This window comes from Neorhizobium sp. T7_12, assembly GCF_002968535.1.
Lineage (GTDB): Bacteria > Pseudomonadota > Alphaproteobacteria > Rhizobiales > Rhizobiaceae > Neorhizobium > Neorhizobium tomejilense.
The window spans coordinates 54427-111826 of sequence record NZ_PVBK01000018.1; the positions used below are offsets into that span (position 1 = coordinate 54427).

At 60.1% G+C, this 57400-nt stretch carries 48 protein-coding genes, 1 tRNA gene and 1 pseudogene; 18 read left to right on the plus strand and 32 right to left on the minus strand.

Annotation, left to right across the window (positions count from 1 at the left end):
* Nucleotides 1–275: 275 nt before the first annotated feature.
* From C5J26_RS26520 to C5J26_RS26530, 3 genes are all read right to left on the minus strand, one after another.
* Complete coding sequence (locus C5J26_RS26520) at nucleotides 276–557, minus strand: hypothetical protein (protein ID WP_172746097.1); 282 nt, start codon at nucleotides 555–557, stop codon at nucleotides 276–278.
* Between the two features lie 152 nt (nucleotides 558–709).
* The gene (locus C5J26_RS26525; protein ID WP_245441280.1) at nucleotides 710–2044 is read right to left on the minus strand and encodes a polysaccharide biosynthesis/export family protein; all 1335 of its coding nucleotides are present in this window, start codon (nucleotides 2042–2044) and stop codon (nucleotides 710–712) included.
* Nucleotides 2045–2071: 27 nt separating this feature from the next.
* Nucleotides 2072–3154, minus strand: a complete 1083-nt coding sequence (locus C5J26_RS26530) for a glycosyltransferase (RefSeq protein ID WP_105404534.1) — start codon at nucleotides 3152–3154, stop codon at nucleotides 2072–2074.
* Between the two features lie 320 nt (nucleotides 3155–3474).
* On the opposite strand from C5J26_RS26530, the gene C5J26_RS26535 reads away from it, so the two are divergent.
* The 4 genes from C5J26_RS26535 to C5J26_RS26550 all read left to right on the plus strand — a co-directional run bounded on the left by C5J26_RS26535 (nucleotide 3475) and on the right by C5J26_RS26550 (nucleotide 9271).
* Nucleotides 3475–4194 carry a sugar transferase gene (locus tag C5J26_RS26535; protein ID WP_105404490.1) on the plus strand — a complete coding sequence of 240 codons (720 nt, stop codon included), beginning with the start codon at nucleotides 3475–3477 and terminating at the stop codon, nucleotides 4192–4194.
* Between the two features lie 291 nt (nucleotides 4195–4485).
* On the plus strand, nucleotides 4486–6516 hold the full coding sequence (locus C5J26_RS26540) for a glycosyltransferase family 1 protein (protein ID WP_245441281.1): 2031 nt from the start codon (nucleotides 4486–4488) through the stop codon (nucleotides 6514–6516).
* Nucleotides 6513–8186, plus strand: coding sequence for a Wzz/FepE/Etk N-terminal domain-containing protein (locus C5J26_RS26545; protein ID WP_105404491.1), 1674 nt, complete (start codon nucleotides 6513–6515; stop codon nucleotides 8184–8186). Before C5J26_RS26540 ends, C5J26_RS26545 begins: the two co-directional genes overlap by 4 nt.
* Nucleotides 8183–9271: a glycosyltransferase family 2 protein gene (locus C5J26_RS26550; protein WP_245441282.1), complete on the plus strand. Its 1089-nt coding sequence runs from the start codon at nucleotides 8183–8185 to the stop codon at nucleotides 9269–9271. The genes C5J26_RS26545 and C5J26_RS26550 overlap by 4 nt, the downstream gene beginning before the upstream one ends.
* A 5-nt stretch (nucleotides 9272–9276) precedes the next feature.
* Here C5J26_RS26550 and C5J26_RS26555 read toward each other — a convergent pair whose 3' ends face one another.
* Together C5J26_RS26555 and C5J26_RS26560 are read right to left on the minus strand one after the other, a co-directional pair.
* The gene (locus C5J26_RS26555) at nucleotides 9277–10713 is read right to left on the minus strand and encodes an oligosaccharide flippase family protein (RefSeq protein WP_105404493.1); all 1437 of its coding nucleotides are present in this window, start codon (nucleotides 10711–10713) and stop codon (nucleotides 9277–9279) included.
* An 85-nt stretch (nucleotides 10714–10798) separates the two neighbouring features.
* Nucleotides 10799–12763: a hydrolase gene (locus C5J26_RS26560; RefSeq protein WP_105404494.1), complete on the minus strand. Its 1965-nt coding sequence runs from the start codon at nucleotides 12761–12763 to the stop codon at nucleotides 10799–10801.
* 306 nt (nucleotides 12764–13069) lie between these two features.
* On the opposite strand from C5J26_RS26560, the gene C5J26_RS26565 reads away from it, so the two are divergent.
* Entirely contained in the window at nucleotides 13070–14488 is a 1419-nt protein-coding gene (locus tag C5J26_RS26565) for an NAD(P)-binding protein (protein WP_105404536.1), read from the plus strand.
* 7 nt (nucleotides 14489–14495) lie between these two features.
* Nucleotides 14496–15572 (plus strand): glycosyltransferase family 4 protein, encoded by a 1077-nt coding sequence (locus C5J26_RS26570; protein ID WP_105404495.1) that lies wholly within the window; start codon nucleotides 14496–14498, stop codon nucleotides 15570–15572.
* Between the two features lie 21 nt (nucleotides 15573–15593).
* Here the strand turns inward: C5J26_RS26570 and C5J26_RS26575 are convergent, their stop codons facing one another.
* From C5J26_RS26575 to C5J26_RS26615, 10 genes are all read right to left on the minus strand, one after another.
* Complete coding sequence (locus C5J26_RS26575; protein ID WP_105404496.1) at nucleotides 15594–16325, minus strand: hypothetical protein; 732 nt, start codon at nucleotides 16323–16325, stop codon at nucleotides 15594–15596.
* 58 nt (nucleotides 16326–16383) lie between these two features.
* Entirely contained in the window at nucleotides 16384–16506 is a 123-nt protein-coding gene (locus C5J26_RS33565) for a hypothetical protein (RefSeq protein WP_256386094.1), read from the minus strand.
* Nucleotides 16503–16664, minus strand: coding sequence for a hypothetical protein (locus C5J26_RS32890; protein WP_172724526.1), 162 nt, complete (start codon nucleotides 16662–16664; stop codon nucleotides 16503–16505). Before C5J26_RS32890 ends, C5J26_RS33565 begins: the two co-directional genes overlap by 4 nt.
* Before the next feature lie 771 nt (nucleotides 16665–17435).
* Nucleotides 17436–18347: a nucleoside hydrolase gene (locus C5J26_RS26585; protein ID WP_105404498.1), complete on the minus strand. Its 912-nt coding sequence runs from the start codon at nucleotides 18345–18347 to the stop codon at nucleotides 17436–17438.
* A gap of 18 nt (nucleotides 18348–18365) precedes the next feature.
* Nucleotides 18366–19424, minus strand: a complete 1059-nt coding sequence (locus tag C5J26_RS26590) for an ABC transporter ATP-binding protein (protein ID WP_245441283.1) — start codon at nucleotides 19422–19424, stop codon at nucleotides 18366–18368.
* A 49-nt stretch (nucleotides 19425–19473) separates the two neighbouring features.
* On the minus strand, nucleotides 19474–21210 hold the full coding sequence (locus C5J26_RS26595; protein ID WP_105404500.1) for an ABC transporter permease subunit: 1737 nt from the start codon (nucleotides 21208–21210) through the stop codon (nucleotides 19474–19476).
* 120 nt (nucleotides 21211–21330) lie between these two features.
* Nucleotides 21331–22401 (minus strand): ABC transporter substrate-binding protein, encoded by a 1071-nt coding sequence (locus tag C5J26_RS26600; RefSeq protein ID WP_105404501.1) that lies wholly within the window; start codon nucleotides 22399–22401, stop codon nucleotides 21331–21333.
* Nucleotides 22402–22470: 69 nt separating this feature from the next.
* Nucleotides 22471–23676 carry an acetylornithine deacetylase gene (gene argE / locus C5J26_RS26605; protein ID WP_206051227.1) on the minus strand — a complete coding sequence of 402 codons (1206 nt, stop codon included), beginning with the start codon at nucleotides 23674–23676 and terminating at the stop codon, nucleotides 22471–22473.
* The gene (locus C5J26_RS26610; RefSeq protein WP_206051228.1) at nucleotides 23673–26015 is read right to left on the minus strand and encodes a glycoside hydrolase family 3 C-terminal domain-containing protein; all 2343 of its coding nucleotides are present in this window, start codon (nucleotides 26013–26015) and stop codon (nucleotides 23673–23675) included. The genes argE and C5J26_RS26610 overlap by 4 nt, the downstream gene beginning before the upstream one ends.
* A gap of 121 nt (nucleotides 26016–26136) precedes the next feature.
* Nucleotides 26137–27090, minus strand: a complete 954-nt coding sequence (locus C5J26_RS26615; RefSeq protein ID WP_046669338.1) for a LysR family transcriptional regulator — start codon at nucleotides 27088–27090, stop codon at nucleotides 26137–26139.
* 283 nt (nucleotides 27091–27373) lie between these two features.
* On the opposite strand from C5J26_RS26615, the gene C5J26_RS26620 reads away from it, so the two are divergent.
* The 4 genes from C5J26_RS26620 (at nucleotide 27374) to C5J26_RS26640 (ending at nucleotide 31939) form a co-directional block, all read left to right on the plus strand.
* Nucleotides 27374–28624: an NAD(P)/FAD-dependent oxidoreductase gene (locus tag C5J26_RS26620; protein ID WP_105404503.1), complete on the plus strand. Its 1251-nt coding sequence runs from the start codon at nucleotides 27374–27376 to the stop codon at nucleotides 28622–28624.
* A gap of 54 nt (nucleotides 28625–28678) precedes the next feature.
* The gene (locus C5J26_RS26625; protein WP_105404504.1) at nucleotides 28679–29092 is read left to right on the plus strand and encodes a RidA family protein; all 414 of its coding nucleotides are present in this window, start codon (nucleotides 28679–28681) and stop codon (nucleotides 29090–29092) included.
* A 90-nt stretch (nucleotides 29093–29182) separates the two neighbouring features.
* A complete protein-coding gene (locus C5J26_RS26630; RefSeq protein WP_105404505.1) occupies nucleotides 29183–29860 on the plus strand; it encodes a DUF1028 domain-containing protein in 678 nt (225 codons plus the stop codon).
* Nucleotides 29861–30367: 507 nt separating this feature from the next.
* Complete coding sequence (locus C5J26_RS26640; protein ID WP_105404506.1) at nucleotides 30368–31939, plus strand: BCCT family transporter; 1572 nt, start codon at nucleotides 30368–30370, stop codon at nucleotides 31937–31939.
* 420 nt (nucleotides 31940–32359) lie between these two features.
* Here C5J26_RS26640 and C5J26_RS26645 read toward each other — a convergent pair whose 3' ends face one another.
* Nucleotides 32360–33562, minus strand: coding sequence for a hypothetical protein (locus tag C5J26_RS26645; protein ID WP_105404507.1), 1203 nt, complete (start codon nucleotides 33560–33562; stop codon nucleotides 32360–32362).
* Between the two features lie 13 nt (nucleotides 33563–33575).
* Nucleotides 33576–34583: an ABC transporter substrate-binding protein gene (locus tag C5J26_RS26650; RefSeq protein ID WP_105404508.1), complete on the minus strand. Its 1008-nt coding sequence runs from the start codon at nucleotides 34581–34583 to the stop codon at nucleotides 33576–33578.
* Nucleotides 34584–35043: 460 nt separating this feature from the next.
* On the opposite strand from C5J26_RS26650, the gene C5J26_RS32895 reads away from it, so the two are divergent.
* Complete coding sequence (locus C5J26_RS32895; protein ID WP_172746099.1) at nucleotides 35044–35934, plus strand: hypothetical protein; 891 nt, start codon at nucleotides 35044–35046, stop codon at nucleotides 35932–35934.
* A 192-nt stretch (nucleotides 35935–36126) separates the two neighbouring features.
* Nucleotides 36127–36711: an N-acetyltransferase gene (locus C5J26_RS26660; RefSeq protein ID WP_105404510.1), complete on the plus strand. Its 585-nt coding sequence runs from the start codon at nucleotides 36127–36129 to the stop codon at nucleotides 36709–36711.
* 187 nt (nucleotides 36712–36898) lie between these two features.
* On the opposite strand, the gene C5J26_RS26665 is transcribed toward C5J26_RS26660, so the two are convergent.
* The 11 genes from C5J26_RS26665 to C5J26_RS26715 all read right to left on the minus strand — a co-directional run bounded on the left by C5J26_RS26665 (nucleotide 36899) and on the right by C5J26_RS26715 (nucleotide 47748).
* The gene (locus C5J26_RS26665; RefSeq protein WP_245441284.1) at nucleotides 36899–37735 is read right to left on the minus strand and encodes a creatininase family protein; all 837 of its coding nucleotides are present in this window, start codon (nucleotides 37733–37735) and stop codon (nucleotides 36899–36901) included.
* Between the two features lie 112 nt (nucleotides 37736–37847).
* Entirely contained in the window at nucleotides 37848–38228 is a 381-nt protein-coding gene (locus C5J26_RS26670) for a hypothetical protein (RefSeq protein ID WP_105404512.1), read from the minus strand.
* A 48-nt stretch (nucleotides 38229–38276) separates the two neighbouring features.
* The gene (locus C5J26_RS26675; protein ID WP_172746100.1) at nucleotides 38277–39566 is read right to left on the minus strand and encodes an FAD-binding oxidoreductase; all 1290 of its coding nucleotides are present in this window, start codon (nucleotides 39564–39566) and stop codon (nucleotides 38277–38279) included.
* Nucleotides 39567–39631: 65 nt separating this feature from the next.
* Nucleotides 39632–40348, minus strand: a complete 717-nt coding sequence (locus tag C5J26_RS26680) for a GntR family transcriptional regulator (protein ID WP_105404514.1) — start codon at nucleotides 40346–40348, stop codon at nucleotides 39632–39634.
* 131 nt (nucleotides 40349–40479) lie between these two features.
* Nucleotides 40480–41973, minus strand: coding sequence for an amino acid ABC transporter permease/ATP-binding protein (locus C5J26_RS26685; RefSeq protein ID WP_105404515.1), 1494 nt, complete (start codon nucleotides 41971–41973; stop codon nucleotides 40480–40482).
* A gap of 4 nt (nucleotides 41974–41977) precedes the next feature.
* Nucleotides 41978–43075, minus strand: a complete 1098-nt coding sequence (locus C5J26_RS26690) for a hypothetical protein (protein WP_105404516.1) — start codon at nucleotides 43073–43075, stop codon at nucleotides 41978–41980.
* A 25-nt stretch (nucleotides 43076–43100) separates the two neighbouring features.
* A complete protein-coding gene (locus C5J26_RS26695; RefSeq protein ID WP_105404517.1) occupies nucleotides 43101–43808 on the minus strand; it encodes an amino acid ABC transporter permease in 708 nt (235 codons plus the stop codon).
* A gap of 17 nt (nucleotides 43809–43825) precedes the next feature.
* Nucleotides 43826–44662, minus strand: coding sequence for an ABC transporter substrate-binding protein (locus C5J26_RS26700; RefSeq protein WP_105404518.1), 837 nt, complete (start codon nucleotides 44660–44662; stop codon nucleotides 43826–43828).
* A gap of 122 nt (nucleotides 44663–44784) precedes the next feature.
* Complete coding sequence (locus tag C5J26_RS26705) at nucleotides 44785–45711, minus strand: dihydrodipicolinate synthase family protein (RefSeq protein WP_105404519.1); 927 nt, start codon at nucleotides 45709–45711, stop codon at nucleotides 44785–44787.
* A gap of 2 nt (nucleotides 45712–45713) precedes the next feature.
* Nucleotides 45714–47084, minus strand: coding sequence for a dihydroorotase family protein (locus C5J26_RS26710; protein ID WP_105404520.1), 1371 nt, complete (start codon nucleotides 47082–47084; stop codon nucleotides 45714–45716).
* A gap of 4 nt (nucleotides 47085–47088) precedes the next feature.
* Nucleotides 47089–47748: an aspartate/glutamate racemase family protein gene (locus C5J26_RS26715; RefSeq protein WP_105404521.1), complete on the minus strand. Its 660-nt coding sequence runs from the start codon at nucleotides 47746–47748 to the stop codon at nucleotides 47089–47091.
* A gap of 273 nt (nucleotides 47749–48021) precedes the next feature.
* Between C5J26_RS26715 and C5J26_RS26720 the strand changes: the two are divergent.
* Nucleotides 48022–48330 (plus strand): annotated as a pseudogene (locus tag C5J26_RS26720) (ATP-binding cassette domain-containing protein); the annotation flags it as partial.
* A 36-nt stretch (nucleotides 48331–48366) separates the two neighbouring features.
* Here the strand turns inward: C5J26_RS26720 and C5J26_RS26725 are convergent.
* From C5J26_RS26725 to C5J26_RS26735, 3 genes are read right to left on the minus strand one after another with little or no spacing between them, the layout of a single operon-like run.
* Entirely contained in the window at nucleotides 48367–49365 is a 999-nt protein-coding gene (locus C5J26_RS26725) for a LacI family DNA-binding transcriptional regulator (protein WP_245441285.1), read from the minus strand.
* A gap of 44 nt (nucleotides 49366–49409) precedes the next feature.
* Nucleotides 49410–50399, minus strand: coding sequence for an ABC transporter permease (locus C5J26_RS26730; protein ID WP_038547039.1), 990 nt, complete (start codon nucleotides 50397–50399; stop codon nucleotides 49410–49412).
* A 13-nt stretch (nucleotides 50400–50412) separates the two neighbouring features.
* Nucleotides 50413–51090, minus strand: coding sequence for an ATP-binding cassette domain-containing protein (locus C5J26_RS26735; protein WP_206051229.1), 678 nt, complete (start codon nucleotides 51088–51090; stop codon nucleotides 50413–50415).
* A gap of 219 nt (nucleotides 51091–51309) precedes the next feature.
* On the opposite strand from C5J26_RS26735, the gene C5J26_RS26740 reads away from it, so the two are divergent.
* From C5J26_RS26740 to C5J26_RS26760, 5 genes are all read left to right on the plus strand, one after another.
* The gene (locus C5J26_RS26740; protein ID WP_105404523.1) at nucleotides 51310–52290 is read left to right on the plus strand and encodes an NAD(P)-dependent oxidoreductase; all 981 of its coding nucleotides are present in this window, start codon (nucleotides 51310–51312) and stop codon (nucleotides 52288–52290) included.
* Nucleotides 52291–52331: 41 nt separating this feature from the next.
* Nucleotides 52332–53324, plus strand: coding sequence for a substrate-binding domain-containing protein (locus tag C5J26_RS26745; protein WP_046669331.1), 993 nt, complete (start codon nucleotides 52332–52334; stop codon nucleotides 53322–53324).
* A 144-nt stretch (nucleotides 53325–53468) separates the two neighbouring features.
* Nucleotides 53469–54416, plus strand: coding sequence for a sugar-binding protein (locus C5J26_RS26750; RefSeq protein ID WP_046669330.1), 948 nt, complete (start codon nucleotides 53469–53471; stop codon nucleotides 54414–54416).
* Between the two features lie 83 nt (nucleotides 54417–54499).
* Entirely contained in the window at nucleotides 54500–56005 is a 1506-nt protein-coding gene (locus C5J26_RS26755) for a sugar ABC transporter ATP-binding protein (protein ID WP_105404524.1), read from the plus strand.
* 12 nt (nucleotides 56006–56017) lie between these two features.
* Nucleotides 56018–57016: an ABC transporter permease gene (locus C5J26_RS26760; RefSeq protein ID WP_105404525.1), complete on the plus strand. Its 999-nt coding sequence runs from the start codon at nucleotides 56018–56020 to the stop codon at nucleotides 57014–57016.
* 267 nt (nucleotides 57017–57283) lie between these two features.
* On the opposite strand, the gene C5J26_RS26765 is transcribed toward C5J26_RS26760, so the two are convergent.
* Nucleotides 57284–57360, minus strand: a tRNA-Met gene (locus C5J26_RS26765).
* Nucleotides 57361–57400: the final 40 nt, after the last annotated feature.

Consider the following 57400-nt stretch of genomic DNA (forward strand, 5'->3'; position numbering starts at 1 on the left):
GGAACTGTACTTCAGTTGCCATCCTGCGACATCTGCATTGTCGGGTCGGGCCAGCCGGCACCACGCTTGTGCAGGAATTGTCGAATACAAACCTGCACGTCACTCTTCTGGAGAGCGGCGGCAGGCGCTTTCGTCCACTCCCGTAAACCGAAACGGTGCTCGCATAACAGAAGGCGGCAATACTCTCACGCTCGCAGGCTGGCGCAAGTTATCGGGTGGCCTCGACATTGACCCGTCTGGTTCAAGATCAGTGCCATCGATCGGCCTTGAGCTTCTCATTCTCCGGAGTATTTCGAATTCGCGCCCAGCGAGGATTGTTCTCGCTCGTTTACCCGCCTCCGGACATAGAGCAGATAAAAGATTCCATTCATGGCGACACAACCCGCCTCAAGCGCCACCGCCATCAGGAACGCCCAGGTCAGCGCATCGGATATCGAATAATCGAGAACAATTGCGGTCGTCGCCAAAACGATGACGACTGCCAGAACGAAAAGCGTGAAGATCAAAATTGGCAACCGGGCTGCGCAAAGCAAGCCGATGATGAATGCAATGACCAAGACCCAAGTCATCAGCGTCCTTTGACCAGTTTCGTCTCCGGTATTTGAGAATTTTATTCTAACATGTGCTGAATGTTCCTAGCAAGCGGGAATCGGCGGGCTTCCGGCTCCCAGCCGGATGGCTATTTTGTGCTGTCGGATCCGGCTGCGGTTTAGAAATTCTTCCGCCGAATATCCCTTGCTCGTCTTTCCACCCGCACGACATCGCCCGGACCCACCTCGTCATTGTCACTGACAACCAGGGTCCGCATCGCTCCATTGATTGTCCGATTGACCTTGATGACAAACGCTGGCTCGCCGTCGGCTTCCAGAGCGGCAAGGGCGGCGGGAGCCCGCAATTCGATGTTTGCCAGAAGCGCACGCGCCGTTTTCGCCTTTTCGTAATTGGCCGCCAGCCGATCCCGCAGGTCCACGGCCTCGGTAAGCGCGTCACCTCTGTATTTCTGGCGAAAATCGCCCATTTCCTGATCGAGTTTGGCGAGATCCTGCTGCGTCTTGAGAATTGCAAGCGAGACATCCAGGCTGCGGCTTTCGAGATCCGCGAGGCTTTGGTTTGCGCCCAGCTGCCGAGACGATACCGTCAGCCCCTGGGACACCATCTTGTTGACGGCGCTCAGATCCTTTGCAGCCATTTCGGTCTGCCTGGCGAGCGAGCTTTCCTTGAGCCGCAGGGTTTCGAGCTGGTTCTTGGCCAGAATCTTGGCCTGACCAAGTCTTTCGAGTTCCGTGTTCATCAGGTGCAGCCGGGTCTGAAACAATGCCTGCTCATCCTGCATCACGCGCGCCAACGCCGGTCGGGAGGCTTGCGATGTCAGATCCTGCGGGAACGAGATCGTGGTCGCGCCAGCCAGAAGCGCCTCGACACGCGCTTGACGCGCCAGAAGGCCATAATGTTCGAACTCCAGTTGGCCGAGGTCCCCGTGACTGACCAGCGCATCGCGCTGGAGAGCGAGCATTTCGGGATCTCCCTGCCCGAGCCCGCCAGCCATGCTGATTGCCTGGATCACCGTCAGGCCAGGCACATAGCCATATTTCCCCGGCTTGGACACCAAGCCGGTGACGAAGAATGGCCGGTAGACCGAGACCTCCACGGAAGCATTGGGCCGCTTCTGCAGACCGACCTGTTTCTGAAGCTGCTCCCCGATCAAGCCTGATACGTCATCCAGCGTCTTGCCGGCGACCGAAACAGTGCCGATGATCGGAAGCGATAACGTACCTGCCGCGGAAACGGCGAATTCACCTGTCAACGGCACCCATTCGAACGCCACTCCGGCATTCGGCCGCCATTCGAAAACGCGAATTTTAAGGACGTCCTGCGGCCCGAGCGTATAGTCGGCCGCACCTGCCGGAATGCCCGGAGAAAGAAGCGCAAACCAGGCCATCAGCATCAGGAGAAACTTGGCCAGGTAGCACAGCCGCGAGGCTGGCGCGGACGATGGCCTGACATACATCGCAAACGGGCGCTGCAAGAAGCTCAGTCGCTGCATCCGGTCACTCCTGTTTCTCCAATTGGCTTAAGCTATTCGCACGTCATCCCAGATCGGCCCCTGCCCGGTCAGATGATTGGCGTAGGACCTGAATTTATCGATGAAAACCGACGTCCTGAAATCCTGCGCCCGCGCCACGGCGTCGGCGGGGTTGAGATCCATTTTATCGAGACGCTCCACGGCATCGATGACGGCCTCGATCGATTGGATGGGGAAAAATACACCGGTCTTGCCGGCGATGACGGTTTCCGTCGCTCCACCCCGTCCATAGGCGATGACAGGGCGCCCGCTTGCCATCGCTTCAACGGGCACGATGCCGAAATCTTCCTCGCCCGGAAATACGAGTGCCCTGCAGCGTGCGTAGTGGTGCTGAAGGACATCGAATGGCTGGGCACCCATGATCGTCACGGTCGGCCCGGCGATCTTGCGCAGGCGCGCCAGCATTTCGCCGCCGCCGATGACCACCAGCTTCGCCTTCATCCGGTTGAAAGCTTCCACGGCGAGATCCGGGCGTTTGTAGCTCACCAGTTCCCCAGCCATCAGATAATAATCCTCGAGGTCGCCGGTAGCGACCGGTCGAAAAGCCTGGGTATCGACGGGCGGATGGATGATGAGCGCATCTCTGCGGTAATAGCTTTTCACCCGCTGCGCCACCGTCGTGGAATTGGCGATGAATTCATCGACACGGCTGGCCGTCGCGACATCCCAGGTCCGCAAATAATGCGCCAGCGGCGGCATCATCATCCGCGTCAACCTGCCGGAGGTTTCATAGTACTTATTATACATGTTCCAAATGTATCGCATGGGTGAATGACAGTAACAAATATGGATGGCCGGCGAGGTAGGTATTACTCCTTTTGAAGGACCCGACTCGCTACTAATGACGAGGTCATACCCGCTGAGGTCCAGCTGCTCCAAAGCCATGGGCATCAGCGGCAGATATTTTTTGTACATCCGCTTCGCGTAGGGCAAGGAATCGATGAAGGTCGTTTGGATGCGATGCTTCCGGATTTCCGCTGAAATTACAGTGGGATCATACACATGGGTATAGATATCGGCGCCCGGATAAATCCGGCAGAGCGCCTCCAGGACCTTTTCCCCGCCCCGCATTCCGACCAGCCAGTAATGGACGATTGCCACCCGCATGAAGTCTCCCCATGACCGAACAACAGCCAAATTCGTCAGCCATTGCAGCAATTTGACCCACGTTCTAGATCGAAAGAAGTAGATATGATTATCTACCCCGGAATGTGCAGTTTAACTCGCACATATATCGGTAAATAGTGCCGATACATTCCATGATGCCTAAATAGTGCGCCGCAATAAAAGTATTGTCAAATGAAATACCAGGCGCTAACGTGGGTGTGGATGCCGCTATAGATTGTCTGCCCATACCCTTTCGTCTTTTATCTAGAGTACGGAGCCAGCAGATGAATGACATGAATGTCAGTGGTAATTTGAATGCGATGAACGGCACGCATCTTCAGGCACCCGAACAATTTGCTTTCCCGAGGATCGGAAACGAAGCGTCCCATGGCCTCTCGGTCTATCTGAAACGGGCTCTCGACACGGTCATTTCTCTTATTGCCCTTATCGTTCTCATGCCGATGATCGTGATGCTGATCGCCCTGCTTTATGCCGTCCAGGGCCGCCCGATCTTCGTTGGGCACCGCCGGATCGGCAAGAATGGGGTGATGTTCCCTTGTCTCAAGTTCAGGACAATGGTCCCCAATGCCGATGAAGCTCTGCTTCGGCATCTCTCCGCCAATCCGTCGGAGAGGGCGGAATGGGCCGCCACGCGCAAACTGAAGACCGACCCCAGGATTACGCCGCTCGGCGCCTTGCTGCGCAAGAGCAGCGCCGATGAGATACCACAGCTCCTGAATGTCATACTGGGACAAATGAGCATCGTCGGCCCTCGCCCGATCGTACCGAGCGAGGCGGAGTTCTATGGTCGCCACTTCGTGGATTACATCCGGGTTCGGCCGGGCCTGACTGGGCTTTGGCAGATCAGCGGCCGCAACGACATCAGCTACAACGCACGTGTCGAACTCGACATGCGCTATGTCCGGGAACAAAGCATCTGGGGGGATATCGTCATCATGGCCAAGACCGTCCCGGCGGTCCTGCGCGCGCACGGCAGCTATTGATTATTGAACCCGCCCCCGCGGGGGGCGGTTAAGAAACGGCGGACGTTCTGCGGGAGCGGGCGCAATACGGCAGACGCAATGCAATAGCTTTGAGGATCAGTACATCTTGCAAGCCAGCTTTGAGATCGTCAGCAGAAACTTTCAGCAAAAAGAGACCGCCATCTGCTTGTCGCCGCGGTCTTGTTTTTCGCAAACCGAAAAATTGGCAGATGAGCGGGGCCGCCTCGTCCATCGCCCTTGGTACCCGCACATTACCCCTCCTTTCCGCGCGAACGATGATGGGGGGCAGTCGTGAGCTCAATCGAGCACTGCGCCATCAACGGGCGGTTCCTGACGCAAGATGCGACCGGCGTCCAACGCTATGCGATGAATGTCGTCAAGGCTCTCGACCGCACCTTCGGTCATGGTGAGCGCTTGCCGATAATCGCGCCCGTCGGCACGCCGGACCCGGGTTTTGCCCGACTTCCGCTGGTCACCGCCGGTGATTTCGGCGGGCACGCGTGGGAGCAGACCGTTCTTGCCCAAACTTGCCGTGGGCCGCTGCTCAATCTTTGCAATTCGGCACCCGTTCTCAAGAAGGATCAGATCGTCTGCATCCATGACGCCAACATTTTTGCCGCCCCCGAAAGTTATAGCCGCGCCTTCCGTATGGCCTACTCCCGGCTGCATCCGCTCCTGGTTCGACGTTCCGCCCGCATCGCCACCGTCTCTCACGCATCGGCCCGGCAACTCGCCCGCTACCTGCCTATCCGGCAGGAGGACATTGCTGTCCTTCCCAATGGCCATGAACACGCTCTCGAGTGGGACGCCGGGCTGGCGAAGGTTGCGCCGCAAGTGGTCAGTGCCATAGACGCAAGAGGCCGCCAATTCGTTCTGGCGCTTGCCTCTCGTGCCCAGCACAAGAACCTTGGCTTGCTGATGAAGGCTGCAGCGGCTCTTGACGAGCTGGATATCGACATCGTCGTCGCCGGCGGAAGTGCCGGTATTTTTGCCTCTGACCTTCTCGAAAAACGGCCCAACCTCCTTCTCGTGGGGCGGGTGTCGGACGACGATCTAGCCTATTTCCTGAAGCATGCACTCTGTCTGGCGTTCCCCTCCATCACCGAGGGTTTCGGGCTGCCCGTTGTCGAAGCCATGGCCCTGGGTTGCCCCGTCGTGGCGTCCGATTGCGCCAGCATGCCTGAAGTATGCGGTGCGGCGGCGCTGATGGCTTCTCCCTTCCAGCCGGAGGAGTGGATCAGGCATATCGCAGCCCTGAAGGGGTCCGATCTGCTCAAAGGCGAGCTGCGCGGTCGGGGCTTGAAGCAGGTGCGCAACTTCTCCTGGACGAACACCGCAGCGGGTTATCGGGAACTGCTTCAGAACCCCGCGAAAGGCCTTGTTCCGCATAAATCGCCAAGGTCGACGGAACTTAGCCTGGCGGTGGTCATCGCCACCCGCGGTCGCCCGGCCGTCATCAGTGCGACGGTACGCCATCTTCTCGCAACCCAGACGGTTCGGCCGGATACGTTGGTGGTGTCCTGCGTGGATGCGTCCGACGTCGGCGATCTGGTTTCCGATCCCAAGGTGACGATCGTCACGGGAAAGGCCGGCCTTGCAGCCCAACGCAACAGAGCGCTCGCCAACCTGCCTGCCGGAACGGACGTGGTCGTCTTTTTCGACGATGATTTCGTCGCCCACGCAAATTGGCTGGCATCCGCCGTCTGCGCGTTTCGCGATGAAATCCGCCTCGTTGGGTTGACGGGGCACGTCATCGCCGACGGAATCAAAGGCCCCGGTATCCCCTTCGATGAGGCCCTTCGCCTTCTGGATCGTGCGCCATCCCCTCGCTCGAGGTGGCATGAACCCTACAGTCCCTATGGCTGCAACATGGCTTTCCGCATGTCCGCCATCGGCGACGCAAGGTTCGACGAACGGCTGGTCCTGTACGGCTGGCTGGAGGATCGTGATTTCGCGGCCGCGCTTGCCAAGCAGGGTGGACGCTTCGTCAAATCGGACGAGGCCTGCGGCATACATATGGGCGTCAAGAGCGGCCGCGTGAGCGGTGAACGGCTGGGATATTCTCAGATCGTCAACCCGCTCTACATGATGCGCAAGGGCACCATGACGCTTGCGCAGGTTGCCGACCAGGTTCTGCGCAACATCGCCAGCAATTTCGGCCGGCTGTTATGGGCGGAACCGTTTATCGATCGTCGCGGGAGGGTCAAAGGCAATCTCATAGGTTTTGCGGATGTTCTGCGGGGACGCCTGGAGCCTGAGCGTGCTGCTCGGTTGCCGGTCTTCAGCGCTCGTCCGCTGCGAGCAGGAGGGAAGGCCAAATGACTTTCAACAGGCCTGGTCCTCTGGAGGAAGCTTCCCGTATGTGGCGCGTGGATCGCACACCGCCAGGCGATCCCGGGGAAGGTCCTCTCGCGCTGCTGCGCCTGATGATCGCGCTTGCGTGGCGTAACAAGATACGACTCGTCGCGTGCACGGCGGCGGGGTTTCTGCTCGCCTTTCTTTATGCGGCCGCTCTCCCCAAGGTGTACAATGCCACGGCAACGCTTCTGCTGGAGCCGCGGCAATTTGCTTCCTCCGACCGCGACATCAGCGGGCAACAGAACCTGGACCTGAACAGCGCCGAAAGCGAATTGCAGATCATCCGTTCGGAGCGGCTTCTATCCGCCGTCTTCGACAGCCTTGTCCTTCAAGGTGACGCCGAACTCGGTCCCCGGCCGCCGAAGGAATTCAGCGGGCTGGCGGTTCAGGTGCAGGACACGATGTCGACGCTCGTGGACAACGGGTTGACGACGCTTGGCAAGACATCAAGGCGGGCCGAGGATGCTCTGGATCCGACCGCGGATCCCTTAGAAAACGCCCGCCGCATTGCCTTCGCGAATTTCATCAAACGGCTGAGCGCACGGCGAGTGGGGCAATCCTACGTCGTCGAAATCGAATTCTGGTCATATAATCAGAACCTTCCTGCCCGTGTCGCAAACGCCATGGCGTCGGGATACATCCTCCAATCGATTGCCTCAAAAGAGCAGATGGCACGAGCTGGCACGGACACGCTGCAGGGACGACTGGACTCGCTGGCTACCCAGGTCAACGCTGCCCGGGAGGCAATGAGGAACGGCACGTTACCCGTGCTGGCCACACCGGATGCCGATGCTCGGATCATCGGCGCCGCACTTCCGCCACTCGATCCCTCCGGCCCGCGCAAGGCACTGATCGCCGCATTAGGTGGGCTGCTGGGGTTTCTGATTGGTATGTCGACCATAGCCATCAACGTGGCCTTTGATCGACGGGTGCGCGATACGAAGGAACTCTCGCAGGAAACCGGCATTCCGTGCCTGGCAACGGTTCCGGACACCGGCAAGACGGCAGGCATCGGGTGGCGTTTCGATAGCCCCGCGCTCCAACGATACGCCAGCGTCATTCGCGACTTGAAAACCTCCGTCGATGTCGCCTGCGCATCGCAACGGCGGGAAAGAAACATCGTGATTGCATTCATCGGGGCAACGGCTGCGACCGGCGTTTCAACCCTGTCTCTCAGCATGGCGCAGCTTCTGAGCCGAAGCGGCCACCATGTGACGTTCTTCTATTCGGGGCTGCCGTCCTTGGTCGAAGAAACATCCAGTTCCTCAACCTCCCTGGCCGACGTGGCAATCTCAGGACTGAAGGCGGATCAGCTGTCGTTCGGCAATCTCGATGGCATTGCCACTCTGCCGATCCACTCGACAGACCCGCATATCGATATTTTTGCGGATTTCCGCCATCCCAGCGTCTTGCGGATTCTGGAATCGGCTCGATTGAAGGGAGATGTCATCTTCGATCTTCCGGCCCTTGATACATCCCTGGATGCGCTGGCGCTGGCATTTCATGCCGATGCTGTCTTGATCGTCGCAAAGAGCGGACGCACGACAATTGAGGAGGTGAAGGACGTTCACAACCAGCTGCGGCGCGCCGGCGCGCCGGTGATCGGCACCGTAGTCAACAGGGTCAGGTCATGACCGCAGACCCCATGGCTTCCCCGCAAACACCTCCACAGGCGCAGGATTCCCTCGGATCTGAACAATCCACGGATGATCCGGAGGGCAGTATCTGCAAGCTCGCGATCATCATCACCTGCTTCAACTATTCGCAATTCATCAGGCGCGCGGTTGAAAGCGTCCTCTCGCAAAAGTGCCGGCAGTGCCAGATCCTCGTGATCGACGACGGCTCAACCGATGGTTCGTGGGAGGTGATCCGCGAGCTGGGGGTGCGTGCGTTTCGGCTTACAAATGGCGGTCAGCGCAGGGCCTGTCTTTTTGGCCTCGAGCAGACACAGGCACCCTTCGTCCTATTTCTGGATGCCGATGATGAGCTTCTTCCGCAGGCATTGGAGATGATCCTCGCCCACCTGGACGACGGCGTTGCGAAACTTCAGTTTCCGTTGAAGCGGATCGATGGCGACGGCAATGTCATCAGCGGCCCGATACCCGAACTCCAGGCGTTCAGAGGGCGTGAACTGGCGGGCCGGGTCTTGCGTACCGGTGTCTACGCGACCCCTCCGACCTCGGGCAATGTTTTCAGACGCGACGTGTGCGAGCTCCTGAAGGACGCAGACTATGACAGGGCTGTCGATGGCATTATTCTGTTCGCGGCTCCGTTCATCGGCGACGTGGTGAGCCTGGCGCAGCCGCTCGGTCTTTACCGGGTCCATGACCGCAACGATTCCGGCTTCGGTGACGAATTGAATACACAAGCTTTGCATCGGGATCTTCAGAGATTCGTCGCCAGGACGGAGCATCTACGCCGGATCCTGCCAGACTATGGCCATCGGTCCGGTCTCGTGTCCACCGAGCATGCCTATTTCTACCGTGAGCGGCGCTTTTATCTTGCGGTGGCGGAGGACGAACGGATTTCCTTCGCCAGCCTGTCTGGGCTTGTGGGGCGGTTGTGGCGGGACAAAAACCCGCTGCGGATGAAGGTTTCCATGACACTGTTTTTCACGGCCATCAGTCTGCTTCCCAGAGATCGCGCCCGAAAGGCGCTTGCCTATCGTCTGGGCGCCGGGACCCGCTCGACGCGCGGGCTCATTCGGGCGCTGATCTGAGCGGATTATCGATCGACCAGATCAGGTCTTCCGGCTGTAAGGGCAATCCGCATGCCCAGCCCGAACAGTGTGGCGAGGTAGGTGGCGGTACCCGCGCTCGCTACCGCGATAAGCTGTATCGCGACGGGCAGACCGGACGCCGGCATTCCCGTTCGCAGCCAGATGACGACAACTGCCATGACAGCCGCGGAAATCAGAACTTTCCAGAGGTTCCGGAGCTGCTGCCAAGGCCCCAGCCCGAACAACCGCCGTGCCTCGACAACGTAGAAAACAGCCATGACGGAAGCGACCAGGATTCGGCCAATGCTCGCTCCATGGGCTGCAAGAAGATAAAAGCCGACGGAGATCAGAACGACCCGGAAGCACAGGTCGATCGCGTTGAGCCTGAAAATGACGGAGGGACGATCGAGAGCGAGGCTCGCCGAATAGAGCGTCTGGAAATAGGGTATCGGAATGACCGAAAGGGCGAGCAGGCTGAGATAAGGAGCCGCGTCGCTCCATTGCGCTCCGAGCAGGATAGCGGTCACGAGATCTGCCGTTAGCGAGAGGCCGACGCAAACAGGAAGCGAAATCAGCATCGCGAAACGGCTTGCCTTGAGGAAAGCCGTCCTCATTCGGTCCGCATTCGAACTGATCTGCGAAAACGCAGCCATGACCGGCTGCAGCGCCGGGCCGATGATGCTCTGGGTTGGGATGACGGCGATGTCGCTTGCAACGGCGTAGCGGCCGAGCATGGCGCTGTTTCCGGCAGAGCCGATCAGGAAACGATCGAACTGCCAATTCAAGGCGGACACCAACTGCGCCGAACTGAACCAGCCGATAAAGCCCGCAAAATCCGAGAGCCGGTTCAGCGAGAACGCAGGTCTGTAAGGGGCCACGGCATAAGAAGCGACGGTGGCGACAAATGCGGTGGTCACGAAATTGACGACGATCGCCCAATAGCCGCCACCGGCAGCCACGGTGGCGACTGCGGCCGCAAAAGCGCAGAGCTTGCTGATCGTTTCGATCCCGAATGTCGGGCGGAATTCGAGCGCGCGGGCAAAATGCACCATTGCGGGGCTCATGAACCCCTTCGCGATAGGGCCGAGCGCCATGGCGGCGATCACCGGAACGAGCAGGGGATTTGCGTTCATCAGCGAATACGGCCAAGTCGCGACAAGGAAGATCACGGCGATCGCAAAACTTCTCAACACACCTAGTGTGAAGCCGGTATCAAGGTGGCTCTTATCGAGCTTCGGCAGTCGCACCAGCGCCTGGGTGACCGGGACCTCCAGAACGGTATCTATGACCACGACCAGCGCCATTGCGAGCGCCGCCAGCCCGAACTCCGCCGGGGACAACAGGCGAGCCAGGATGAGTACGTTGAAAAAGTCGATAAACCGCCCGACGAAGCGAGAAAAGACGAGCCAACTGGCTCCTTTGAGAGCTGCGAACGCAAGCATTCTTCACCATGCCTCTATCTCACTACCGGCTCCATAAACAAGGAAGCCTGCGTCGTTCGTCGTTGGTATTCTCCTCGGATGCTCTTCAACGGTTCAGTTTGGCCGAGAAGCCTCGAAGCACATGCGCCATTCCAACGGCGCGGAGCAAGGCCGGCTTCAACCGCGGAAACTCCTGCGCAATCGCTCCCTCGCGCCACAGCTGAGATTTCACGGCCATCAACTTGCGTGCCATCCCGGCTCGTGTCGCCGGTGTAACCGTCGCAATGAATTCGCCTCGCCCGAAATCAACCGATCGGGGCGCGACGCCCAAGGCGGCCATATCCGCCTTGGATGGATTTATGATCGCTTGTTTAAGTCTCAGCCAGGCCCGATCCGCATCGCGTAGAACCTGCGCGCCGCTGGAGAGACCATCGATGTAGCATAGCGCGCCGGTGAGAAGCGGATTGCCAGCGGCTGGATCGAGCCTGCCGAAGCGAATCTCTCCCGAATTGCCGATCACCATGCCGTCATATCCCATGCTGAGGGTTTTGACGGAAGGTATGGCCGGCTCAAAAAGACTCTCGATGATGTGCCAGTACCGCAGGACCACCGTCCTCGTCTTGAACGGATCGTAGAAGCGATCCTCCACCACGAGACCCGCCACATTGGTAAAATGGTCTTCGTTAAGCCCCTTATAATTGCATCGTGCAAACTGCACCGTCTCGAAACGATGCTCCGGTAGCCCGGCGGACAGAAGCCTCTGGGTGCTGCCGTAAAGTCCGGTGTCACAGAGGATAATACGTTTGGCATCACCTGCGATTTGCCCGACATGGATCTTGAAGCAGTCATTCTGACTGTCGATGTCTTGCGCGACAGCGCTGCCGGCAGTCGTATCGAGCATGTCGAAAAAGCGGCTCGCATCGAAAGCCTGCTGCCACTCGTCGGGTAGATCATAAGAACCGTTGCCGAGCGCATGTGCAACGGCGGCGAAACTTGCGCATTCGAATTCCCGCGCAAGCTCATCGAGGACAGCCGGGCTTCTGGTCGCCACCGCTGAGCGGGCAGCAATCAGGCGCGAAATCAGGATGTTCTCGCGATTTAACGAAAGAGGCAGGTCGAGCACGGATTGGAAACGTTCGAAAGCCTCCCGTATGCCAAGTCCCCCGCGCGCACAAAAAAGCATCGTCGCATCACGGTCCGAGCTCACCTGCTGCCCATATAGCCATAAAAAGAGACAGAATTCTGCGACGATCGGACCGAATACATGCTCCCCGAAGTGAGCCTGATCGCCCATTGGGGGTATGGCCCGGCGGGAAGCCGATCCACTTCTGACTTGCCGCAACCCTTCTGCCAGGGCTCCATTGCCTCTTGAAACGAGCCGCTTGAGGCGGTTCTTCGGCATATGGATGGTCTGTATCCCCATGCTCTTTGGTACGAGGCAATCGGCAAGGAGGTCGTCGCCGATGTGCAGGGTGCGCGAAGCGTCCACCCTTTCAGCCTTTAGAACCAGGGAAAACAGATCGCCCTGTCGCTTGCTGGCCTTCAGGTCCGCGCTTGAATAGATCTCGTCCACGAGGCCGGGGCCGTGAAAATGGTCGATGAGTTCGCCGACTTTTTCACCGGACAGCCCCGTATCGGTGATCGCCACCACCCTCACACCGGCTTGACGATGGCGCCTCAACAGCATGGCGAAATCGCCATTCGCAAAAAGCGCCCGCTTTTCGATCTCGATCTCGATAGCGAGCCGCTTCTCTATTACGGAGCGCGACAGCCCGAGAATGGCGACTTGGCGGCGGATGACATCGGAAAGGCACACCTCGCCCCGGCCGCCGCCCATGTTCAGGGCACGGTAGGCCATCTTTTCGGCAAGCAGTCTGACCCGGATCAGTTCGTCGGGGGCCATGGGCGAACCCTGGCCTTGCAGAAAGCGGGCAAACGTCTTTTCACCCGCAATGATGCGCGACCGCTGGGACAGGCCATTGCGCAATAAGAGGGTATCGAACACGTCTGTCGTAATCAGCTCTATGGAATGAAGGGGTCGATTGAGATCATCGAGGCTCCAGCGCGGCATCTAGCATTCCCCTCGCAAGTTTTACCGGAACCGGCGCGCCTTCACGGGTCAGCGCCAATCCAAAATCCCTGACAGAAGTTTCCCCCGAACGCATCCGCAGAAGACGGAGGCATCCGTGCCGATGGCGGAGTATAACAGACATAGACAAATGCCTTCAAGCTAAATTACTATATACCAATTAGTATATCTGCTAAAAATATAATCAATCCGGTATTTATTTGAGCAATAACGTGGATACTATGCTATAAATTGAATTTCTCGCACGGTAATAACTCGGAAGTACTAAATCAAATGGTGGAGACCCGCATGCAGGAGGCGAACTTCCCTACCCCGCAAGAGGCAGCGGACCTTGAGTATGATGCCATTGTTTTGGGAGCGGGGGTTAGCGGTCTCGTTTCGGCTGCCGTGCTGGCCAACCAGGGATGTCAGCAAATCCTGATTGTCGATGAATACGGCCACATCGGCGGAAACCACATGGACTGGTCGACGAATGGATACACGTTCGACATAGGAAGCCTGATTTTCCAGGACGATTCCCCGTTGCTGACGCATTTTCCCGAACTCCTCTCTCTCTATGTGCCGATTGAGCCTCGCTGGGGTCGGTTGAACCCCCAAAAAATGGTCACGGACTATCCGATTTCGCTGCGGGACGATATTTTTCGCGCCGGCGCCAAAGGGATGATGCGCATCTTCGGGTCGGTATTCTATGCACGCCTGTTCCAGCGCAAAATGCGCAATGCAAGAGACTTTTCACGCTACTGGATCGGCGCCGAGCTTCTCCGGCGGTCCGGCCTGGAATCCTATATGCGAAGGTTTTACGGGATCGCGCTCGATCAGATCGACATCGACCTGGCGAAAAAAAGGATGTTGTGGATCAGCGAACATGCCTCGCTGGGCAACCTCGCGCATCGCTTTTTCCGTCGCAGGCGCCAGGGTCCAACCAATAAACAGCTCGCCCGCCCCAAATCCGGATTTGCGCCGCTTTACCGGCTCGCTCAACAAAACCTGGAGAAACGAGGCGTGCAATTCGCGCTGGGCGTCAAACCGGTCGCTATCGATCGGTTGGAGAACGGCTTTCAATTGAGGCTGGAGGACCGCGTGATTACCGCAGGTCGGCTGTTTTCGACGATCCCGATCGAGCGGGTGCAGGCCCTGTGCGCCATCGAGCGGCAGCACGTTCTCAATACCACTACCCTGATCAGCCTCTATTTCAGCTTTAGCGGAGAGCGTGGTTTTCAGCAGCCTATCGTCTACAATTTCTCGCATGATGGCGCATGGAAGCGCTTGACGGTCTATTCCGACTTCTACGGCCAGGCTCATGGGCGGGAATATTTCGCCGTCGAAGTCGTTGCCGACCGACCGGACAGCCCGGTTGAGATGGCCGAATTGGACTTTCGCGCGCATGTTTCGGCGAACGGGCTGTTTCGAGGGGATCTGAAACTCGAAGGCGCCCAGGTCCTGACCAATGCCTATCCCGTCTACAGCCGGGACGCCGCCCGCCAGGCGGAAGAGGCCATCGCTGCGCTGCGTGCGTTTGGAATACAGTCCTACGGACGCCACGGCGGGTTCAACTACCAGCCGACAGCACGTGTCTCCACCCTCGATGCGGAAGCTGCTCTCGGTTTCGAGCGGAAGGCCTCTCAGCCGCCGGGAGCGATCGAAGCTTCTCCTCAGACGGAGCCGGCGCCCTCGCCGCTTCTGATATCCTCTCCCACAATTCCGTGAGCCCACCATGCGGATCATGCATGTTCTTAACCACACCAGGCGATTGAACGGCAATGTGCATGCGGCTGTCGACCTCGCCTGCGCTCAAGCAAAGCTCGGCAACACTGTCTGCATGGCAAGCGGTGGAGGCGATTTCGACGGATTGCTTGCCCGCGACAGGGTAGAAACGGTCTTCGTCGATCAGCAGAGAAAGCCTCTCACCGTACTCAAGTCACTTTGGGCGCTGCGACGCCTCATCCGCGACTGGAAGCCGGATATCGTCCATGCACATATGATGACCAGCGCTGTTCTCTCGGTCCCCGCCTGTCGTTTATCATCGACGCCACTTATTACTACGGTTCACAATGCATTCGAAAAAAGCGCCGTGCTGATGGGGCTTGGCACATGCGTGATTGCCGTTAGCGAAGCCGTCGGGAAATCGATGCAGAAGCGCGGCATAGCGGCATCGAAACTGCACGTCGTCCTCAATGGTACAATCGGATCGGCTCGGTTCGAAGGGCGTGACAGGACGCCTGCGGCCCTTCGCAGTCCCAGTATCCTTTTCGTCGGAGGGCTGCATCCCAGAAAAGGATTGCCTGATCTGCTGGAAGCCTTCCGCCTGGCGCACAAGGAATATCCCGGAAGCCACCTTTACATCGTCGGCGGCGGCCCCTTCGAAGCCGCCTACCGGCAATTGGCTGGCGAAACGGGTTGCGCAAGCGCCATCACGTTTGTCGGCCCCATCGACGAACCCTTTCCCTACATGTTGGGCGCCGACATCTTTGTGCTTCCTTCCCATGCCGACCCTGCTCCGCTCGTCCTGCCGGAAGCGCGTGAGGCGGCCTGTGCGGTGATCGGCACGGACGTGGATGGCATCCCGCAGCTGCTCGGTTTCGGCGAGGCCGGAATCCTTGTCCCACCGCGCGATCCGCAAGCCCTGGCAGCCGTTCTCTGCGACCTGCTGGCGGATCCCGCTCGGCTGGATATGTGGAAGGCGAAGAGCCAGCTGCATATCAACAATCTGACGATCGAGCGCGTCGCCCGCGAGACGCTCGGCGTCTACAGGTCTGCCCTGTCGCCTGGAGCCGAGGTCGTCCCGGCCTAGTCGGCGACGGGAAGTATCGGATTAACCGCGGCCGAGCTGCCGCTTCAGGTAACTGTCGGCGTGCGGATCGGCATAATGGAACAGAGCCGTCGCCCGCACGGCGCCTTCGTCGACTGGCTCATTCGTGTGAATGCTGCGATAGCCCCAGAAGAGATAGAGATTGCCCGGAACCAACGACACATGCTTCATGCCCTTTCCACCTGATGCGCGATTGCGCAGGATGCGTTGAGTGAGCGCATTGTCGAGAATCGCTTTGTCGGTGAGATTAAAGAGGTAATTCGATCGGATTGCGCGGGTATTGGGGATGATCAGGAAGTCGCCGCGCCTGCCGAATTTCGGGATTTCGATCGGTAGCAGCGCCGTAATGGCGTAGGAATCATAGTGAAATATCAAAGAGTGCTCCGTCACGCTTTTACCCGTAAGGCAGCGAAGAATCTGATGGAATTTAACGTCAGGCGCAGGCCGGCCTAGACCGATGGAATAGAGGCGGGAAAAAAGAGCCTTGAATTCCGGGGAATTGCCGAGGTCGTCGAGGCCCGATCCCGTAAGCTCATCGCTTTTCAGCGAAATCGTCTGGCGGCCCTTACCCATGATCGCGGAGGCAACAAAATTTTGCATCTGGCTGAGATCTTCGGCTGCCAGGAAGTTGGGAGAGCAAAAAATTCCGTCTTTGTCGATCTGCTGAGCAATACCGCGAACGTCCCCATTCGATAGCGTAGATAGCCAATATTTGGCGTTGCTGAGATAAGACATGGCAGGCTCCGTATCAGCGCGTGGTTCTGTTCCTGGAACGCATCAGGAAACGCTCAGGTCAGGCGATCAACAGGATCTGTCCGGAAAACCGTGCCGACTTGGCGCGGCGGCTGAAACTGCCCTGCTCCCTGCTGTCGATGCCGTCCGGCAACAAAGGGCCGGACCGGCGGTCGAGACTCAATCGACCCTTCCTATGCGCAGCCGCCGCCTGGGCAAAGCGGGCACGTGATCGTCCTGGTTTCCTTGCAACAGCAGCGGCGAGGTCATCCGCTCCGGATCAAGCAACCGCCATTCCCTTTCAAGCCGCAGCCTGATGGATATCCAGATGTCGTTTGTCATAACCCACCCTTCGATCAGGATAAAAATCCATCATTCCCAAGGCATCGAACTACGATGATTTCCGCTTAGACCCGGACCAGACCGTGTAAAAGATACCCGCGAAATAGCCAGCTTGCATCAAAAGAAAGCAACCGGATGTATAACCAAAAGAAACTACAGGGTTACCTTGGTACTCATATGTAATTATACCGAAGACAATCGAAGCAATGGTCATCTGCGCCAACGCTGCTGGCGCCAGCAATTTCACCGACTTTCTCAAGAGCAAGCTCATGCGCGCCACTCGCTTCGCTGGTCTTCCTGATGTACCAACACGCTATTCAGGCCATTAACGGTTCAAGGCTTCACCGCTTCCGCCCTTCGATGAAAAGACGAGAATGCGGCTCCGCTTCGGAATTCGAAGCGAACAGCAAATCGCACCGGGAAGGAAGAAACTCTTTGTGATGATGCACTACGCCCAATGACGTAAATCCACGCCGAGGCCTGGACCGTGCCGGGGCAAGCGAGACGCCGACAGGAACTAGTCAAAATGGCTCAATTTAACGGGGCAAGGCCACAAGGCGAAAAACACAAAAAACCTTGTGCGTGGAGGCACAAGGGCATGGGTGAGAATGGGTTTGGTTGCGGGGCCTGAGCGCACGGAGACTTGTAGATTCGCCGCTCTTGAAACGATACGAAACAACGACACCTCGGCCTACGACGAAAGCCTCTAGAAAGCAGGGTGCCGTGAGACCGACTGAATAACACAATTGCGCCCGCTTCGATGGGACACGATTATCGAAGTGCGTTCACAAACAGCCGACGGAATTCCTCCGCAATAACGAACCTGACAACCGTGCAATTCGTTGTCCGCCCGGCTAGATGCCGCTCGCTGACTGCTGCAACCACCTGTCCGGCGGCCGGCCCGCTATCAGTGCAGATGGTGACATGCGCCTGCACGGTCTCAAACATTTCCGGCTTCAGCATCCAGGCGATAGCTGCCGGATCATGCAGGCAGGGGTCCTTTGAGCCGTAGTTGATCAGCAGATGCGCCGCTTCCCTGGCGACGGTGGTATCGATCGCCTGAACCTGGCGTATCATATCATCCGTCACGGTCGCCTGGCGGGTAACATCGAGGCCGATCATGGTGATCGGGATACCGCTGTCGAAGACGATAGCGGCTGCGTGCGGGTCGACGGCAAAATTGAATTCGGCGAGCGGCGTCGTATTTCCGGGGCAGAAGGCGGCGCCCCCCATGATGGTGAGGGCGCTGATGGATTGAGGCAGATCTGGATCGAGCAGCAGCGCCAGCGCCAGATTGGTCAGCGGACCGGTGGCGCAGATATGCAATCCCCGCTCCTCCCGGGCGATGCGGGAAATCTCGTTTGCCGCATGCCCATCCGCCAGCGGCATTGTCGGGAAAGGCAGCGTGCTGCCGGCAAGCCCATCTGCGCCATGCATGATGGAGGCGCGGCCACGCGAGGCCATGATGGGTCGTGCCGCACCCGAATAAACCGGAATATCTCGCCGGCCGCACAGTTCGAGGATTCGCCTTGCATTGTTGACGACGGGCTCCAGGCCAACATTGCCGGCAACGCAGGTGAGCGCGATCATGTCCAGCGCGTCGGGTCGGCCGAGCACCAGAAGCATCGCCAGCGCATCGTCGGCGCCTGGGTCGCAGTCATAGAGGAAACGCAAGGCGCTCATGTCTCGCTTCCTTGGAGCTCAGCCCTTGTCGGCGAGGAAGCGGGCGGTGTCCGGCGCCCAGCCGAAGCGCACCATTGAGCCGACCGCCACGTCGCCGGCCTGAGCGGGAGCCCGGGCGATGATTTCCTGTCTGCCGGCATCGATGATCACACGCAGTTCCGAACCGCCATAGACGGTTTCGCGCACCCGGCCCTCGCAGAAGCCTTCACCGAGCGTGATGACTTCCGGCCGAACGACGATTGCACCCTTCGTGCCATCGGCTGGAACCTCGCCGGCGATCGGCAGCGTCCCGATGGCAGTTTCGAGCGCGCCAGCTGTCACGTTGCCACGGATGATCGACGAGATGCCGATGAAATCTGCAACGAACAGGTTCTGCGGCTCGTCGTACATCTGGCGCGGCGTGCCGAGCTGGGCGATCTTGCCGTCGTTCATCAGGCAGATGCGGTCTGACAGTGCCAGCGCCTCCTGCTGGTCGTGGGTGACGAAGATGATCGTCGCCCCCGTCTCGCGGTGGATACGTTTGATCTCGATCTGCATGGCTTCGCGCAGCTTGGCATCGAGCGCGCCGAGCGGCTCGTCCATCAGGATGATCGCCGGATCGTAGACGAGGCAACGGGCCAAGGCGACGCGCTGCTGCTGGCCGCCGGAAAGCTGCGAGGGAGAGCGTGATGCTGCATGCGCGAGGCCGACCGTTTCCAGCGCGTTAGCCACCTTGGCGTCGATCTCGGCCTTCGGCAGACGGCGCATTTTTAGTGCGAAGCCGACATTTTCGGCCACTGTCATATGCGGGAAGAGCGCGTAGTTCTGGAATACGACGCCAATGTCGCGCTTGTTGACCGGTGCGAGGGTCTGATCCTTGCCGTCGATGATGACGGTGCCCGACGTCGGTTCCTGCAGGCCGCAGATGAGCTGTAAAAGCGTCGTTTTGCCGGAGCCGGAAGGTCCAAGAAGCGTGAGAAGCTCGCCCGTGCGGACTTCGAGATCGACATGATCGAGTGCGGTGGTCTGGCCGTAGAGTTTGGCAAGGCCATTCACCTGAAGCTTGATTTCCGGCGTGTTCGCAGAGGTGGCTGACATGTCGAATGTGGTTCCTTTGGTCGTGATGGGATCGGAGGCGTTTCGCATGTCAGCGCGGCCTTGCCTTTTCGGCGATGACGAAGAGTACCGTCACCACCGCCACGATGAAGACCGAGGCGGCGGCCAGGGTCGGAGAAATGCTGAGAATGATATCGTCCCACATCTGCTTTGGGAGCGTCTGCTTGACGCCCGCACCTACGAACAGCGCTATGGTAAGCTCTTCAAAGGAGTGCAGCAGGCCGAACAGGAAGGCCGCGATGGCACCGCCCTTGATCAGTGGAAGAAGGACGAGACGGATCTGCTGCCAGCCGTTCGCGCCGAGTGTTCCGGCAGCCTGCAGAAGACGCCAGTCGAAGCTCCGGAACGTGGTCAGCAGGATGACGAAAACGATCGGCATGGCCGACAGCGTATGGCCGAGAATGATGCCGGTATTGGTGGCGATCAGGCCAATCTTGGCCAGCACGTAGAACAGCGACACGCCGATGACGATATTGGGCACGATCATCGGAAGCATGAACGACAGGAAGATCAGGCCGCCGGCCTTGCGTTGTGTGCGCGCGAGGCCATAGGCGGCCATGCCCGAGATGATGGTGGCAACAACACCTGTCACGATCGCGACCACGGCTGAACGCGCGGTTGCACCCATCCACTGATCGGAGCTGAGATAGGTCTGGAACCAGCGCAACGAAAAGCTTTTCGGTGGGAACTCAAGAAAACTCGAGCCGGAAAAAGCCATCGGCGGGAATGCCAGAACCGGCACGATCATAATTGCAATCACAATCCAAACGAACGTGGTGAAGACGCGACGCCCAAGACGCGCTGGGAACAGGCTGGCAATGAAGTCGCAGACAAACGCACCGATCTCGATCAATGCGCTGCCGATGGCACCGATAACGCCGCCGCGCCTGGCTGCAGCACTATTGCCCGAGACGGCCGACATGCCGAAGAAACGATCGTAAACGGCGATGGTAATCAGCGTCACGGCGAGAAGGAGGGTCGCAAGAGCGCCGCCAAGCCGCAGGTTGAACAGCTGCTGAACCTGGGTAATCATCATCTGGCCGATCACCGTTTCGCGTGGCGAGCCCAGAAGAGCCGGCGTGATGAAGAAACCGAGGCCCATCACGAAGATGAGCAGGCCGGCAGCGGCAACGCCCGGCATGGAAAGCGGCACGAAGATGCGCCAGAAGGACTGGCTACGGCTCGCGCCCATGGTCATGGCAGCGGGGACGAGGCGGCCATCGATTGACAGCATGGTCGGCAGCATTGTGAGGATTGCGAGAGGCAGCATGGCATGCGCCATGCCGAAGATAACCGCGCCGCGGCCGTAGAGCAGGTCGAGTTGGGTATCGAAACCCATGCCGGTCAACATCTGCGCGACGATGCCCTTGCGGGCGAGCAGCACGATCCAGGCGAAGTTTTTCAGAAGCGGGCTGACCCAGAACGGTAGCAGGACCAGCCACATGGCCATGCGCCGGCGACGTTCCGGCATGCCGGCCAGCCAGACAGCGATGGGATAACCGACGAGAAGGCAGACGATGGTGACTTGGGCCGAGATGGCGAATGTGTTGGCGAGCACCTTCACGTAGACGCCGGCCGAAAACATCTGCCGATAGACGGTCAGATCGAGAGCACCGGACTTCGGATCGATGAAGGACTGCCAGATCAGTGCGCCAGCCGGCAGGATCAGCAACAGAGCCATGTAGACAAGCCCCGGCATGGTAAGCCAGAGGCTATCCGCTCGCAGGCGCTTCCGTGAGAAGGTGTCTTTGGCGGAAAGTTCAGCCATGGATGTCCCGTTTGTTGAAATGGCCCGTTCAGCTTAGCGCAGAACCGGCCATCCATTGTCAGATAAACGGCCTCGCCGAACGGCGAGACCTGAAGCTCAGGTGGTCGTTTCCGATGAAAATCAGCTCAGAATCCACTGTTCGAAGCGCTGGGTTAGTTCGTCCTGATGCTCTGCCCAATAGGCAGCATTAAGAACAGCCAGGCCCTTGATGTTGGCGGGTGCCGTTGGCAGAAGCTGAGCCTTTTCCGCGCTCAGATGCTCGTAGGCCTTCATGTTGGTCGGGCCGCAAGCCAGGATGCCCGTATAAGCTGCCTGACGTTTTGCATCCAGGCACCATTCGATGAACTTGCGGGCAAGATCGGCCTTTTTCGTGTTGCCGGCAATGGTCCACCCATCGATGTTGAACAGGCCGCCATTCCAGACGATGCCAGCCGGTGCGCCGGCATTGATGGCTGCTTGTGCGCGTGTCGACCAGGTCGACATCATGTCCAGTTCGCCATTCTGAAGAAGCTGGGTTGCATGAGCGCCCGAGGTCCACCAGATGTCGATGCTGGACTTGACCTTGTCGAGGCTCTTGAAGGCGCGAACGACGTCCAGCGGATAAAGCTTGTCGAGCGGAACACCATCAGCGAGCAATGCCATTTCCAGCGTCGTGACCGGGCTGCGCCACATGCCACGGCGGCCTTTGAAAGCTTTGGCGTTCCAGAAATCGGCCCAGCTGGTCGGAACCGTCTTCATGGTGTCCTTGCGGTAAGCCATGGCGAGCGCGAAGATCGCGACGCCGGCGAAATCGGGTTCGAACGTGTGCGGGGCGAAGTCGGCCTTGTTGGGGACCTCGATGTTAAGGGGCAACATATAGTTGTTGCCGAGCTTGCGGATGCGCAGCACGTGTTCCGGCGTCATCAGGGCGACGTCGAACAGCTTGGTGTCGGTGTCGATCGCCATCTTGTACTGCGGGATCGGATCTGGCTCGTTGGTATTGGTTTGTATGGTAACACCCGTCTCGGCGGCAAAGGTGTCATAGAAGGCAACCTTGAAACCTTCGTAAAAGGCGCCGCCCATGTCGCGTACGACCAGCGTTTCGCCGGCAAATACGCGGTTGCCCTTCAGAAGAACCGGAGCTGCAAGCGCCACTGCGGCAAGCCCGGTCGTCGTCTTCATGAAACCACGGCGTGATACATTGTTATTCATTTTTACCCTCCGGCGTTTTTATTTGGCCTTCATCAACCCTACTCTTCCTGTCGCGACGGCTTCGGTAAATTACATTTTTCCGTGCATCTGCTTTGGGACATGCGAAGCAAGCGGCCGACGGCTTGTGCAAAACCGAATACAGGCCTCGGCAAGCACTGCATCGCACAGGGCAAGCTGGGTTTCCTCGATGAATTCGTCCGGGCGGTGCCCCTGATCCATGCTGCCGGGGCCGCAAATCACCACTGGAACGTCCAGCGCCTGCGCAAACAGACCCGCCTCCGTGCCGAAGCTGACACGGCAGTCCCTGGCTCCCTTCGGCAGGCACGAGGCAAAAGCCTGCACCACCGGATGACTGCGATCGATAGAATGGCCTGGATAATTGCCGGTGATCTCGATGTCGATCGATGCCTCCTTGAAGCGATCCTTATGCGGGGCCACGGCTGCCGCGCCGGCCTTGCGGACCTGCTCGGCAAGAGCAAGCGGATCGTCGGCCGCCATCATGCGGCATTCCATCAGCAGTTCCGCTTGATCCGGCACCAGATTGACCGCGGTTCCACCCGACAGCTTGCCGACATGCACCGTGGCGTAAGGCACCGAGTAACCGGGTTCACGCGAACCACGGGCTTCGATCTCGTCCTGCAATTTCCGCAGGCCGGATACGAAGTCGGTGGCGATATGCAGCGCATTCAGTGCAAGCGGCGCTTCGGCGGAATGGCGCGGAACGCCCCGGACTTTGACGTGAAAAGCCATCTTGCCCTTGTGGCCGAGACCAAGCTGCATCGATGTCGGCTCGCCGACGACAATCAGGTCGGGCAGGATGTCCCGCCCTACGATTTCTTCAAGCATCGGCCTGACGCCGACGCAGCCGATCTCCTCATCATAGGAGATCGCAAGCCATAGCGGAGCGGCCAGGCTTCTGACATCGATTGCCTCGGCCAGCGCCACGGCGGAAGCGACAAAGCCTTTCATGTCGGTCGTGCCGCGCCCGTAAAGCCTGCCATCTTTCCGGGTCAGGCTGAAAGGAGGAACGGTCCAGTCCTGCCTGGCGACGGGCACCACGTCGACATGCCCCGAGAGCATCAGCCCTCCCGGCACATCAGGCCCCAGACGCACCAGAAGTGCCGCCTTTTGCCCGCTCATGTCGTAGAAACGCTCGCAGACGGCACCCGCATTCGCCAGCGTCGCTTCAATCTCCTCGATCAGCGGCAGGTTCGTCTCGGAACTGACCGTGGGATGAGCGACCAGGCGCTCCAGCCAATCCTCAGTCGAGGTCACAGTTTTGACTCCGCTCCGTCCATCGCCGCGTTGATTTCGGAGATCAGTCCGGCAACCTCGGCCTCCGGAATGGAGACACGAAGACGTCGTTCGAGCGAGGTGAAGATGCCGAAGAACGAATTCGAGCAGTGGTTGAGCATGCGCATCGCATCCTCTTTCGAAATATTGCAGCGGTTTGTCAGATAGGCGCAGATGTGCTCGCAGGCGATGGCATTCGGCAGGACGTAGGCTGGCTGGGTATCGTAGGCGATGCGACGGAACGGCAGGACCGAAGGCTTGATCGTCAGATCGGCGACAAGCTTTGGATCGCGCGAAGAGGCGCCGACGACCAACCGGGCTTCGACGCCTTCCAGCACCCAGCGTCCGAGCGCCGGATCCCAGATTGCCAGATCCGAACCCTTGATGATGATTTCGACCCGCTTACTTTCGCCCGGCGCCAGCACCGGCTTGGCAAAACCCTTGAGCTCCTGCGGCGAACGCTTCAGCCGCTTGCCCGGCGCCTGCAGATAAAGCTGCGCGACTTCGGCACCGGTCCGGTCACCCGTATTGGTGACGGTGAAGGCGACGGTGATCGCGTCTTGAAGCCCAATCTGGGGCGATGAAAACGTCAGGTCGGAATAGGCAAAGCTGGTATAGCTCAAGCCGTAGCCGAAGGGGAACAGCGGCTCGATTTCGCGCAGATCGTAGGCGCGATAGCCGACATGAATGCCCTCGCCATAGATGTGCCGGCCGTTTTCACCCGGATAATGCAGGAAGCCGGGCACGTCGGCCAGGCGCTTCGGGAAGGTGACGGACAACTTTCCGGATGGATTGACCCTGCCGGTCAGCACGTCGGCGACGGCCCCGCCCATGGCCTGGCCGGAATAGAAGGTGACGAGTACCGCCTTCACCGCATCGACCCACGGCATTTCCACCGCATCCGGGCAGGCGATCACCACCGCCACTTTTTCCGAGGCCGCCCCGAGGGCCGCGATCATCGCATCCTGACCGGGGCCGAGCGCCAGCGTGGTCCGGTCGGAACCTTCACCGTCATATGCGCCCTCGGTCGAGGTGTAGACCAGAACTAGGTCCGCCTTGGCCGCAAGCGCCAGTGTTTCGGCATCGGCTTCCTCGCGGAACGTCAGGACGTGGTTTGTTCCCAGGGCCTGTTCCAGTTGCCCCAGCGGCTGGTCGACCATGGTCGGGATCGTCGTGGCGCAACCCGAACCCTGGATGACCGGAGTGCCGGCATCGCGGCCGACAACCAGAATGTTCTTCATGTCGGGCCGGATCGGCAGCAGACCTTCGTTGCGCACGAGAACCATCGAGGCTGCGGCCATCGCGCGCGCTTCGGCATGGTGTTCCTCGGCAGTATAGACCGGCAGCGGCTGGCTTGCGCCTGCGTTGCAGCGCTCGATCACCTCCAGCATGCGCCAGCACGACAGGTTCGCCACCTCGACCGGAACAGCGCCGCTGTCGAGCGCCGCAAGAAGATCCGCCTTGCGACGCGGGCTTTCCGGCATATCGAGATCACCACCAGCCATCAGCGAGACTGGACGGTTCTTGATGCCGTGCCAGTCCGAAACGACCACGCCGTCAAAGCCCCATTCGTCGCGCAGGACCCCATTGAGGAGCCATGGGTCCTGCGATGCCTGCACGCCGTTCAGGCGGTTATAGGAGGACATAATCGTCCAGGGTTTGGACTGCTTGATGGCGATCTCGAAACCCTTGAGGTAAATTTCCCGCAGCGCCCGCTCTTCAACGACGCTGTCCATCGTGGTGCGTTCGACTTCGGAATTGTTGCAGGCGAAATGCTTGAGCGAGGTGCCGACGCCCTGGGACTGGATGCCCTCGATGACCGCCGCCGAGAGCTTGCCGGTGACCAGTGGATCTTCCGAGTAATATTCATAGGAACGGCCGGCAAGCGGCGTGCGGCGCAGGTTGATGCCGGGGCCGAGCAGCAGATGGACGCCCATGGCGCGGCATTCCTGGCCGAGCAACACGCCAAGCCGCTGCATCAGACCCTCATCCCAGCTGTTACCCATGGCTGAACCGTTGGGGAAGCAGGTCGCCGGCTTCATTTCGCCCCAGGCGATGGCGACGTCGCTGGCGCGCTGGTTCACCACCGACAGGAAGGCATCGAGGTCCATGCCGCCGCGTTCATCGCTGTCGATCTGCGGGATCGAATAACGTACGCCGTAGGTGCCATCGGTCATGACGATCGGCTTGATGCAGTAAGCGGGAACCGCCGCAGTTTTCCACATTCCGAAACCGGAAAGCAGATCGGCCTTTTCCTGGTTGGTCATCGCATCGACGATTGAAGCGATCGTCTGGTCCGCGGACCGGTTCTTCTCTAACATACTGGACTCCGTGATGCGGCACTCACCGCACTGGCCGGGCGGCGTTTGGCACGCACCCTGTCAGCCGACGATCAAAAAGAAAAATAGGATATTCGGAACTGGTGCTTTGAAAAAAGCGAGCCTAGCTCTGCCCCGTCCGACGCAGGTTGAGAATCGGAGCTTCCATGCCGGGCACGTAACTGTCGGAAATCAGCTGGCTGCAGTGCTCCTCGAAAGTCCGCACCAGCCGGGTGGAGACTTGCTGGCCTACGCGGATCAGGCCAATGCGCATCGGCTTGTGATCACCCGACAGACGGAGGCCAACAAGCCCCCGGCCATCCAGCGCCGCCTTGTTCTTGGGCCGGACGTTGGCAAGCGTATAACCATACCGGCTGGCGACCATCGTGCGGATGACTTCCTGATGCTGGATCTGAGCAACAATATTCGGGTTGGCACCGGCAGCCGCAAAAAGCCCCAAGAAATAATCCCGGGATAGCGGCAGATCGAGCAAGATGAACTCGTGTGCTTCCAATTCGGCAAGCGAGATCGCCGAGCGCTCCGCCAGTGGATCGGTCTCGGCGACCTGAACATAAGGCGGCAGTTCAGCAAGCGGGGTAAACTCGAAGCCTTCGGGAACCGACAGATCGTAAGAAAGTGCAATATCCAGTTCAGCACGCTCCAGCCGCGTCAGCAGCGTACGATGATCCGCGACAGTCGGCCGGACCGTTACGCCGGGATAGGCAGCCTTGAAGCTCTGGCTGACTTCCGGCAGCAACATGGGCGCAAAGGTCAAAAGGCAGCCGAGCGACAGAGTTCCGCGAATCTGGTCTGTCGCTTCGGACGCCGCCGTATAGAGGTTCTGGGCCTGCTCGATCACTGCCTTGGCTTGGAGCAGCAGTTTCTGGCCGGCCGGTGTCAGTGACAGACCCTGTGCGTGGCGCCGCAGGAAAAGCTGGGTGTTAAGCTCGATTTCGAGCTGCGAGATCGCGGTGGAGATGGAGGGTTGCGAAACACGGATGCGATCCGATGCAAGCGTGATGGAACCGGCCTCGGCGGTGGCAATGAAATATTCGAGCTGACGCAGTGTGAAACGCATTTCAGGCCCCGATGCCAAATGTCACGCCCGAAGGCCGACGGGTAAGCCCATGCCAATGCGAAGGGATGGAGGCCAGCTTATTATTTGCGCTTTTCCTAAATGTAAATGTTCTCCTGCAGCCTGACTTGGCAACAGCGCTTCGCCGCGCCGCATTGCCCTGCTTTCGCCAATCCTAACCAGTGCTGCAACAAATCGTAATTTTCCGAATGCCAACCGTTCGATAGAGCGGAACCATAGCTGACGCCGTTCGGCGGGTCTTGGCGAAACAGAAAAGGGCGAGTGCATGTCAGTCGAGAAGATCCACACGTTGATTGTCGGCGCCGGCCAGGCAGGTGTGGCCATGAGCGAACACTTGAGCCGCAACAGCGTCGACTACATCGTGCTGGAGCGCGGCCGCATTGCCGAACGCTGGCGTTCGATGCGCTGGGATTCGCTCGTTGCCAACGGTCCCGCCTGGCACGACCGCTTTCCCGGAATGGATTTTCCCGGCCACCCGGATGCGTTCGTGCCCAAGGATGGCATCGCCGATTATTTCGAAGCCTATGCCGACATGCACAAGGCACCGATCCGCTGCGGTGTCGAAGTCACCAAGGTCGAACGGCTTGAAGACCGCCCCGGCTTCAGCGTCGAAACATCCGACGGCGCGATCGAAGCCCTCAACGTCGTCGTCGCCACCGGGCCATTCCAGAGCCCGAGCATTCCGCCGATCGTGCCCGCGGATACCGGCGTTACGCAGATGCATTCGAGCGAGTACCGTAATCCCTCCCAGCTTGCAGACGGAACCGTGCTGGTCGTCGGTGCGGGTTCGTCTGGCGTCCAGATTGCCGAGGAGCTGATGCTTTCCGGCCGCAAGGTCTACCTATCCATCGGCCCGCATGACCGCCCTCCCCGCGCCTATCGCGGCCGCGATTTCGTCTGGTGGCTCGGTGTTCTCGATAAATGGGACGCACAGGCGCAGGCTCCCGGCTCGGAGCATGTGACCATCGCCGTCAGCGGTGCGCACGGCGGCAAGACAATCGACTTCCGCCGCCTGGCATCGCAGGGCATGGTGCTTGCCGGCATGACCGCCGCATACCGTGAGGGATCGGTTTCCTTTGCCGACGATCTTGCACGCAACCTCGATCGCGGCGACCAGAATTACCTGTCGCTGCTCGACGAGGCAGACGCTTTTGTCGCCCGCAACGGTCTCGATCTTCCGCAGGAGCCGGATGCGCGTATCCTCGGGCCTGAAGTCGACTGTGTCACCAACCCGCTGCGCGAGTTGAACCTGTGCGACGCCGGTGTCACCACCATCATCTGGGCAACGGGCTTTGTCTCGGACTATAGCTGGCTGAAGGTCGATGCCTTCGACGCGGCCGGCCGCCCCAAACACCAGCGCGGCGTCTCGGCAGAAAAAGGCATCTATTTCCTCGGCCTCCCGTGGCTCTCCGGGCGCGGCTCCAGCTTCATCTGGGGTGTCTGGCACGACGCCAAATACGTGGCCGACCACATCCTCATCCAGGACAATTACCTCGCCTACGCGCCGAAATCCTGATGGACCGGCAGAGACCTGCCGGCATCCTGCATGAACCATCCGATGGAGAAGAGAATGGCACATACGCGCATTCGCAAGTTCAACACCAAGGAAACCTATCCCGAGCAGAAGCTCGACAACGACCTCTGCCAGGCGGTTGTTGCTCGCGGCACGATGATCTTTCTGCGTGGCCAGTGCCCGCAGGACCTCGACACCGCCAGGAATATCGACAGCCATGATCCGGTCGGGCAGACGCACAAGGTGATGCAGAACATTCGCCAACTGGTGCAGGAAGCCGGCGGCCAAATGGAACATGTGACAAAGCTAGTTGTCTATCTGACCGACGTTCGCCACCGCGAGGCCGTCTACCGGACCATGGGCGAATATATCAAAGGCGTCTTCCCGGTCTGCACCGGACTCGTCGTCGTGGCGCTGGCACGGCCGGAATGGCTTGTGGAGATCGACGCGACGGCCGTCATTCCGGACTGATAGTTTTTCAAAGCGTTCAGCAGGCATCTACCGGCCGACGCACGCTGCAGACCGGAAACGTTATCCCGCCGTCCTGACACAGGAGTTCCCATGACCTTCTCCATCGTCGCTCGCTGTGAGCAGACCGGCCAGTTCGGTGTGGCGATTTCGTCTTCGTCGCCTGCGGTCGCCTCTCGCTGCGCCTGGGCTCGTGCCGGCATCGGCGCGGTTGCGACCCAGAACGTCACCAATCCCGCACTCGGACCAAGGATGCTGGACGAACTTGCAAAGGGTGCAAGCGCGGCGGACGCCGTGACCTCGGCGCAACAGAGCGATGATTTTCCAGACTATCGCCAGTTGCTGGCGGTGGATGCGCACGGCGGGACCGCTATTCATTCAGGCCGCAACGTTCTCGGAACCTGGACCTCCGCAGTCGGTCACCAATGTGTTGCCGCCGGCAACCTTCTGGCCAATGACGGCGTGCCGAAGGTGATGATCGACGCGTTCGAGGCCACTTCGGGTACTTTGGGTGACCGCCTCATCACCGCGCTCAGAGCGGCTGTCGATGCGGGCGGCGAAACCGGCCCGGTCCGGTCGGCGGGCCTGCTGATTGTCGACAAGGAAACCTGGCCCTATGCCGAACTCCGGATCGATTGGCTGGACGATGGCTGCCCGATCGCAGCAGTGGCGCGGGCGTGGGACGTCTACAAGCCGCAGGCCGGGGATTACGTGACGCGGGCCCTTAACCCGCTGGCCGCTCCATCATACGGCGTACCGGGCGACGAATGACGACGATCCTGTCGGGTATTCCTTCTGGGCGAGGCATATGAACCTCCGGTCTTATTCCTTTGCTCTTGCTCTTGATGGGATCGAGCCGCTGGCCCGCTAAACGTCATGTTTTATTGCCGAGGCTCCGGACGTGTTGGCGGATATCGGACGTCTGCGTTTCGGTCCGAAAATCGTGCTATTTGCCGACCGCAGTCTTCCGGTCGGTCTTGTCCATCATTAGCCGCGTTGTTTCGAATGCCGCCTTCTTTCGCAAATAGCCACGAAATTTGCCTACAGGAATTCGGTTTTGGACAAGCTCATGGTCGCAACTGACCCGAGTGCAAACGAGTGATCTGTTAATCACTGAAGGAAAGCGGCCGTAGATCCGCACAAACACAAAGGCGCGTCCGGCGTCGCTACCTCAACAGCATTATCAGCCCACGACCTGGCCTCTCTCAAGAAGTCGGCCCCGTCGCGGTATCCGGAAATTCAAGGGAACGTCACTACATAAATCTGGAGGGATAAAGCATGTCGACTACAGACAGACTGCGAAGCGTAGATCCGGCGGTATTCTGGCCGGCCCTAGCGATAACAGCCGGGTTCATCTCATGGGGAGCATTGGCCCCGGATAGCCTCGCCTCGGTCACCCAGGCCACGCTTTCGGCGATCATCAACGGTTTCGGATGGGGCTTTGTTGTCTCGACCGCGTTGTTCCTGGTCTTTGCCGGCTTCCTGGCGATCAGCCGTTTTGGCAAGATCAGGCTTGGGGCTGATGACGAGCTTCCGGAATTCCGGACGGTTTCATGGGTATGCATGATGTTCAGTGTCGGCATGGGCATCGGCCTGATGTTCTGGGGCGTAGCCGAGCCGGTTTTCCATTTTGGCGCCCCGCCTCACGGGCTGGCGGTCGCGCAATCCAAGGAAGCCGCTCTGCTTGCGATGAAATATTCCTATTTTCACTGGGCCCTGCACCCTTGGGCCATCTATGCGATTGTCGGTCTGGCAATCGCCTACTTTACCTATCGCAAGGGCTTGCCCATCCTGATTTCAAGCGCGTTCACCCCCCTGCTGGGCAAGGCGGTGAATGGACCGATCGGTAAAACGATTGATATTCTCGCCGTCATCGCCACACTGTTCGGCACGGCGACGTCGCTTGGACTTGGTGCACAGCAGATCAACAGCGGTCTGAATTTCCTCTGGGGGACTGGTGAAGGGACCGGCATTGCCCTTGCGATCATCGCGGTGCTGTCGATGCTGTTTATCCTGTCGGCAGTGTCCGGGGTGGGCAGGGGCGTACAATTCCTGAGCAACATGAATATGGTGGTAGCCGCCGCGTTGCTGGTGTTCCTGGCCATCGTTGGACCGACCATCTTCATCCTCAACACCTTCACCGAAGCGCTCGGCGACTACCTGGCCGATCTCGTCACAATGTCGTTCCGCACCGCCGCCTTCAGCGACGGCAAGTGGCTGGGGAGTTGGACGATCTTCTACTGGGCCTGGTGGGTGTCCTGGGCGCCTTTCGTCGGCGTCTTTATCGCGCGCATCTCAAAAGGGCGCACCATCCGCGAATTTGTCATTGGCGTTCTGCTCATTCCGAGCGGCGTAACCTTCCTTTGGTTCACCATCATGGGTGGTACGGCGCTGCATTCGGAACTGATGGGGGCTGGTGGACTTGTCGAGGCGGTCAACAATCAGGGTGCCGCCATCTCACTGTTTGCGCTACTCGAACAATATCCGGGAACTGCGGTCACTTCGTTCCTCGCGATATTCCTTGTTGCGATCTTCTTCATCTCGGGAGCAGATGCCGCCTCGATTGTGATGGGCATGCTGTCGTCTCACGGCGCACTTGAGCCTGCACGTGGCGTCGTCGTCCTCTGGGGCGTCCTTGCCGGCGCGTCGGCCTGCGTGTTGCTGGTGATGGGAGGTTTGCAAGGCCTGCAGACCGCGTCGATCATTGCGGCAGCACCCTTCCTCGTCGTTATGGTCGGGTTGTGCATCTCCCTATGGATCGCGCTGTTGGACGACCTCGAAGGGCGCAGCAAACTGGCCCCACCCCTGCCCGAAGGCCCGCCTTTAGGCGAAGCACTCGCGGCTCAGTAGGTCACCGCGTTGTCACCCAAGCAACCAACCAATCGCACCCTAAACTGAGTTTCAGGTGCGATTGGCAGGAAGCGTGCGCGGGTTAAATTCACCCCCTGCCACGTTTTTATCCTGACCCCACGCGAGGCATTGCTTACAATGACCACGATGCTCAAGCCGTCGAAGACCACATCCGCGAAACCGAACGCACCCGGCTGCGTGCACTGGTGGCCGCCGATGTGCCTGCAGCCAAGCTGTGAATAGGCATCATGCAATGACCCCGGTTACTTGAGCAATAACAATTATTTAACCCGGCGATCGGCACCGGGACCCCACATGCAATCTTCAATGATGAGCGCTCGGGCATCCCGCCAACCAGGATGCTAGGGGAGAACGGATCGCGCTTAAAAGGAACATCGAGCGAGAAGATGTTGTACTCGATCACTTGCCGTGAACAGAGACCTCTATCAAGCGACGGTGCGCTTCGATCACCGGCTCGAGTAGGCTCCGTGAAACCTCCGTCGGAAGATCGAGCCTGGTATGGCAGCTCCAGTTGACCCCTAGGCAGGCGAAAGCCTTCTTGTAACCTTTCTGTACGATCGTGGATAATTCGCCCGCTTCCGATAATACGCGCTGCGGATCGTCCAATCCTGGCAAACCGGCAAAAGCTGCCCCTGCCGCTTCGTGCAAAGCGGGCGTCGCCATGCAAATGCGGTTGAAATCCGCAACGTCAAGCATTCGACCACCACGAATTTCTGTTCGAGCGCGAGACGCTAATCCCGCGCCAAAATGTGCCCAAACATCTGTCTTATCGGGTGCGGGCGCCAAGTCTAACACCGCGTGAGTCCCTGCAAACCTCAGCTCATGGGCTCCGCTGTTCATCAAGAACAAGGAGTGCGCGGGAAACGCTCTTGGCAGCCACCGCGCGATCTCAAGAAAACCTGCCGTACCAGCGCCGCGTTCGACCGAGCATGTGAAGAAACCAGATCGAGGAGTGGACAACACAATCCATCGATCGCCACGAGCCATCCGCGCAACCAACGTTGGACTATCGCCTGTTTCCACGTCTCCAGTTAGGTAGAGCCTTACAGGTTGTCCGGCAGCAGCCATCGCCGCGTAGCAAGGCAAATCAAGCGGACGGCCAATGGCCACAGGCAACGGAACGAACGGCCGGTCCGCATAAGAGTTCAGGCCGACAATCTCACCGGTCGGGCCGAACGGCAAAATGATCGCAGCCAGAGCGTCGGCTTTTGTAACCGCTTCCAAGAGTGGCCCAACGACTGACGTCCAGATCGCGGCATGACGACCATAGGGCAGCAGAATGACGGCAATGCGGCCTGCCGCTCTTTGTGCGTCATAAAGGCTATGAACCATTGCCAATCGCCCCTCCACGCCATGATCCGGCGTTGGGAAAACAACGGGCTGAGGGTAGACCTCAACCGAGGAACCCTGGCCTACCAGCTCACATCGACGCGACCGAAATGTCGGCACAGGAACGGGTGTCGTCTCCAGCTGATATCCAGCCTTGGAAAGCTCGCCCGCGACCCAGCTTGCTGTGGCGTGATCCCCAGCACTGCCGGCCGCCTTGTCCCCGAAGCCGGCGTGCGTGAGAAGATCATCCCACAAGCGATTGCCATCCAACATCACTCGCATTGCCTCACTTGTACATTACTGTCGCACGCTTGAGCATTTCGGCTCGAACCGTTGCGTCCTCCTGCGTGCCGAGCAACGGAGCTTGCAAAAAATCTTTGACGTTAGGAGGATACCGATCCTCAAGACCGGCAACCGTCGGGCGCCGTGCGGAACCTGCATAAATGAGTTGGGCTTTGTCAGAGAGGAAGAAATTCAAGAGCACTCGGGCAGCATTGGGATGTGGCGCGTTCTTAACAACGGCTCCATCGAAGTTGCCATAAACAAGACCCTCGGACGGAAGAATGACTTCAAGAGGCAAACCCTTGTTCAGCAGCGTATCGGGCAGAATGAAGGGAATGTAGATCGGGTACTCACCGCGCGCGACACGACGAGGGCTGTCTCGAATTTCACGAGTGAAGGCGGGCTTGTTTTCAGCAAGGCGCTTTTGATAATCCTCGCCGAGTTTGTCGTAGGTTACCGCAAAAAATAGGCCGCCGCCTCCAACGGAGCGAAAATCGTCGGATAGGATCTTGCCCTTCCAAGCAGGATCCGCGAGATCCGCCCAGCTTTTCGGGCGTTTCTCCTTCGGCATTGAAGCATTGACCACGATACCCATGCTTTGCGAAAAGATCGGCAGCCTCAGCTCGCTTCCTGCAAAGTCGGGCGCTAGCCGAGTTGCATTGGGTATAGCGCCGTGTTTATCGAGCACGCCCATCGCCTCGAGCGACACGGAACCTCCGCTGAAGGACATGTCCGCGACACCTCGGTTGGTCGCCAGTTCGAGGCGCAGTTTCTCAAATAACTCGCTCCCTCGAAGTTCGAGCTTCAGCGCCTTGATCCCGTATTCGTCCGTGAATGCAGACAAAATCTCGTCAAGCTGAGGAACGCCGACCTGCGACGTGTACAGCGTGACAGTTCCTTCCTTCTTCGCTGCCTTGACAACGTCCTCCCAGGGTTGTTGAGCATGGGCAACAGTCGCTAAACCTATGGCAAGGCTGGCCAGGGCAAAGCTCCTCAACATTTTCGAAATCATCACGTCCTCCTCAAGATGATGCGTCTGCACGATTGAACAACAGGACAGCCAAGTTGTTTATCTGGATGGTGCTTTCGGCTGATTTCTTCCAGCGCGGCTTCTGGATTGTCGGCATAACCATCGGTCTTCTGCAGAAATACGTTTTGCGAACGAAGTGTCGCTCGCAGCTCTTTAAGTTCTGGGTATCTCCTTCACCGACAGGTTCCGTTCGTTCTTGGCATCCTCCCGAGTCTGCCGTCGTCTACGACACCTCAACCTTACGAACGCCAGATAGCTTCGAGAAGGCAGCAATATGCCAAGAGTGTTTTCGCGAAGACAGAAAGATCCGGATTCGAGTCCCGCTATGTCGCCGGTGAGGTAGCTCTCAGCGTTGCGGATTTGAGAAAGATGTTTCACTCACTAAGGCTGTTTACTCCGAACCGGGAGCCGGTAACCTGACCGCGAGACTGGGAGGCAAGACGTGGAGAACAATGAACTCGTTGCGGTGCGGCTTCTGGACCGACCCATCATCGTGCCCGCCATGTCGCCGCGGATCGGGACTAACATCAATGGACCGAGCCTGATCAGGGTCCCTTCTTGGGTAGAGCGCCCCCTTGGACGTTACTATCTCTATTTTGCCCATCATCGAGGAGATCATATCCGCCTTGCATATGCAGATCGTCTGACAGGCCCGTGGATTATCTACGAGGACGGAACACTTCCGCTTTCGAAATCCGGTTTCACCCACCATTTGGCGTCCCCGGAGATCGTCATCGATCATCAAAAGAAGCAATTCCGCATGTTTTTTCACGGCGGCGACGAGATCAAGAACCAGTTTACACGCTTGGCGATATCGCCTGATGGCATCCACTTCACAGCCCAACCTGACAATCTGATGAACCCGTATGCCCGGTTATTCACTCACGGTCCTTGGGTATACGCGATTACGATGCCAGGGCAGATTTACCGGTCATCTGACGGCATTTCTGGATTTAGTGCTGGGCCTATGCTGTTTACGCGTCATATGCGTCATTCCGCAGTATGGATAGAAAACAATGTCCTTCACGTGGTCTATAGCAATCGAGGCGATGCCCCTGAGTGCCTGCTGTACGCTCAAGTGCGGCTCGAAGGTGAATGGTTGACATGGAGGGAAGGACCCTCAAGGATCTTACTTAGGCCAGAGCGGGATTGGGAAGGCGGACGACTTCCCATCGAACCATCAGTGATTGGTCCTGCAGATGAACCTGTAAGGCAACTTCGTGATCCAGCGGTCTACGAAGAAGATGGAAGGCGTTACCTGATCTATTCGGTCGCCGGCGAAGCTGGGCTTGCTCTGGCGGAAATCCATAGCCGTAAGCTCGAACCAGAATGAAAACCTTAGCCTTGTTCTCCCGCAAGACCGGTACACGCAGTTGGCATTTCGGGGCTCCGCAGCATGTGGCTAACAGTTCAACGCGTTCTTAGCTAGCAGCAACCGGTATCGTTCCCACGCCATCCGCGTTACGATGCGTAGCTAAGAACGGACGCGGTCGCTGCGTCGTACCACCTACGTCAGGAGGGCAGTATGAAATCTCCAACAGTGAGAGTTATGGCCGCGGCCGAGGAAGATCTGGCGGTCGAAACGGTCATGCTGGCGTTTGCAGCGGATCCTATGGCGCGATGGACCTGGCCGCATGCACACCAGTACCTTGCGGCCATGCCGCGAATGATCCGGGCGTTCGGGAGCAGCGCATTCTCTAACGGAACTGCCTTTTGCACCGACGGCTACGTCGGGACGGCGCTGTGGCTATCGCCCGGGGTCCATTCCGACGAGGAAGGGCTTGGTGCGGTGCTCGAGAGCACGGTTGCGCGCTCTCTTGCCCCCGAAACCACGGCCATATTCGAACAGATGGCCGCGTACCACCCGACCGACCCACATTGGTACCTGCCCCTGATCGGCGTCGACCCGGCGCATCAAGGCGAAGGTCACGGCGACGCCTTGATGGCGTACGCGCTCGCACGGTGCGATCAAGACCACGCGCCAGCCTATTTGGAGTCCTCTAACCCGCGTAACATTCCATTCTACCGACGCCACGGCTTCGAACCGCTCGGCGCGATCCAGGTCGGTTCGTCGCCGACGCTCGTCCCGATGCTGAGGCGGCCGCGTTGAGCTTCAGTTCGGTCAGATAGTTTGTAAAGGCGCCGAGCGCGCGGCACAGCCGCGAAACGCAGGACGAACCGGCGAGAACGTTCGCCGGCGGCGCCTAGTCGGGTTAATTGGCAATGTCCACTTTTAGAGTGCTTGCATTTCTATAGTCGCTGTCCTGCTCTACTATAGCGGATAGCCTTCGGCGAGGTCAGCTTCCTTGTTTTGCATTTGAGATCTCACGCGTAAGTCTCGGCGAGGCGGCGTCACGAGCGATTCCCAGCCGCAACGGTGTACGGGCGAATGCTTCCAAAAATGCTGCCAGCCCCCTAACCGTCGCTTCGAGGATCAGGGCCCCATTTTCCATGGTAGCCTTTGCCGGATCGCCGAAATAGCCGCAGTCGTCGGCCTGGAAGATCGGTGGCCAACCGGCCCCGAACGCGGTGATCGGATCGTCCGCGTGGCCCGGCGCGATCCAGGGTTGTACCAGGCGCGCCGGAAGCCCTTCGATCGCCGATCGGACCCGTTCGCGCGCTTCCGGAGAGGTCAATGCCATCGTCAGCGCCGCCTCCTGTTCGCAGGCATGGCCGGTGCGCGGCAGTGCGCCCTTCAGAAGGGGAAGCCAGTCCTTCTCGCTCGGTGCGAAATAATCGACCATGCCAACCGCATATCCGTCGGTCACCATCTGGGCGCAGAGCGAGCGCAACGGCGCCGAGTTGCCCCCGTGACCGTTGACGAAGACAACGCGTGGAAATCCGGAATCGAGGATTGAGCGCGCGCTATCGGCAAGAACGGCAAGATAGGTTTCCAGCCGGAGGCTTATCGTACCGGGATGGCTGAGATGATGCGGCGAGAAGCCGACCGCTACTGCGGGAGCCACGACGATCTCCGCGCCGGCCACGCGACTTGCTGCCATCTCGGCGACGGCGGACGCCAAGAGCGTATCGGTCTCCACGGGAAGGAAGTCGCCGTGCTGCTCGATCGCACCGGTCGGCACCACGACCAAAGCACCGGCATCCCGCTTCGCCGCCAGCTCCGCACGCGTCAATTCGGCCCATATGAAAGAAGACGGCGCAAAATGCCTGGGTGCTATGCCTGTCATGTCGGGAACCTTCACGGCTGGAGTAGCGGGCGGCGGCTTATCCCCGCCCGCACGGAGATTACATGTCACCCGCTTCTTTCGAAGGATTGGCGCAGACGGCGATCACGAGGCCGGCCTCGCCGATAATGTGGCGGTAGCGGTAATTGACGGGCAGGTACATCGCATCGCCAGGCTTGAAGATGTGCTCCTCGCCGGTCTCCTCAACGATCTGCTTCGACCAGCCATGCAGGCAATAGAGGATCACCTCATGCACGCCATCGCCCTCCACCATGGTGTCGAAGTGCGGCATGTAAGTTGTGATGTGGAAGGAAATCGACGAGCCGTGCAGCTTCTTGGTGATCAGCCGGTGGCTGAACTCCTGGCCCGGATGCACCCAGGTCAGCGCGACCTCTTCCTGGCGAGACCACTTGATCTTGCCGCCAACCCTTTCTTCGCTCATGTCATGACTCCTTGATTGAAAAATTGGATTTCCAGATGTGTGGCGGCTCTATCGGAACCGCGCTTCAAAAGCGTCCCGGACCTCCCAGACCGGCAGGATGAGATGCGGTCCAAGGCCGGATATGCGGCTGAAGGGAATCGGCCGCGGAGCGGTCAGCGGCAAGGTCAGGTCCGCGTCCGCCATCCGGCCGGCAAGCCAGGGGCCAATTTCTCGCCCGAGAGCCGTCGTCAGCGCGACGCCGCGGCCGTTGCAGCCGATCACCGCGTAGATGCCTGGCTTGATGCGCATCATCCGCGGCAGAAAATCCAGCGTACCGGCGATGATCCCGGTCCATGAATATTCCACTCTGACTTCCGGGAGATCCGGAACCATGCGGCGAAGACGATTTGCAAAAAGCCTGCGGGCCAACGCCATTCGTCCAGGCAGCGGCGGCACCATACCCCCGGTCACCAGCCGTCCGTCAGGAGACCAGCGCAATGCGAAGGTATGACGGCGCGTATCGGCAATCGGGGCCATGTCAGGCAACACGGTCGCACGAAGAGCCCGGGGCAACGGCTGGGTCGCGATCTGGAAAACGCGGGCGGGAATGATCGACGCACGCAGCTCCGGCAACAGGTTGCCGATCAGCGCATTGGTGGCCATGAGCACGCGGCGGGCGCGAACCTCGCCACCCGCAGTCCGCACGCGCCAACCCTGCCCATCGGGTTCGATGCTCTTTACGGAACTGTCGCCGAACAGTCGCACGCCCGCCGATATGGCAGCGCGCGCGAGCCCGTACGCATAGGCAAGCGGCGTTATCTGCCCGCCGGAAGCCACTCGTATTCCACCATGCAGCGACGGCAGGCCGGTGCGCTTGAGCATGGCATCGCGTTCGAGCCATTCGGCATCGACGCCCGCCGAGAGCAGCCGCGGCATGCGACCGTGAAGCACTCCTTCCGCCGCACGCGAATGTGCCGGCTGCAACCAGCCGTTCTGCACAGCGTCGCAGTCGATCTCGTGGCGCTCGATCAGGTCAAACACCGCCTTGCCGGATTCGGCGACGAGCTTCAGCAAGCGTCCCGCATGATCGGCGCCGAGCGCCGCCACGACCTCGGCAGGCCCAAGCGATGTCTTGAGGCTTGGAACCACGAAGCCGGTATTGCGCCCGGATGCCCCGAAGCCGGGCTGATGACTCTCGAGCAGCACCACGTCGAGCCCCGCTTCGGCGGCGTGCAGGGCGGATGAAAGGCCAAGGAATCCCGCACCCACGACCACGACATCGGCGGTGATCGCGTCCGTCAGCTTTGCGCATTTGGGCGCGGCTGGCGTAACCGCCTCCCACAATGACCCGACTTCCATCTTCATTCCTGTTCATGCGGGACCTTGGCCCGCGCCTTCAAAATTTCGGTGCGGATCTCCCAGCGCTAGAGGTTGATCAGGTCGTACCCTCGCCCCGTTGCAAGCGCCTGGAACAGGCCCTGGCGGGTCTGCTCGTTGTGACGGATCATGATTTCCCGCGCCGCTGCCTGGTCGCGGCGGGCCAGGGTTTCCACGATCTGGTGGTGGGAGACGTTGGTCTCGTTGTTCACATCCCGCAACTGGGCGCCGAGATAGAAGAAGCGTTCCAGCGCATCGATCTGATGGGTGAGCAGCTGGACGAGCCTTCCATTACCGGTCGCTTCCGCAATCGCCAGATGGAATTCGCGGTTGGACCTTATGAACGTAGCCAGACTGAGCTCCTCGCCCTGATTGTAGGTCGCATCGGCTAGGGAATTCAGGCGATCTATCTGCTCCGGCGTCAGCTTCGTACAGGCGAGTTCGGCCGCTCCCGCTTCCAGGATAGTGCGTACGTCGAACAGTTCGTCCATATCGGCAAAGGTGATCGGCGTGACCTGATAGCCACGGCGCGGAAAAGACCTGACCAGTCCTTCCTGCCGCAAGGCGGCCAACGCCTCGCGGGCCGGCGTCTTGGATATGTCGAAGCGCTCCGCGACTTCGGCCTCGTTCAATTCCTGACCCGGCCGGATGACGCATGTCAGAATCTGGGTTCGCAACGCATCATAGACCTGCTCGGTCAGCGAGGCCGGTTTTGCCGGCTGCACCACGCGCCGCCTCTTCCTGATTGGGGTTACCTCACCCATGCATTCTCCTATGTATAATTCGGCGTTTCGGCCTGCAATCCAGCCATTGTTCAAGCAGATATGCACGTCCAAGGCGCAGCGGATAGACAGCGTTCCTTGCCAGCAAGCAAATCGACATGGCTTATCCCTGACTATTCGCGAGACAGAAAGGCACGAAAGTAATCGGGCGCTTCGTCGTTGAAAGCCTGCTTGCGCGGCAGATCCATCAGAAGTCGCCCACGCTCCATGTAGACGATACGGTCGGCGATTCGTCGGGCAAAGCCGATCTCATGGGTGACGATCACCATCGTCAAACCCTGCCTGGCCAACTCAGCCATCACACCCAGCACGCTCCCGGTCGATTCCGGGTCCAGCGCGGAAGTAGGTTCGTCGAAAAGCAGGGCATCCGGCTTCATGGACAATGCCCGGGCAATGGCGACGCGCTGGCGCTGCCCGCCGGACAGTTCCACGGGATAAGAATGCACCTTGTCACCAAGACCGACCTTGTCGAGCAGCCCGTCCGCTGCAGCAAGCGCCTCCGTCTTCGGAATGCCGAGCAGCCTGCGAGGGCCTAAAGCAACGTTCTGCCGCGCGGTCATCGTCGGAAACAGGGCAAAACTCTGGAACACCATGCCGAGGCGACGGCGACGCTTGTCCAGCATGTGCTCCGGGCGGGCGATACGACGGGCCGCGTCGGCCCATGGCAGACTTTCGCCATTCAGCAGCACGTCGCCGCTGTCCGCTGGCTCGATCCAGTTCAGCGCGCGCAGCAACGTGCTCTTGCCCGACCCCGACGGTCCGAGGATGACCACGACTTCACCCTTGCCGACGGAAAGCGAGACATCGTCCAGCCCTTTGATCGGCCCGAAACTGCGGGTGAGGTTGCGCGCCTCAAGCACCGGGTCGCGACGAGAAGGTGCATCTGGTCCCAGGTCCGCCCGCACCACGGTGCGCTCGACGATCGGCGGCGGTGCTGACACCTGGCTGGAGGTCTTCAGCGCGACCGCCTTTTCTATCCGGTGCTGGATCAGCATCCAGATCGTCAGGATGACCAGATACCAGAGCGCAACGGCCAGATAGACTTCCAGCGAACGGGTGGTCGATTGGGCGAGTTGCTGGGAGACGCGCAGGAGCTCGGCGAAGGAGATGGCAGCGAGCAGCGACGTGGCCTTGATCATGTAGCTGAAATTGTTTCCGAGCGGCGGTATGATTGCCCTTATCGCCTGCGGGAACACCACCTTGAGGAAGATCTGCCAGTGATGAAGTCCCAGCGCCAGGCCTGCCTCGCGTTGATCGCGCGAGACGGACATCAGGCCGCCGCGCACGATATCAGCCATGCGTGCCCCTTCGTTCAGGCCCAGTGACAGCAGGCCGGTCGCGACCAGACTCAAGGGAACGCCCATCTGCGGCAGTGCAGAATAAAAGAACAGGATCTGCGCCAGGAGCGGCGTGCCCTTGAACATCCAAATGAAGCAGAGTGCCGGCCAGCGCAGCAACTTGGGCGCCGCCAGCATGCCTGCCAGGACAAAGCCGAGGACCGTTCCGATCGTCTGAGCGACGACGGCAACCCAGATCGTCACCCAGGCCGCCTTCAGCAGGAGAGGCGACCGAAGGATATCCAGGAATATGCCGGCGTCGAAACCCACGAAATCAGACCCTTCTCATAACCGGCAGGTAACCGGGCCTTGTCTGGCGCGACGGATCCACCGCGTAGCGCGAAACGCCGCGCACAGTGCCGCCCGTAGGCAGATCCAGCGGCGACACGAGACCAGGCCCGGCCTCGGCCAGCGGCACGATCGTATTGGCCATGATATTGGCCGCACCGAACAGCGACTGCATGGCAGGTTTGATCGACATTTTGACAGGCATCGCGCCATCGATCTCGATCCGGTCTTCTTCGACGAGATTGAATTTTTCCGGCTGGTAATACATTGCAAGCGAGGTGCTGAGCACCTCCCTGCCCTGATGTAGCGCCCGGGCACGCTGGGTGATGCCGATGACACGGCCGGGCGGCAGGATGCCGAGCGTCGGGTCGCCGCTGTCGACCTCGAAATCGGCCGTCTCGAGATCCCAGGCCTCGGTGATCTCGTCGATCTCCAGATTGAGGGCATCTGCGATGCGGATCAGCGATTCCGGCGCACCCATGTGACCCTCGACGCGGCCATTTGCGATGCGGCGGTTGAACTCCTCGGGCGTCAGGCCGTATCCGACATGCTCGATATCCCCCGGCCCCGTGCCGGTGACGTCGATGCAGCGATGGATGGTCAGGCGCTTCACGGCGCTGGTACCGCGCGCCAGAACCAGCGGAAGCACATCGTACGAAAAACCGGGATTGATGCCGGTGCCGGTGATCGACACGCCGTTGGCCCGCGCCGCGCTGTCCAGCGCTTCAGCAAACTCGCCATAGCGAAGGCCGGGATAGAACATGGATTCGGCAGCCGACACCACATTGAGGCCTGCATTCAGGGCATCAAGCAGTTGCTCCTTGATAAGGTGAGGCTTGGACTCCGTCATATGCACCAGCACGCCCGGCTTCTCTGAAATTCCGGCGAGCGCCGAAGCGAGATCGCCGACAATCTTTACGCTGCCGAAACGCTGGTAGCCCGTGACGTCGGCCAGCGTGCGGCCGATCTTCGCGGCATCGGCGTCCACGGCCGCGACGATCTCGACGGAAGGATAGTCGGATTCGAGTACGCGCAGCAGTCGCCCGCCCATGGCGCCGACGCCGAACAGAACAGCGGTCTTCATTCAGTTTCTCCGGAATACGAGTGTCTCAACCTTTCGCCGCCGGGGTCGCGGCGTTGGTCATGTTTCGTTTGACGCTGCCGGCTGCGGCGTAACGTTCGAGCTGGCTCTGCACGATGATCCAGGCGGAATACATCAGCAGGTACCAGAAAGCGGCGACCGCATAGAGTTCGACCACAGCGTAGGTTTCGTTGATGGCGGTTCGCGTGACGCGCAGAAGCTCGCTGAAGGAAATGACCGAAAGAAGCGATGTGGTGCGCATCATCGAGGAAAATTCGTTGCCGAACGGCGGCAGGATCAACCGCACCGATTGCGGCAGGATAACGTGCAGCATGGCGGCAAGCCAGCTCATGCCCATGGCCCGGGCGGCCTGCATCTGATCGGGGGGCACGCTCCGCAATGCACCGCGTATGATCTCGGACATGTAGGCGCCCGAGTAGCAACCGAGACCGATCAACCCCGCCTCCAGCACCCCGAGCCGGATGCCGAGCTGGGGCAAGCCGAAATAGAGAAGGAAAAGCTGGACCAGCGGCGGCGTGCCACGCCAAAGCCAGACCCAGGTCCCTGAGAATATCCGCAAGACCCTGTGCCGCGACAGGGCACACAGCGCCAGGATCAACCCGATTACGGTTCCGATCGCCTGCGCCGCGATCGCGACCAGCAGGGTGACGCCAGCCACGGTGGCAAACCGTGGCTGGGCCAGATAATGCAGGAATGTCTCGACCGAGAACTGCATCGTCAACCTATATCAGATCACTGCGGGTTGAGGACGAATGCATCGACCGGAGCCACGCCCCATTTCTCGACGATCTTGTTGTAGGTGCCGTCCGCGCGCATCGCTTCGAGCGCCTTGACGATCATGTTCGCCAGCTCGGTATTGTCCTTCAGCGTCGTGATCGCAAGGCGGTTGGCCGCGTTGCCGGTGAATGCCATGTCGAAGGGCGCCTTGCTGGTGGAGATGTAATAGGCTGCCTGCGGGTCGTTCAGGTAGGCCGCATCGACCTGCTTGGTCACGGCCGCCTGGATGGCTTCCGAGTTGGAATCAAAGGCGCGGATGTCGATCGCCTTCTTTCCGGCGGCGACCATGCGGTCGCTCTGCGCCTGCAGGTTCTTGTTGGTCGTGCCGCCGGCGGCGACCGAAACAACCTTGCCGGCCAGGCCATCGAAGCAGGCATTGTAGCTGGCGGGCACGCCGATCTTGCCTTCGCACGAAATGCCGCCCGGATTGCCCTTCGGCACCATCAGGCCCTCGCCCCACTGGACGTATGCGATCATGTTCATGATCTTCAGACGATCCGGGTTAATGAAGATCGCGGTGCAGAGGCTGTCGAAGCGCTTTGCCTGGAGGCCGGGGACCAGGCCGGGAAACGCAAGGTTGGTCCACTCGACTTCCTGCCCGAGGCGTTTTCCGATCTCACCGCACATGTCCACATTGAGGCCGTCCTTCTGGCCATCGGTGCGGATGAACTGGTTCGGAGCCGCGGCGAAATCTGCGGCAAACGAGATCTTTCCCTTGGTGAGAGTCGGTTCCGCCAGCGCGGAGGTCGCCATCATGGCAAGGAAAGCAAGGCACAGTGTTTTTTTCATCATGTCATTCCCCTTTTTGTTGGTTCGATTTTACTTACTGATTTATTTCCACGTATTGCGCACCGCGCCAAAGCGGCGGCTTGCACCCGGAACCGGCGGATTGCGTCCGGTAAATCCGTAATCCATCAGCCCAGCTCCGCGAGGCGCTTCTCCTGGCGGCGAAGCAGCCGCCCCACTTCGGTCTGCGCCAGCGCATCCAGTTGCGCGCCGGGCTGGCGTTGCGCGGCCGAGGCAATCGCGCCACGCTTGGCCAGCACGTATTTGCGAACGGCAAGCCCGACGCCGGGCTGCTGCTCGTAACGGACGAGCGGCAGGTAGGCATCGAAGAGGTCCTGAGCACGATCCATCTCGCCGCGACCCGCCAGATCAGTGACCTGCACCAGCATTTCCGGGAAACCGAAGCCGGTCATGGCGCCATCGGCGCCGCGCGCGACCTCTTCGGGGAGGAAAACGCCACCATTGCCGCAAAGCACGGAAATGCGCCGTCGACCCTTCTTTTCCGCATCGCGAAGCTTGGAGATTTTCGACAGGCCCGGCCAGTCCTCGTGCTTGAGCATGACGATCTGCGGCAGGTCGTCGATCAGGCGCCCGAGCAGCTCGTCGCTGATCTGCACTGTCGTCGCCAGCGGAAAGTCCTGAAGGACGACCGGCACGTCCCCGCCCAGGAAACCACAGGCCTGCCGGTAGTAGTTCAGGATCTGCGCGTCCGTGCGCAGGCTCATCGGCGGCGCGATCATCACACCGGCGGCACCCTGTGCCATCGCCTCGTGGCTGACTTCGGCCAGGGCCGCAAGACCGGGCGACGAGACGCCGACCACGATCGGCCTACCCTGCGCCCGTGCGATGACGCGTTGGATGACTTTCCGGGACTCGGCGCCCGTCAGCTTGGGCGCTTCGCCCATCATGCCGAGAACGGTCAGACCATCGGCACCTGCCTCCAGGTAGAAGTCCGTCACGCGGTCGAGGCTATCCAGATCGAGCGATCCGTCATCCTGGAACGGCGTGACCGAGATCACGAAGACGCCGCGCGCCTTTTCGTCAAGAAGCGCCATCGTCAGTCCTTTTCGGTCGCATACCAGCCGGCGGTGGCGCGCGGTACGAATTCTCCGCTGCCGGGGCTGTTGAGAATGTTCTTGCCGTCCCAGACGAGCTGCCCGCGCAGCCAGCTTGCCGCCACGCGGACCGTGAAGGTCTCGCCGTGGAAGGGGCTCCAGTTCAGGCCGTCATGGGAGGCCGCCTCGTCCCAGACGAACGCCCCCTGTTCGAGCGCGACCAGGTCGGCATCGCGGCCGACGGCGATCGCACCCTTGCGGTCGTCGATGCCGAAGAAGCGGGCGGGACGCTCAGCCAGATATTCGGCACTGAGGCGCGCAGCGTCGAAGCCACGCGCTTCGGCAGCCGTGAAGAACGCCGGGAAGAGTGTCTCGAGGCCAGGAACGCCAGCACCTGCATCGAAGATCGAGTCGGTCAGCTTGTTGTCGATCGGCCAGCTCGAATGATCGGAGGAAACGAATGCCACGAGGTCGTCGGAAATCGACTGCCACAAGCCATCGATCGCAGCCGAACGGATGGGCGGGTTCACCTTCATCCGAGCCCCGAGCCGATCGCCGTCGCGCGCGGCATCCAGCCAGAGATAGTGAACGCAAAGCTCGCCTGTTGCCGCAGCACCAAGTCCGGCGACCGCTCCGGTCAGGCGAAAGCCCGCTTCCGTCGTCAGATGGACCGGATGGACATGCGCGCCGCTTGCAAGGCCGAGAGCCAGGAACTGGCCGGTCGCCGCCAGTTCGGCCGCCTCCGGCCGTGCCTGTGCGTGCGCAACGATCCCGTTGCGGCCAGCCGCCTTCGCCTGCGCTATGCGGGCCATGACGATCTCCTGATCCTCGTTGTGCAGCCCGAGCGGAATGCGCGTCGAAGCCAGCGACTCCATCAGGTCGAGCGCGAGGTCCTCGCCGATCCGCGGGAAGCGCACGGGATTGCTCTCGAACGACGAGATTTTGAAGGCGACAACGCCGCCTTCGATCAGCGCCACCAAGTTGGCCGTGCCCGTCTCACGGGTCGCCGTTCCATAAAGCGCCATGTCGGCATGAGAATACGCTGCGATCGCTGCGATCTTGGCATCCAGACGCCCCGGCCGATCAAGCGGTTCCGGATTGTCATATGGCATGTCGACCAACGTGGTGACCCCTCCTGCGATCGCCGAGCGCGTGGTGTCGGCGATGCCGGGGAGGCCCTTGTAGCTTGTCGCATGGGTTTGGCCATCCACCACACCGGGGAGGATAAGCGCATTCCCACGGTCGTCGATGCGCGCGGCTGCAGGCGCCTCGCCCGTTCCGACAGCGGCTATGCGACCGCCGGAGATCGCGACCCAGCCGTTTTCCAGGATGCCATCCGGCACCACAACGCGACCCTTGACGACAAGCTCCATCGGATCATCCCCTAGCGAAATATTGGAGATCGAGCGCGTTGATCGCGGCCGCAACGGCCGCCTGAACGGGATCGACGACCGGCACGCCCAACTCCTGTTGCAGCACGGGACGATGACCGCCCATGCCGGCACAGCCGAGGATCACGACACCGGCACCATCCGTTTCCGCCATGACCTTGGCAGTGCGCGCGACCGACGCGCCGGCCAGGCTCAGGTCGTTCGCTTCCGCCACGGACATGTTGACAGCCCTGTCGGCTGCAAGACGCGCAGTCAGGCCCAGCCGTTCGATATGGGCCGCATGGCGAGCAACCGAAGAAGCTCCAAGCGAGACGACGCCGAAGCGCGGTGCGAGTTGCAGTGCAGCATAGTATGCAGCCTCCGCGATGCCGACCACCGGTCGGCTCGTCGCCGCTCGCGACGCAGCAACACCCGGATCAGAAAAGCAGGCTACGACGAAGGCATCCGCATCGCTTGCAGCGATCGCGTCGACGACCATAGGCGCGACAAGCGCCACATCCTCATCCGTCTCGATGCCGATCGGCGCATCGGGAAGGCGATCGCATACGATCGTGTGCGCCGTCACCGCCTGCAACGGCGCAATGCTCGATGCGATTGCCTCGGTCACCTTCGCCGAACTGTTCGGATTGAGAACAAGAATTTTCATCACAGCCCTATTCGATAATCACGGCGAGCCTCCAGTATCTCCTGTAATATGTCAACTGATATTTTTATAGCGCATTTTTCGAAGTTACCTGTATTTTCAGATCATTAACTGATCATGAATTCGGCATATGCCTCAAAATTCTGCCTACGCAGTCATCAAATACCTCACCTCGGACAGCACCTTCGGGGTACGGCTGCGGTTCAGGTGGCGTGAAGGCGTGCGCTTTGCCGCCAAGCATCCGAGGCTACGCCTCCCAGTTCACGATGGTGGCTGGGGCAACAGCAGCGTGCTGCAATTGCCCGCGCACTCGCCCAGCGCCCGAAGGTTATGCTGTTTGACGAGCCGACGTCGGCGCTTGATCCGGAGCTGGTCGGAGAGGTCCTCAAGGTCATGCGATCGCTGGCCGAGGAGGGACGAACGATGCTGGTCGTCACCCATGAAATGGCGTTCGCCCGCGACGTCTCGAATAAAGTTGTTTTTCTTCACAAGGGAGCCGTGGAAGAAGAAGGCTCTCCCGCGGAGCTTTTTCAGTCTCCGAAGTCACCTAGGTTTCAGCAGTTTCTTGCAAGCGTCCGGCAGTAAAAGCATCCTCTAAATCGTGCTGTATCCCGCGATCGATTACACGGATTCACGCTCGACGAGGGCGCATTCGACCTTCAGCTGGTCATGGCTGCTTTTCAGGCCGCCGGCGATGTCGTGGATCATTTCCACCGCCATGGCGCCCATCTCGAACAGCGGCAGGTGCAGTGTCGTCAGCGGCGGACGGATGAACTGGGCGATGTCGCGATTGTCGAACCCGATCACGGAGACGTCCTTCGGGACGGACTTTCCCCGCTCCTTGAGCGCCTCGACGCACCCCAGCGCCATCAGATCGTTGGCGCAGAAGATGGCGTCGGGGGGATTGGGCAGATCCATCAGGAGATGGGTTTCGCTATAGCCTGATGACGGCTCCCAATTTCCATAGCGCACCAGTTGCGGGTCGAAGGTGAAGTCGTTGCTGGCCAGCGCCTGCTTGTAGCCACGCAACCGGTCACGCGGATTGTCGAGACCCTCCTGGCCGTTGATCAAGGCGACCCGGCTGCGGCCGGCACGGATCAGCCGCTCCGTGGCGGCGCGGCCACCGGCGACGTCTCCCGGCACGATGGAGGGCAGTCGCCTGTCCTGGTCGTAGCAATTGACCAGCACGGAAGGCACGGTGAACAGGGCCGCCGGCGGGTCGATCTTGCGGGTCAGGATGGTGCCGAAGATATAGCCCATCAAGGGCTGCTGCTGGCACAGCGAAAACACGTCCTCCTCGGGGTCCTCGCCCGCGCGAAAAATGCCGAGCGTGACGATGATGCCGAATTCGAGCGCCTTTTCCCGCGCGCCCTCGAAAGCGAGCGCCATCCAGGGATCGGTTGTCAGCTCGTCCGTGATGAAGCAGATGACCCTGTTGTCGGACAGGTCGCCCGACGGCGACCTGTTGGGGAGCCTGTAGCCGAGCTCCTGAACCGCATCCATCACCTTCTTGCGCGTGGCTTCGCTGAAGCGGGCGCCGGCACTGCCGTTGAGGATCAGGGAAACGGTTGCCTGTGACACACTTGCTCGCGCCGCGACATCCATCATGGTTGGTTTCAAGGCGTTCTCCATGTCGCTCGCCACAACACCGCAAAGTTTTCCACCTATCTCCGCATATTCCGGAATCGGTCGAATGCCACAGCAACGATTATGAACGTACCTATGAACATTCCTTGCCAGAAAGTCGAGATGCCCAACAGGATCAGGGAGTTGCGAATCACCTCTATCAACAATGCGCCAACCACCGCGCCAAGCGCATTGCCCTCCCCGCCCGCCAGATTGGCGCCGCCGATCACGGCGGCGGCAATCACGGTCAGTTCCATTCCCTGTCCGAGATTGGTCGTGACGCTTCCCAGCCAGCCGGCCATCAGGATGCCGGCCAGCCCGGCGGTCATGGCCGAGAACATATAGATGCTGACTTTCAGCCGCCGCACCGGAATGCCGGCCAGCACAGCTGCATTCTCGTTGCCGCCGATGGCGAAAAGATGCTGACCCCACCTTGTCCAGCGAAACACCAGCGACATGACCACGGCCAGCACGCACAGCACATATAGTGGATGGGGAAGCCCGAGTGTCGAGCCGCCGCCGATCCACAGCAGCAGGTCGTGATCGGGACCGAACTCCCAGATCATCTTGTTGTCCGAAAGCACCATCGCCAGGGACCGGGCGGCCGACAGGCTCCCGAGCGTCACGACAAAGGCCGGCATACCGGCATAGGCAATCAGGATCCCGTTGAACAGGCCGATCAGCAGGGCGGCACCCAACGCAAGACCGGCAGACAGCCAGAAGCCCATGCCGCTGGCCATGGCCACACTTATCACCATGGCGCTCAGCACCACGCTCGAGCCGACGGACAGGTCGATGCCGCCCGATGCGATCACGGCCGTCATGCCGATGGCAATGACCGCCACGAAGGCGAAATTTCGGGCGACATTGAAGAGATTGCGGTCGCTGGTGAACGCATCGGTCATCAGCGACAGGGCCAGGCATGCCAGCACGGCCGCTATGAAGACCCAAAAGACCTGCAGGTTCTTCAGTCGGGCAAACCAGCTGTCGTGCCGGGAATTGTTGATGATGTCGTCGAGTGTCGTCATGGCTATTTTTCTCCTAGGCGGCGTCGATGGCGCCGGTGATCAGTCCGGTCACTTCCTCGGGCGACGAGGCGCCCACCGGTTTTCGGCAGACCAAGCGCCCGCGGCGCAGGACGGCGATATTGTCGGACACGCTGAAGATGTCCGGCATCCGATGGCTGATCAGGATCACGCTGATGCCGCGGTCGCGCAGGCGGCGGATCAGGTCGAGCACTTCGGCCACCTGGCGTACCGAGATGGCCGCCGTCGGTTCGTCCATCATCACGATCTTCGGTTCCGACAGCAGTGTGCGGGCGATCGCGACCGCCTGGCGCTGCCCCCCGGACATGCGCCGCACGAGCTGCCGCGGGCGGGTTTCGGACTTGAGCTGCTTGAACAGCTCGGCAGAGACCGTGTTCATCCGCTTGTAATCGATGTATCGGATCGGTCCGAACCGGCGCAGCGGCTCCCTGCCCAAGAAGACGTTTGAGGCGGCCGAGAGATTGTCGGCGAGCGCGAGGTCCTGATAGACCATCTCCACCCCCTCGCGCTGCGCATCGATCGGCTTGTGAAAGACGACGGAAATTCCATCGATGCTGATTTCGCCGGTAGACGGGCGGAAATTGCCGGCGATGATCTTGGCCAGCGTGGACTTGCCCGCGCCGTTGTCACCCATCAGTCCCAGCACTTCTCCCGGTTCGATGGACAGCGACACGTCGCTGAGTGCCTGGATCGCCCCAAAGTTTTTCGAAATTCCTGAAAAGACAAGTCGCGACACGTGGTTCTCCCTCCCCGCGATGGTTTCCTGGCGCGCCGGCAGGCCGCTCTTTGCCCGCCGGCGTTCCCGTTTTGCGCATTTAATAACTAATTACTTGACTTAATATTATTAGTAAACAAAATCCCTCATGCAAAAAATGTTGCAGGGGAGTGCGACATGAAACTGCTGGTTACAGGCGGCACGGGGAAGGTAGGGCAGGCTTTCCTGCCGGCGTTCCTGTCTGATCTCCGTTTCGCGGATTGGGAGGTGGTGGCGCTTTGCAACAACAGGACCGTCATGCCTGCAGACCGCCTGTCCGTCGTCGCCGGTTCCATGTCGGATCCCGCCGTGGTCGCCGGGGCCTTGCAGGGCGTAAGCCATGTGATCCACATGGCCGCCGTCAAGGAGACGCCGGAACAGATCTTCGATGTCGCGCTGAAGGGCCTTTTCCTGCTGCTCGACGCGTTCCGCAAATCCGATACCGCCCGGCAGTTCATCCTTCTCAGCGGCGATTGCACCGTGGGCCATATCTTCCAGCGCTACGATGAGCCGATCACGGAAACCTCGACGCGCCGTGCATACAAGGGCTGCTATGCCCTGACCAAGACCCTGGAGGAGGTGATGCTGGAGCAGTTCGGCATCCAGTATGGGGTGAATTGGACGACCCTGCGGGCGCCCTGGATCATGGAAAAGGATGACTTCCGCTTCGCGCTTGCCCTGGGCGACGACCAGTTCGGCGGTCCAAGCTGGGCGGAACTGATCGACGCAGAGGCGCTCGAACAGTGCCGCAAGGGCGGCTATGCGCCCGTCATGCGCGATGCCGGTGGCGGCTACCTCAAGCGCAATTTCGTCCATGTCGACGATCTGGTCGGCGCGATCCTGGCTGCTATCGACAACCCGCGCACCAACGGCCAGCTCTTCAACATTTCAATGGACCAGCCAGTGGATTACGGCGATCTCGGCGCCCGTTTGGCGGCGCGGCATGGATTACGGCCGATCGAGATCGACACCCCGTTTCACAGCAACTGGCTCGATAATTCCAAAGCAAGAATGCTGCTTGGCTGGGCACCGCAGGTCGATCTCGAGCAGATGATCGATCGCGCATGGCGCTACGAGCGCGCGGACAACGACCCGCGCATTGTCTGGTATCCCGGCTGAGGCATGAGGCCTCGATCGGTGTAAGAGGAGGAGGAAAGAAAATGAAAATCAATATATTGGCAATGGCGGCCATGGCAGTTGCGGCGCTTGCTGCGGCGCCGGCCGCAGCGCAAGGCAAGAAGACCTTGGCGATCGTCGTCAAGGGTCTCGACAATCCGTTCTTCGAGCAGATCAATCTCGGCTGCAAGAAGTGGAAGTCGGAGAATGCGAGTAGCGAATATGAATGCCTCTATACCGGCCCGGCCTCATCGGCGGACGAGGCCGGCGAGGTCCAGATCGTCGATGACCTGCTGACGAAAGGCGTTGCGGCCATCGCCATTTCGCCCTCGAACGCGCCGGCCATGGCGACCCGCATCAAGGCCATCGCCCCGTCCGTTCCGGTCATGACTGTCGATGCGGACTTTCTCGAGAAGGACCATGCTCTGCGCAAGACCTATCTGGGCACCGACAACTACCTGATGGGCGTGAAGATGGCCGAGCAGACCATGAAGCTGAAGCCGAAGGGCGGGTCGGTCTGCCTGCAACTCGGCAACGTGGCCGCCGCCAATATCAATGCCCGCGCCCAGGGCTTCCGCGACACCATCGGCGGCGCCAAGAACATCGATCGCCTGACCGGACAGGGCGGTTGGAAGGAAATCGGAGGGTGCCCGGTTTACACCAACGACCAGGCAGACCTTGCTAACCAGCAGATGTCGGATGTGTTCACTGCAAATCCCACACTGGACGCCTTCATCCTTGTCGGCGGCTGGGCGCAGTTTGCCCCGCAGGCCTATGCGCAGGTCACGGACCAGGTGATGCCCAAGCTCAAGAGCAAGGAGTTGATCATCATCGCCGGCGACACGCTGCCGCCGCAGACCAAGGCCTTCCGCGAAGGTCGCAGCCATTCGCAGGTCGGCCAGCGCCCCTTCGAGATGGGCTACAAGGCGCCTGACGTCATGATCAAGCTGATCAAGGGCGAGAAAGTGGCCGATCCGCTGTTTACCGGCCTTGACGTCTGCAACCTCGACGATCCGGGTTTCTGCGCCAAGAACTAGTGCGGATCCCTGCCAGGGAGGTGCCGGTTCGTCTCCCGGCCCCTTTGGCAGGATGCACGTTATTAGTAATAATATTACTTAGCCACCAGATGTGAAACTGTGTTTAGCGCGACCTTTGAGGAATGGGTCGCGGGGAGGAACAACATGAAACGTCTCAATTCGCTGATGCTTGCCGCAGGCCTGGTGCTTGCCGCCAGTCCGTCACTTGCCGAGGACAAGCCGGCGCTCGCCTTTGTCGTCAACGCCGCGTCCGATTTCTGGAAACTGGCTGAGGCTGGCGTGAAGGCGGCCCAGGCTGAATTGCCTGGTTACGACCTGCAGTTCCGTTACCCGGCCCAGGGGACCGCCGCCCTGCAGAATGCCCTGATGGACGACCTGGTCGCCGCCGGGGCGGATGCGATCATGATCTCGTCGGCCGATCCGAAAAACTCGATCGGCGCCTTCAACAGGATCGCGGCCCAGGTGCCGCTGTTCACCACCGATAGCGATGCGCCCGCCAGCAAGCGCATCGCCTATCTCGGTTCGTCCAATACGGATGCCGGGGTCCAGGCCGGCGAGATCGCCCGGGCGGCCATGCCCAAGGGCGGAAAATGCATGGGCTTCGTCGGCTTCTTGGGGGCCGACAATGCCGTCGAACGGATCGCAGGCTTCCGCAAGGCGGTTAAAGGATCCGGCATAGAGCTGGTCGATGTGCGTGGCGACGATGTCGATTTCGCCCGCGCCCGGTCGAATGTCGATGACGTGCTGGCCGCCAACCCTGACATCACCTGCATGGTCGGCTTCTATTCCTATAATCCGCCCAAGATCTACGAAGCGCTGCAGGCGGCCGGCAAGCTGGGAAAAATCCAGGTCATCGCCTTCGACGAAGATCCCGTCACGCTCGGCGCGGTGAGGGAAGGCAAATTCGCCGGAACCGTGGTCCAGGATCCCTACCAATGGGGATACCAGGGCATGAAGCTGATGGCCGCCTACCTGAAGGGCGACAAGTCGCAGGTACCGGCAAACGGCCTGATCATCGTGCCGACCAAAAAGATCGACAAGGGCAATGTCGATGCCTTCGCCGCCGAATTGAAGGCGCGCGTGGGGAAATAGAAGCCGTCTCCAAAAAGGTCCCTGCTGCACGAACTCCCGTGGTTCGTGCAGCACCTATCCGTTTCTGCCATCCGGGAGTTTCGATGACGGCCTATCGGCAAAAAGACATATCGCTCGACCTTCTGGGGATTACCAAGGTCTATCCGGGAGCAATCGCCCTCAACAATGTCTCGCTGAGCATTCGCGGCGGCGAGGTGGTCGGCCTGGTTGGAGAAAACGGTGCGGGAAAATCCACGCTGATGAAAGTGCTAAGCGGCGCCATCGCGCCGGACGAGGGCCACATCGTCATCGATGGCGAGGAAGTGACATCGCTGACATCAGCGCGCGTGCATGAGCGCGGCATCGCCCTTGTCCACCAGGAACTCAATCCGTTTTCCAATCTTGATGTGACGGCAAACGTGCTTCTGGGGCGCGAGATCAGGCGCGGGATGTTCGGCTTTCTCGACCAGGCCGCCATGGAGCGCAAGGTCGCGCCGATCCTCGCCAGGCTGGATACTCGTTTCGGTCCGAATGACGCTGTCTCCGGCCTGTCCCTGGCCGACCAGCAATTGCTTGAAATCGCCCGCGCGCTTTCGATCGATCCGCGCCTGCTCATTCTCGACGAACCCACGTCCAGCCTGACCCTGTCCGAGACCAAGCGTCTTCTTGACGTAATCAGGCAGTTGAGCGCCGACGGCGTGGCGGTGCTGTTCATCACCCACCGCCTGGCTGAAATCGAGGAGGTGGCGAGCCGCGTCGTGGTGCTGCGTGACGGCCGCAATGCCGGAGCCCTCGGTTGCGGCGAGATCACCAAGGACGCCATGATCCGGTTGATGATCGGCCGCGATGTCGGCCAGTTCTATGAAAAGGCAGAGCATGACCCCGGCAGGCCGGTGCTGGAATTGAAGGGACTGCGCACAAAGGCCTATCCGCAGCATCCGCTCGACCTTTGCCTGCGCGCGGGCGAGATCCTGTGCCTGACGGGCCTGGTCGGTGCGGGGCGTACGGAGCTTGCCCGCGCGCTTTTTGGCATAGACCGCATCGAAGGGGGCGTGCTGGAGATCAAGGGCCAGCGGCTCTTCGGCCATTCCGTTCCAGCCGCCATCGCCGCCGGCCTCTGCCTGGTGCCGGAGGATCGCAAGGCGGAAGGCCTTTTTCTCGATTTCTCGATCACCGAGAACATCGCCATGCCGAGCCATGCCGCGCTGTCGCGACTAGGATTTGTCGATATAGGCGCCGAGACCGCCCTGGCTGAGGCATCGCGGCACAAACTGAACATCAAGACGGCAGGCCTTGGTCGCGCGGCGGCAGAAATGTCCGGTGGCAACCAGCAGAAGGTGGTCTTGGCCAAATGGCTAGCAATGAAGCCGAGGATCATCATTCTGGACGAGCCCACACGCGGTATCGATGTCGGCGCTAAAGCGGAAGTCTACCGCCTGATGCAGGCGCTCGCCGCTGATGGCGTAGCGCTGCTGATGATCTCGTCGGACATGGAAGAGGTGATCGGGATATCCGATCGGGTCGCCGTCATGTGCCGCGGTCGCATCGCCGGTACGCTTGCGCGCGATCAACTGACCGAGGAGGCCATTCTCCAACTGGCCGTGGAATAGGGACTCCGTAGCATGCATAAAAAAGATATCGGATTAGCCACGCTTGTGATGACCGTCGGAGCAATCGTCGCCGTGATGAATCCACGGTTCCTGTCGCCGATCAACCTGGCCAACACGGCAAACCTGATCGGCCTCTTCGGGCTGTTCTCCATTGCCGAGGCCTTCGTCATCGTCACGGCGGGCATCGAACTGTCCATCGGCTCGGTGATCGCGTTGATTGGCGTCATTTTTGTCGATCTAATCGCCAGCCTCGGCGTTCCTTGGCCAGTCGCACTTGCAATCGTGCTGGTGCTGTCAGTCACCATCGGCCTTCTGCACGGCTGGCTGATAACCCGCCTCAAGCTTCAGCCTTTCGTCGTCACGCTCTGCGGGCTTTTGATCTATCGCGGCATCGCGCGCTTCTACACCAGGGATGGCACAGCCGGCTTCACCTTCGGGTCCGACTTTCCGATGCTGGAATATCTGATCGCGGGCCGCACAGCCGGCGTGCCGCATTCCGTCGTCGCGTTCCTGCTGGTAGCTGTTGCCGCCTGGTTTCTCCTGCACCGGACCGTGCTCGGCCGGCATCTTTTTGCCGTCGGCAAAAATCCCGAGGCGGCGAGTTTTTCAGGTATCGACACCACCAGGGTCATCATCCAGGCCTATGTGCTTTGCGCTTTCCTGACGGGCATTTCGGCGGTGTTTTTCGCCATGTATACCCGCTCCGTCCAGCCTTCCTCCCATGGCAATTTTTACGAGCTGTACGGCATAGCCGCTGCGGTCCTCGGTGGCTTCTCTTTGCGGGGCGGCGAGGGATCGATCATCGGCGTGGTGCTGGGCGTGATCCTGCTTCAGGTCCTGCAAAACCTCGTCAATCTCCTGGGCATCCCCTCTTCCCTGAATTTCGCCGTCATGGGCAGCGTCATCCTTGCCGGCGTGATCGCCGACACGCAGTTTTCCCGCTACCGCGACGCCCGCAGGCAGGCCATTGCCATGGCCGCCTTGGAAGACGGTGGCAAGCCTCAATCGTGAGCTGAAAGCTTCCGGCTGAGGCTACGATCGCAGGGGCGTGACGGCTTCCGGCCCCTCTCCAGTCAATCGTCGAGACCCCAACGAGTAGCCTTTCCCGCCCTTATTTTGCCATCTGTTGCTCTTGAAGGGATCTGAACCAACGGCCCCACGACATAGTTGGCGGAATTTAATGGGCGAGCATTTGCCTTGTAGGCTGCTTTTTTGGAGTTTAGAACGCAAAGCGCTCCACGAGGGGGCTTTGTTATGTATGGGGTGAGTTTTGGAATTTGGTTGCGGGGGCAGGATTTGAACCTGCGGCCTTCAGGTTATGAGCCTGACGAGCTACCGGGCTGCTCCACCCCGCGTTATAAGGTTTTTGCCTGCGGCAAAAGACCGTGCGTAAAT

What these genes read in the sequence shown, in the direction of transcription:
- C5J26_RS26615 (WP_046669338.1), bottom strand. Translation starts at nt 27,090, where the DNA reads ATGCGTTTCACACTGCGTCAGCTCGAATATTTCATTGCCACCGCCGAG.
- C5J26_RS26760 (WP_105404525.1), top strand. Translation starts at nt 56,018, where the DNA reads ATGCATAAAAAAGATATCGGATTAGCCACGCTTGTGATGACCGTCGGA.
- C5J26_RS26700 (WP_105404518.1), bottom strand. Translation starts at nt 44,662, where the DNA reads ATGATGAAAAAAACACTGTGCCTTGCTTTCCTTGCCATGATGGCGACC.
- C5J26_RS26670 (WP_105404512.1), bottom strand. Translation starts at nt 38,228, where the DNA reads ATGAGCGAAGAAAGGGTTGGCGGCAAGATCAAGTGGTCTCGCCAGGAA.
- C5J26_RS32890 (WP_172724526.1), bottom strand. Translation starts at nt 16,664, where the DNA reads ATGACAAACGACATCTGGATATCCATCAGGCTGCGGCTTGAAAGGGAA.
- C5J26_RS26530 (WP_105404534.1), bottom strand. Translation starts at nt 3,154, where the DNA reads ATGCGGGGCGGGGAAAAGGTCCTGGAGGCGCTCTGCCGGATTTATCCG.
- C5J26_RS26730 (WP_038547039.1), bottom strand. Translation starts at nt 50,399, where the DNA reads ATGACGACACTCGACGACATCATCAACAATTCCCGGCACGACAGCTGG.
- C5J26_RS26590 (WP_245441283.1), bottom strand. Translation starts at nt 19,424, where the DNA reads ATGTCAGCCACCTCTGCGAACACGCCGGAAATCAAGCTTCAGGTGAAT.
- C5J26_RS26750 (WP_046669330.1), top strand. Translation starts at nt 53,469, where the DNA reads ATGAAACGTCTCAATTCGCTGATGCTTGCCGCAGGCCTGGTGCTTGCC.
- C5J26_RS26560 (WP_105404494.1), bottom strand. Translation starts at nt 12,763, where the DNA reads ATGCCGCGCTGGAGCCTCGATGATCTCAATCGACCCCTTCATTCCATA.
- C5J26_RS26570 (WP_105404495.1), top strand. Translation starts at nt 14,496, where the DNA reads ATGCGGATCATGCATGTTCTTAACCACACCAGGCGATTGAACGGCAAT.
- C5J26_RS26715 (WP_105404521.1), bottom strand. Translation starts at nt 47,748, where the DNA reads ATGAAAATTCTTGTTCTCAATCCGAACAGTTCGGCGAAGGTGACCGAG.
- C5J26_RS26745 (WP_046669331.1), top strand. Translation starts at nt 52,332, where the DNA reads ATGAAAATCAATATATTGGCAATGGCGGCCATGGCAGTTGCGGCGCTT.
- C5J26_RS26585 (WP_105404498.1), bottom strand. Translation starts at nt 18,347, where the DNA reads ATGAGCGCCTTGCGTTTCCTCTATGACTGCGACCCAGGCGCCGACGAT.
- C5J26_RS26645 (WP_105404507.1), bottom strand. Translation starts at nt 33,562, where the DNA reads ATGTTGGATGGCAATCGCTTGTGGGATGATCTTCTCACGCACGCCGGC.
- C5J26_RS26595 (WP_105404500.1), bottom strand. Translation starts at nt 21,210, where the DNA reads ATGGCTGAACTTTCCGCCAAAGACACCTTCTCACGGAAGCGCCTGCGA.
- C5J26_RS26555 (WP_105404493.1), bottom strand. Translation starts at nt 10,713, where the DNA reads ATGCTTGCGTTCGCAGCTCTCAAAGGAGCCAGTTGGCTCGTCTTTTCT.
- C5J26_RS26575 (WP_105404496.1), bottom strand. Translation starts at nt 16,325, where the DNA reads ATGTCTTATCTCAGCAACGCCAAATATTGGCTATCTACGCTATCGAAT.
- C5J26_RS26650 (WP_105404508.1), bottom strand. Translation starts at nt 34,583, where the DNA reads ATGATTTCGAAAATGTTGAGGAGCTTTGCCCTGGCCAGCCTTGCCATA.
- C5J26_RS26690 (WP_105404516.1), bottom strand. Translation starts at nt 43,075, where the DNA reads ATGAAGACCGCTGTTCTGTTCGGCGTCGGCGCCATGGGCGGGCGACTG.
- C5J26_RS26620 (WP_105404503.1), top strand. Translation starts at nt 27,374, where the DNA reads ATGTCAGTCGAGAAGATCCACACGTTGATTGTCGGCGCCGGCCAGGCA.
- C5J26_RS26755 (WP_105404524.1), top strand. Translation starts at nt 54,500, where the DNA reads ATGACGGCCTATCGGCAAAAAGACATATCGCTCGACCTTCTGGGGATT.
- C5J26_RS26565 (WP_105404536.1), top strand. Translation starts at nt 13,070, where the DNA reads ATGCAGGAGGCGAACTTCCCTACCCCGCAAGAGGCAGCGGACCTTGAG.
- C5J26_RS26660 (WP_105404510.1), top strand. Translation starts at nt 36,127, where the DNA reads ATGAAATCTCCAACAGTGAGAGTTATGGCCGCGGCCGAGGAAGATCTG.
- C5J26_RS26680 (WP_105404514.1), bottom strand. Translation starts at nt 40,348, where the DNA reads ATGGGTGAGGTAACCCCAATCAGGAAGAGGCGGCGCGTGGTGCAGCCG.
- C5J26_RS26695 (WP_105404517.1), bottom strand. Translation starts at nt 43,808, where the DNA reads ATGCAGTTCTCGGTCGAGACATTCCTGCATTATCTGGCCCAGCCACGG.
- C5J26_RS26535 (WP_105404490.1), top strand. Translation starts at nt 3,475, where the DNA reads ATGAATGACATGAATGTCAGTGGTAATTTGAATGCGATGAACGGCACG.
- C5J26_RS26600 (WP_105404501.1), bottom strand. Translation starts at nt 22,401, where the DNA reads ATGAATAACAATGTATCACGCCGTGGTTTCATGAAGACGACGACCGGG.
- C5J26_RS26640 (WP_105404506.1), top strand. Translation starts at nt 30,368, where the DNA reads ATGTCGACTACAGACAGACTGCGAAGCGTAGATCCGGCGGTATTCTGG.
- C5J26_RS26630 (WP_105404505.1), top strand. Translation starts at nt 29,183, where the DNA reads ATGACCTTCTCCATCGTCGCTCGCTGTGAGCAGACCGGCCAGTTCGGT.
- C5J26_RS26525 (WP_245441280.1), bottom strand. Translation starts at nt 2,044, where the DNA reads ATGCAGCGACTGAGCTTCTTGCAGCGCCCGTTTGCGATGTATGTCAGG.
- C5J26_RS26675 (WP_172746100.1), bottom strand. Translation starts at nt 39,566, where the DNA reads ATGGAAGTCGGGTCATTGTGGGAGGCGGTTACGCCAGCCGCGCCCAAA.
- C5J26_RS26545 (WP_105404491.1), top strand. Translation starts at nt 6,513, where the DNA reads ATGACTTTCAACAGGCCTGGTCCTCTGGAGGAAGCTTCCCGTATGTGG.
- C5J26_RS26705 (WP_105404519.1), bottom strand. Translation starts at nt 45,711, where the DNA reads ATGGCGCTTCTTGACGAAAAGGCGCGCGGCGTCTTCGTGATCTCGGTC.
- C5J26_RS26625 (WP_105404504.1), top strand. Translation starts at nt 28,679, where the DNA reads ATGGCACATACGCGCATTCGCAAGTTCAACACCAAGGAAACCTATCCC.
- C5J26_RS26550 (WP_245441282.1), top strand. Translation starts at nt 8,183, where the DNA reads ATGACCGCAGACCCCATGGCTTCCCCGCAAACACCTCCACAGGCGCAG.
- C5J26_RS26740 (WP_105404523.1), top strand. Translation starts at nt 51,310, where the DNA reads ATGAAACTGCTGGTTACAGGCGGCACGGGGAAGGTAGGGCAGGCTTTC.
- C5J26_RS26610 (WP_206051228.1), bottom strand. Translation starts at nt 26,015, where the DNA reads ATGTTAGAGAAGAACCGGTCCGCGGACCAGACGATCGCTTCAATCGTC.
- C5J26_RS26710 (WP_105404520.1), bottom strand. Translation starts at nt 47,084, where the DNA reads ATGGAGCTTGTCGTCAAGGGTCGCGTTGTGGTGCCGGATGGCATCCTG.